The 57671-nt window shown below is 62.6% G+C and carries 48 protein-coding genes, 1 tRNA gene and 2 pseudogenes (2 of these 51 cut by a window edge); 20 read left to right on the forward strand and 31 right to left on the reverse strand.

Features of this window, described 5'->3' with window-relative positions; genetic code table 11:
- The 3 genes from NKH43_RS04420 to NKH43_RS04430 all read left to right on the forward strand — a co-directional run.
- Positions 1 to 933 carry the 3' portion of a S9 family peptidase gene (locus NKH43_RS04420; protein ID WP_352856774.1) on the forward strand. The gene continues 1179 nt to the left of window position 1, outside the view, so the window shows 933 of its 2112 coding nt (coding positions 1180–2112); the start codon falls outside the window, past its left edge; the stop codon is at positions 931 to 933.
- A gap of 79 nt (positions 934 to 1012) precedes the next feature.
- Entirely contained in the window at positions 1013 to 1639 is a 627-nt protein-coding gene (locus tag NKH43_RS04425) for a LysE family translocator (RefSeq protein WP_352848204.1), read from the forward strand.
- A gap of 142 nt (positions 1640 to 1781) precedes the next feature.
- Positions 1782 to 2165, forward strand: coding sequence for an SET domain-containing protein (locus NKH43_RS04430; protein WP_023718410.1), 384 nt, complete (start codon positions 1782 to 1784; stop codon positions 2163 to 2165).
- A gap of 12 nt (positions 2166 to 2177) precedes the next feature.
- Here the strand turns inward: NKH43_RS04430 and NKH43_RS04435 are convergent, their stop codons facing one another.
- The 4 genes from NKH43_RS04435 to NKH43_RS04450 all read right to left on the reverse strand — a co-directional run bounded on the left by NKH43_RS04435 (position 2178) and on the right by NKH43_RS04450 (position 5339).
- Positions 2178 to 3128 (reverse strand): cytochrome c, encoded by a 951-nt coding sequence (locus tag NKH43_RS04435; RefSeq protein ID WP_352856776.1) that lies wholly within the window; start codon positions 3126 to 3128, stop codon positions 2178 to 2180.
- A 9-nt stretch (positions 3129 to 3137) separates the two neighbouring features.
- The gene (locus NKH43_RS04440) at positions 3138 to 3581 is read right to left on the reverse strand and encodes a c-type cytochrome (RefSeq protein ID WP_352856778.1); all 444 of its coding nucleotides are present in this window, start codon (positions 3579 to 3581) and stop codon (positions 3138 to 3140) included.
- A gap of 174 nt (positions 3582 to 3755) precedes the next feature.
- A complete protein-coding gene (locus NKH43_RS04445) occupies positions 3756 to 4352 on the reverse strand; it encodes a superoxide dismutase (RefSeq protein WP_023718413.1) in 597 nt (198 codons plus the stop codon).
- Positions 4353 to 4460: 108 nt separating this feature from the next.
- Positions 4461 to 5339, reverse strand: coding sequence for a branched-chain amino acid aminotransferase (locus NKH43_RS04450; protein WP_023718414.1), 879 nt, complete (start codon positions 5337 to 5339; stop codon positions 4461 to 4463).
- 151 nt (positions 5340 to 5490) lie between these two features.
- Between NKH43_RS04450 and NKH43_RS04455 the strand changes: the two genes are divergently transcribed.
- Together NKH43_RS04455 and NKH43_RS04460 are read left to right on the forward strand one after the other, a co-directional pair.
- Positions 5491 to 6153, forward strand: coding sequence for a haloacid dehalogenase type II (locus NKH43_RS04455; protein ID WP_352856780.1), 663 nt, complete (start codon positions 5491 to 5493; stop codon positions 6151 to 6153).
- Positions 6154 to 6327: 174 nt separating this feature from the next.
- Positions 6328 to 7152: a L,D-transpeptidase gene (locus tag NKH43_RS04460; protein ID WP_352856192.1), complete on the forward strand. Its 825-nt coding sequence runs from the start codon at positions 6328 to 6330 to the stop codon at positions 7150 to 7152.
- 361 nt (positions 7153 to 7513) lie between these two features.
- Here NKH43_RS04460 and NKH43_RS04465 read toward each other — a convergent pair whose 3' ends face one another.
- From NKH43_RS04465 to NKH43_RS04500, 8 genes and pseudogenes are all read right to left on the reverse strand, one after another.
- A complete protein-coding gene (locus NKH43_RS04465; protein WP_210003910.1) occupies positions 7514 to 7717 on the reverse strand; it encodes a hypothetical protein in 204 nt (67 codons plus the stop codon).
- Positions 7718 to 7763: 46 nt separating this feature from the next.
- A complete protein-coding gene (locus NKH43_RS04470) occupies positions 7764 to 7922 on the reverse strand; it encodes a YjiS-like domain-containing protein (protein WP_352856783.1) in 159 nt (52 codons plus the stop codon).
- A 133-nt stretch (positions 7923 to 8055) separates the two neighbouring features.
- Positions 8056 to 8370, reverse strand: a complete 315-nt coding sequence (locus NKH43_RS04475) for a DUF4242 domain-containing protein (protein WP_352856784.1) — start codon at positions 8368 to 8370, stop codon at positions 8056 to 8058.
- A gap of 179 nt (positions 8371 to 8549) precedes the next feature.
- Positions 8550 to 10349, reverse strand: a complete 1800-nt coding sequence (locus NKH43_RS04480) for a winged helix-turn-helix domain-containing protein (RefSeq protein WP_352856785.1) — start codon at positions 10347 to 10349, stop codon at positions 8550 to 8552.
- Between the two features lie 229 nt (positions 10350 to 10578).
- A pseudogene (locus NKH43_RS04485) lies at positions 10579 to 10988 on the reverse strand (helicase HerA-like domain-containing protein); the annotation flags it as partial.
- 30 nt (positions 10989 to 11018) lie between these two features.
- Positions 11019 to 11900 carry a pirin family protein gene (locus tag NKH43_RS04490; protein ID WP_352856787.1) on the reverse strand — a complete coding sequence of 294 codons (882 nt, stop codon included), beginning with the start codon at positions 11898 to 11900 and terminating at the stop codon, positions 11019 to 11021.
- Entirely contained in the window at positions 11897 to 12295 is a 399-nt protein-coding gene (locus NKH43_RS04495) for a DoxX family protein (protein WP_352588780.1), read from the reverse strand. Before NKH43_RS04495 ends, NKH43_RS04490 begins: the two co-directional genes overlap by 4 nt.
- Positions 12296 to 12382: 87 nt before the next feature.
- Positions 12383 to 12991 carry an isochorismatase family protein gene (locus tag NKH43_RS04500; protein ID WP_352856789.1) on the reverse strand — a complete coding sequence of 203 codons (609 nt, stop codon included), beginning with the start codon at positions 12989 to 12991 and terminating at the stop codon, positions 12383 to 12385.
- A gap of 118 nt (positions 12992 to 13109) precedes the next feature.
- Here NKH43_RS04500 and NKH43_RS04505 point away from each other — a divergent pair.
- Positions 13110 to 13986, forward strand: a pseudogene (locus NKH43_RS04505) (LysR family transcriptional regulator).
- A gap of 188 nt (positions 13987 to 14174) precedes the next feature.
- Here the strand turns inward: NKH43_RS04505 and NKH43_RS04510 are convergent.
- A complete protein-coding gene (locus NKH43_RS04510; RefSeq protein WP_023718421.1) occupies positions 14175 to 15707 on the reverse strand; it encodes a helicase HerA-like C-terminal domain-containing protein in 1533 nt (510 codons plus the stop codon).
- Positions 15708 to 15982: 275 nt separating this feature from the next.
- On the opposite strand from NKH43_RS04510, the gene NKH43_RS04515 reads away from it, so the two are divergent.
- From NKH43_RS04515 to NKH43_RS04530, 4 genes are all read left to right on the forward strand, one after another.
- Positions 15983 to 17425 (forward strand): methylmalonyl-CoA mutase subunit beta, encoded by a 1443-nt coding sequence (locus NKH43_RS04515; RefSeq protein ID WP_352856791.1) that lies wholly within the window; start codon positions 15983 to 15985, stop codon positions 17423 to 17425.
- Positions 17422 to 19545 (forward strand): methylmalonyl-CoA mutase, encoded by a 2124-nt coding sequence (gene scpA, locus NKH43_RS04520; protein ID WP_352856793.1) that lies wholly within the window; start codon positions 17422 to 17424, stop codon positions 19543 to 19545. The genes NKH43_RS04515 and scpA overlap by 4 nt, the downstream gene beginning before the upstream one ends.
- 73 nt (positions 19546 to 19618) lie before the next feature.
- Entirely contained in the window at positions 19619 to 19840 is a 222-nt protein-coding gene (locus tag NKH43_RS04525; RefSeq protein ID WP_095496758.1) for an AbrB/MazE/SpoVT family DNA-binding domain-containing protein, read from the forward strand.
- Complete coding sequence (locus NKH43_RS04530; protein WP_352856795.1) at positions 19837 to 20226, forward strand: type II toxin-antitoxin system death-on-curing family toxin; 390 nt, start codon at positions 19837 to 19839, stop codon at positions 20224 to 20226. Before NKH43_RS04525 ends, NKH43_RS04530 begins: the two co-directional genes overlap by 4 nt.
- Here NKH43_RS04530 and NKH43_RS04535 read toward each other — a convergent pair.
- Positions 20223 to 20696 carry a GreA/GreB family elongation factor gene (locus NKH43_RS04535; protein WP_352856797.1) on the reverse strand — a complete coding sequence of 158 codons (474 nt, stop codon included), beginning with the start codon at positions 20694 to 20696 and terminating at the stop codon, positions 20223 to 20225. The genes NKH43_RS04530 and NKH43_RS04535 overlap by 4 nt on opposite strands.
- A 122-nt stretch (positions 20697 to 20818) precedes the next feature.
- Between NKH43_RS04535 and NKH43_RS04540 the strand changes: the two genes are divergently transcribed.
- Positions 20819 to 22195: a TIGR03808 family TAT-translocated repetitive protein gene (locus NKH43_RS04540; protein WP_352856799.1), complete on the forward strand. Its 1377-nt coding sequence runs from the start codon at positions 20819 to 20821 to the stop codon at positions 22193 to 22195.
- On the opposite strand, the gene NKH43_RS04545 is transcribed toward NKH43_RS04540, so the two are convergent.
- Both NKH43_RS04545 and NKH43_RS04550 read right to left on the reverse strand, forming a co-directional pair.
- The gene (locus tag NKH43_RS04545; protein WP_352856801.1) at positions 22188 to 23192 is read right to left on the reverse strand and encodes an asparaginase; all 1005 of its coding nucleotides are present in this window, start codon (positions 23190 to 23192) and stop codon (positions 22188 to 22190) included. The genes NKH43_RS04540 and NKH43_RS04545 overlap by 8 nt on opposite strands.
- Before the next feature lie 130 nt (positions 23193 to 23322).
- Positions 23323 to 24489 (reverse strand): acetyl-CoA acetyltransferase, encoded by a 1167-nt coding sequence (locus tag NKH43_RS04550; RefSeq protein WP_352483649.1) that lies wholly within the window; start codon positions 24487 to 24489, stop codon positions 23323 to 23325.
- Here NKH43_RS04550 and NKH43_RS04555 point away from each other — a divergent pair.
- Genes NKH43_RS04555 through betB form a run of 6 tightly spaced genes read left to right on the forward strand, consistent with a single transcriptional unit; the run spans position 24488 to position 31005 of the window.
- Positions 24488 to 24667, forward strand: a complete 180-nt coding sequence (locus NKH43_RS04555) for a hypothetical protein (protein ID WP_352483650.1) — start codon at positions 24488 to 24490, stop codon at positions 24665 to 24667. The genes NKH43_RS04550 and NKH43_RS04555 overlap by 2 nt on opposite strands.
- Before the next feature lie 43 nt (positions 24668 to 24710).
- Positions 24711 to 25301 (forward strand): choline-binding transcriptional repressor BetI, encoded by a 591-nt coding sequence (gene betI, locus NKH43_RS04560; RefSeq protein WP_023718431.1) that lies wholly within the window; start codon positions 24711 to 24713, stop codon positions 25299 to 25301.
- Complete coding sequence (gene betC / locus NKH43_RS04565) at positions 25298 to 26827, forward strand: choline-sulfatase (RefSeq protein ID WP_023718432.1); 1530 nt, start codon at positions 25298 to 25300, stop codon at positions 26825 to 26827. The genes betI and betC overlap by 4 nt, the downstream gene beginning before the upstream one ends.
- A complete protein-coding gene (locus tag NKH43_RS04570; protein WP_023718433.1) occupies positions 26827 to 27834 on the forward strand; it encodes a threonine/serine dehydratase family protein in 1008 nt (335 codons plus the stop codon). Before betC ends, NKH43_RS04570 begins: the two co-directional genes overlap by 1 nt.
- Positions 27835 to 27837: 3 nt before the next feature.
- Entirely contained in the window at positions 27838 to 29490 is a 1653-nt protein-coding gene (betA, locus tag NKH43_RS04575) for a choline dehydrogenase (protein ID WP_352856804.1), read from the forward strand.
- A gap of 57 nt (positions 29491 to 29547) precedes the next feature.
- Positions 29548 to 31005, forward strand: coding sequence for a betaine-aldehyde dehydrogenase (betB, locus tag NKH43_RS04580; protein ID WP_352856806.1), 1458 nt, complete (start codon positions 29548 to 29550; stop codon positions 31003 to 31005).
- On the opposite strand, the gene NKH43_RS04585 is transcribed toward betB, so the two are convergent.
- A complete protein-coding gene (locus NKH43_RS04585) occupies positions 30969 to 33239 on the reverse strand; it encodes an AGE family epimerase/isomerase (RefSeq protein WP_023718436.1) in 2271 nt (756 codons plus the stop codon). The genes betB and NKH43_RS04585 overlap by 37 nt on opposite strands.
- Positions 33240 to 33254: 15 nt before the next feature.
- The gene (locus NKH43_RS04590; protein ID WP_502905906.1) at positions 33255 to 34769 is read right to left on the reverse strand and encodes a phosphomannomutase/phosphoglucomutase; all 1515 of its coding nucleotides are present in this window, start codon (positions 34767 to 34769) and stop codon (positions 33255 to 33257) included.
- A 205-nt stretch (positions 34770 to 34974) separates the two neighbouring features.
- On the opposite strand from NKH43_RS04590, the gene NKH43_RS04595 reads away from it, so the two are divergent.
- Positions 34975 to 35051 (forward strand) — tRNA-Pro (locus tag NKH43_RS04595).
- Positions 35052 to 35121: 70 nt separating this feature from the next.
- Here the strand turns inward: NKH43_RS04595 and NKH43_RS04600 are convergent.
- The 4 genes from NKH43_RS04600 to NKH43_RS04615 form a co-directional block, all read right to left on the reverse strand.
- On the reverse strand, positions 35122 to 36741 hold the full coding sequence (locus tag NKH43_RS04600) for an ABC transporter ATP-binding protein (protein ID WP_352856808.1): 1620 nt from the start codon (positions 36739 to 36741) through the stop codon (positions 35122 to 35124).
- Between the two features lies 1 nt (position 36742).
- A complete protein-coding gene (locus tag NKH43_RS04605) occupies positions 36743 to 37861 on the reverse strand; it encodes an ABC transporter permease (protein ID WP_352814747.1) in 1119 nt (372 codons plus the stop codon).
- Positions 37854 to 38777, reverse strand: a complete 924-nt coding sequence (locus tag NKH43_RS04610; RefSeq protein WP_023718440.1) for an ABC transporter permease subunit — start codon at positions 38775 to 38777, stop codon at positions 37854 to 37856. The genes NKH43_RS04605 and NKH43_RS04610 overlap by 8 nt, the downstream gene beginning before the upstream one ends.
- A 166-nt stretch (positions 38778 to 38943) precedes the next feature.
- A complete protein-coding gene (locus NKH43_RS04615; RefSeq protein ID WP_352856810.1) occupies positions 38944 to 40536 on the reverse strand; it encodes a peptide ABC transporter substrate-binding protein in 1593 nt (530 codons plus the stop codon).
- A 373-nt stretch (positions 40537 to 40909) separates the two neighbouring features.
- Here NKH43_RS04615 and NKH43_RS04620 point away from each other — a divergent pair, with 373 nt between their 5' ends.
- Together NKH43_RS04620 and NKH43_RS04625 are read left to right on the forward strand one after the other, a co-directional pair.
- On the forward strand, positions 40910 to 41389 hold the full coding sequence (locus NKH43_RS04620) for a TadE family protein (protein ID WP_084642568.1): 480 nt from the start codon (positions 40910 to 40912) through the stop codon (positions 41387 to 41389).
- Between the two features lies 1 nt (position 41390).
- The gene (locus tag NKH43_RS04625) at positions 41391 to 43175 is read left to right on the forward strand and encodes a pilus assembly protein TadG-related protein (RefSeq protein ID WP_023718443.1); all 1785 of its coding nucleotides are present in this window, start codon (positions 41391 to 41393) and stop codon (positions 43173 to 43175) included.
- Positions 43176 to 43188: 13 nt separating this feature from the next.
- On the opposite strand, the gene bglA is transcribed toward NKH43_RS04625, so the two are convergent.
- From bglA to NKH43_RS04670, 9 genes are all read right to left on the reverse strand, one after another.
- Positions 43189 to 44817: a beta-galactosidase BglA gene (gene bglA, locus NKH43_RS04630; protein ID WP_023718444.1), complete on the reverse strand. Its 1629-nt coding sequence runs from the start codon at positions 44815 to 44817 to the stop codon at positions 43189 to 43191.
- Entirely contained in the window at positions 44807 to 46810 is a 2004-nt protein-coding gene (glgX, locus tag NKH43_RS04635) for a glycogen debranching protein GlgX (protein ID WP_352856812.1), read from the reverse strand. The genes bglA and glgX overlap by 11 nt, the downstream gene beginning before the upstream one ends.
- 253 nt (positions 46811 to 47063) lie before the next feature.
- Entirely contained in the window at positions 47064 to 48692 is a 1629-nt protein-coding gene (locus NKH43_RS04640) for an alpha-D-glucose phosphate-specific phosphoglucomutase (RefSeq protein WP_352856814.1), read from the reverse strand.
- Positions 48693 to 48695: 3 nt separating this feature from the next.
- The gene (glgA, locus tag NKH43_RS04645; protein ID WP_352549172.1) at positions 48696 to 50141 is read right to left on the reverse strand and encodes a glycogen synthase GlgA; all 1446 of its coding nucleotides are present in this window, start codon (positions 50139 to 50141) and stop codon (positions 48696 to 48698) included.
- 3 nt (positions 50142 to 50144) lie between these two features.
- Positions 50145 to 51410, reverse strand: coding sequence for a glucose-1-phosphate adenylyltransferase (gene glgC, locus NKH43_RS04650; protein WP_023718448.1), 1266 nt, complete (start codon positions 51408 to 51410; stop codon positions 50145 to 50147).
- 35 nt (positions 51411 to 51445) lie between these two features.
- On the reverse strand, positions 51446 to 53659 hold the full coding sequence (gene glgB / locus NKH43_RS04655) for a 1,4-alpha-glucan branching protein GlgB (protein ID WP_352483653.1): 2214 nt from the start codon (positions 53657 to 53659) through the stop codon (positions 51446 to 51448).
- Positions 53660 to 53804: 145 nt separating this feature from the next.
- Positions 53805 to 56273 carry a glycogen/starch/alpha-glucan phosphorylase gene (locus NKH43_RS04660; RefSeq protein ID WP_352856817.1) on the reverse strand — a complete coding sequence of 823 codons (2469 nt, stop codon included), beginning with the start codon at positions 56271 to 56273 and terminating at the stop codon, positions 53805 to 53807.
- 166 nt (positions 56274 to 56439) lie between these two features.
- Complete coding sequence (locus tag NKH43_RS04665; protein ID WP_023718451.1) at positions 56440 to 57228, reverse strand: ATP-binding cassette domain-containing protein; 789 nt, start codon at positions 57226 to 57228, stop codon at positions 56440 to 56442.
- On the reverse strand, positions 57225 to 57671 hold the end of the coding sequence (locus NKH43_RS04670) for an ABC transporter permease (protein ID WP_023718452.1). 636 nt of this gene lie beyond the right edge of the window; only the last 447 of its 1083 coding nucleotides appear in the window; the start codon falls outside the window, past its right edge; the stop codon is at positions 57225 to 57227. The genes NKH43_RS04665 and NKH43_RS04670 overlap by 4 nt, the downstream gene beginning before the upstream one ends.

Genomic DNA, 57671 nt, shown 5'->3' on the forward strand with positions numbered 1-57671 from the left:
CGCTTTTCCTATTCGTCGATGACGACCCCGGCGCAGGTCTTCGATTACAACATGCGCACCCGCGAGCGCGTGCTGCTCAAGACCCAGGAAGTGCCGTCCGGCCATGACCCGGAGCACTATGTCACGCGCCGGCTGATGGCGCCTGCCGCCGACGGCGAACTGGTGCCGATCTCGCTCCTCCATCACCGCGACACGCCGCTCGACGGGTCGGCGCCTTGCCTGCTTTACGGCTACGGCTCTTACGGCATAGCCGTGCCGTCCGCGTTCAACACCAATTTGTTTTCGCTGGTCGACCGCGGCTTTGTCTACGCGATTGCCCATGTCCGCGGCGGCAAGGACAAGGGTTATGGCTGGTACGACGACGGCAAGCGGGCGAACAAGATGAATACGTTCACCGATTTTGTCGCTGCCGCCCACCACCTCGTCGCCGAACGCTATACGCAGCATGACCGCATCGTTGCGCAAGGCGGTTCGGCCGGCGGCATGCTGATGGGCGCGGTCGCCAACATGGCGCCGCAATGCTTCGGCGGCATCGTCGCCGAGGTTCCCTTCGTCGACGTGCTCACCACCATGCTCGACGCCAGCTTGCCGCTGACGCCGCCGGAATGGCCGGAATGGGGCAACCCGATCGCCTCGGCGGAGGATTACCGGACCATCGCTGCCTACTCGCCCTACGACAATATCGCCGCACTCGACTATCCGCCGATCCTGGCGCTGGCCGGCCTGACCGACCCGCGTGTCACCTATTGGGAGCCGGCCAAATGGGTGGCGCGGTTGCGCGACCGCAAGACAGGTGGGAATCCGGTTCTGTTCAAGATCAACATGGATTCAGGCCATGCCGGCGCCTCCGGCCGGTTTTCCAGGCTGGAGGAAATCGCCTTCACCTACGCCTTCGCGCTCAAGGTGACAGGCAAAGCCGAACCAGCCGCGTGAAGTCGGGGGAGAGCGGTCATTGCCTTCCGTTCCAAGACGTGGCTTTCATTCGCGGTGAGAGTTGCGGAGACGCCCACCAATGATCGATCTCACCACATTGATTGCGTATGTCGCGGTTGTGCTTGGCTTTGTCTTCATCCCCGGTCCGGCCACCCTTCTGACCGTGGCGCGGGCTACCAGTTCCGGAACCAGGGTTGGCATCGCGACCGGCGCGGGGATCGCGGCCGGCGACGTGGTTCACACCTTCATGGCGATCGTCGGCATTTCGGCGATCATTGCCACGTCGGCGGCGCTTTTCAGCATCGTGAAATACATCGGCGCAGCCTACCTCATTTATCTCGGCATTCGCGCGATCATCGAGAAAACGCCTGCCTATCCGGCCGCCGGCGCACTTGCGATCCCCGCTGCCAAAGCATTTCGGCAGGCTGTTTTGACCGAGGTTCTCAACCCCAAGACCGCGCTTTTCTTCCTTGCATTTCTGCCGCAGTTCGTGCGGCCTGAAAACGGATCGGTGATGCTTCAACTGGCGACATTGGGCGTGATCTTTGTTCTGTTGGGCCTCATCAGCACGCTGGTTTTCGCCGTGGGTGCGGGCGGCCTCGGTGCATTCCTGCGCCGAAACCCGACGGTGCTGAGATGGCAAGGCAAGGCTGTCGGCGGCATCTATTGCGCCTTGGGCATCCGGCTGGCGCTGCAACAGCGCTAGGACCTCGACAGGCGACGCCGTATGAGGCTTCGGATAATGGGAAGGCACAGCTGATTTTCCGCTCGCAATTGCAAAGGCCGCGCGCTACCCAGTGCGCGGCTTTTCACAGCCGCGCCAACACACAATCACCCAGGGATCTGCCATGTTGCTCGTCGATGTCTATCTCGACAAATCGCCCATCCAGGGCATCGGCGTCTTTGCCAAAAACCACATTGCCCGCGGCACGCTGGTCTGGAAGCTCGACCCGAAATACGACCGGCGCATCGAGGTGGAGACCTACGAGCGGGAAACCGGGCCGGTCAAAACCTATCTCGACCGCTACGCCTATCCGGACCGGCGCGACCCGAATTACATCGTCTTCGAAGCCGACGATGCGCGCTACATGAACCATGCCGACAGCCCGAATTGCGACGTCTCGCAGCCGGAGGAGACCTATGCCTTGCGCGACATTGCGCCCGGCGAGGAAATGACCTGCGACTACAATCACTTCTTCGAAACCGGCTTCGACTTCCTCGGCGACCGCTGACCCAACGGCCCGTCAGCTCGCCGGCTTCTTGCGCGCCGGATAGCCGTTGGGATGCGGCGGCACGGCTTTCAGATAGGCGGCGATCGCCGCGCGGTCCTCCGGGGTCAGCACGGCCATGTTCCGTTGCACGTCGACCATCGCGCCGCCGACCGTATCGAAGTCCGGCGTGAAGCCGGTTTCGAGATAGTTGGCGATGTCGGCTTCCGACCAGTCGGCGATGCCGCCCTCGCCCGACGTGATGTTCGGCACGATGCCGCTGCCTTCCGCGGCCGCGGCGCCTGCCAGCCACTGGCTCTTCCTGGTACCGCCGGTAAGGTCCCGCGGCGTGTGGCATTCGCCGCAATGGCCGGGGCCTTCGACCAAATAGCGGCCGGCCTGCACCGGCTGCGGCGTGCCTTCGGGAAAGGAAACGACCGGCTTGTCGCTCAGATAGAGCAATTTCCACAGACCAAGGCCGCGTCGGACGTTGAAGGGAAACCCCAGCGAATTGGCGGGTGCCTTGCCGGCGACCGCGGGCAAGGTCTTCAGGAACGCATAGAGATCGGCAATGTCGGCCGGCTTCATGCGCGCGTATGAAATATAGGGAAATGCTGGATAAAGATGCTCGCCCGACGGCGACACGCCCTTCAGCATGGCGTTGGCAAAGTCTTCGACCGACCAGGCGCCGATGCCGTCCTTGGTATCCTGCGAGATATTCGGCGGCACGAAGGTGCCGAATGGCGTCTTGAGCTCGAGGCCGCCGACCAGCTGAAGGCGAGCGTCGCCTTGCGAGCCAGGCTTGGCATGACAGGATGTGCAGCCGCCGGCGTAGAAGATGCGCTTGCCCCTGTCAGCGTCACCGGGGCCAAGCTGCGCCAGCGTGGCGGCACCGAGCCTGACCGGAGCCGACAGGAACCAGCCGGCAATCGCGGCGACGCCGCCCAGAACGAGGGCGGCGCCGACGAGTTTCTTCAGCAAGGGCATTGCCCGCTATCAGCCTTTTTTCACCCTGTAGCTTTGATGACAGTTGCCGCAGCCGCCGCCGATGGTGTCGAACTGTGCCTTCAACGCGTCGGCATCCGCAGGTGCCGCGGCGACCGCCGCCTTGACGTCGGCGAGGTACTTGCCTTCAGCCGTCTTGAAGCCGGCCATGTCCTGCCAGATCTTGGGAGACGCCGTGGTGTCGCCGGTGTCGCTGCCCGCCGGGAACAGCGCGTCGACGCCGGCATGGAATTTCTCGGCATTGGCCTGCAGTGCCTGCAACGCCGTCAGCACCGAAGCTGCGTCGTAGGGCGTCTCGCCCTTGACCACTTTCGACAAGCCGGCGGCGATCTTGCCACGTTCCTTCATCAGGGCCTGCCGGTCAGCAACCGGGTCGGCAAATGCCGCCGAACCGGCGAAGGCGAGCATCGAGATGGCGAGGATAAGCTTTCTCATTCACTTGGCTCCATGTTGAAGGCAATTCAGGATGCGGTCCCACCCCGATGACAAACGGGAAGGATGGCTTAAAAATTCCGACGCTTCGCCTCACGCTTGCGTGAAATTTTCGCAACTGTCGTTCTGATGCTGAAAAAGAAAAGCCCCGGTTCTGCCGGGGCTTTCTGGAACGGATCAGGCCTTTTCGTAGAGTTCGAGCACATAGTCCCAGTTGATGAGACTGTCGACGAAGGCTTCGAGATATTTCGGCCGGGCGTTGCGATAATCGATGTAGTAGGAATGTTCCCAGACATCGACGCCAAGGATCGGCGTCGCGCCATGGACGAGCGGGTTCTCGCCATTCGGCGTCTTCGAGATCGCCAGCTTGCCGTCCTTGACCGAGACCCAGGCCCAGCCCGAACCGAACTGGGTGGTGCCGGCGGCGATGAAGTCGGCCTTGAACTTGTCGTAGCCGCCAAGATCGCTGTCGACCGCTTTTTGCAAGGCGCCCGGCAGCTTGTTGCCGCCGCCGCCCTTCTTCATCCATTTCCAGAAATGGATATGATTGTAGTGCTGGGCGGCATTGTTGAAGAGCCCCGCATTCTTGCCGAAGGACTGTTTGACGGCCTCTTCGACCGACAAATCGCCCAGGCCCGCCTCGGCGGCCAGCTTGTTGCCGTTGTCGACGTAGGCCTTGTGGTGCTTGTCGTGATGATATTCCAGCGTTTCCTTGGACATGTAAGGCTGCAAAGCCTCGTAATCATAGGGCAAGGCGGGCAATTCAAAAGCCATCGGTCGTACTCCCTCGTGGAAAAATCCGGTGTCGATACCGGACTAACATAGGACTGGATTGGTCTGGAACAACTCCGGAAACGAAGCGCCGGGCCGCATTTTAGCGGGTCAGCCGGGCGAAGTCGAATGCGCCCATTCCCAATAGAGTTCGCGCGCCTTCTTGGCCACCGGCCCGGGCTGCAGATTGCGATCCTCGATACGGGTGACCGGCACGACTTTCGAGTGGTTTCCGGTCGAGAAGATTTCGTCCGCCTCCAGGAAATCGCGGATCGACAGCGTCTTTTCCGTCGTCGTGAAACCGTACTCGCCAAGCAGGGCCATGGTGCGCGCGCGAGTGATGCCGGACAGGAAGGTGCCGTTCGGCGCCGGCGTCAGGACATGGCCGTCCTTGACCAGGAAAATATTCGAGGTCCCGGTCTCGGCGACATTGCCCAGCATGTCGAGCACGAGCGCATTGTCGAAGCCGCGCATCTTGGCTTCGAGGATGGCCCGGCCGTTGTTGGGATAAAGGCAGCCGGCCTTGGCGTTAGTCGGCATGGTTTCGATTGTCGGGCGGCGGAACGGCGACACCGTCACCGAAAAACCCGCTGGCGAGATCATCGGCGATTCATAGAGGCAAAGGCAGAAACGCGTCGAGGCCGGGTCGGCCGGCACGCCCATATAGCCGCCATGCTCGGCCCAATACATCGGCCTGATGTAGACCGCTGTGTTGCCGTCGAACTTCTTCAGCCCGTCCCAGGTCAGGCCGACGATCTTGTCGGTGCTCATCGTCGGTTTCAGGCCGAGCGCGATCGCCGAGGCGTTCACCCTTGCTGCATGGCGATCGAGGTCGGGAGCGACGCCCTCGAACCAACGGGCGCCGTCGAACACGCTGGTGCCGAGCCACATGGCATGGCTGCGCGGCCCGAGGATGGCGACGTTGCCCTCATACCAGTCGCCGTCGACGAAGGTCCATGTCGCGGATTGCGCCGCAGTCGCCAGTGTCATTGCCAGGTTCCGTTCGATGCTTGTTGCGGCGCATTGGAAGATGCTTTGGCGGCCGCCGTCAACCGGTTTGGCTGAGATTTGTTGAGGCCAGCGGGCTGGCGGACTGCAATCAGCGCTTGCGCCTTGCCTTGCGCAGCCTCAAAACTGTCGCATGCACCATGCAGCTTACGTTTTCGACGCCTATGGCACGCTGTTCGACGTGCATGCGGCCGTGCGCCGTCACGCCGACCAGATCGGGCCGGACGGCCAGTTGCTGTCCGATATCTGGCGCGCAAAGCAGCTGGAATATTCCTGGGTGCGGACGCTGATGGGGGCCTATGCCGATTTCTGGCAGCTCACCGAGCAGGCACTCGATTTCGCCCTGCGCAAGGTTCCGTCCGCCGATGCCGGGCTGAAGGCGAAGTTGCTCGAGGCCTATTGGCGGCTGGACTGCTATCCGGAGGTGCCGGCCGTGCTCAAGGCGCTCAAGGCATCGGGGGCAAGGCTGGCGATCCTGTCCAACGGTTCGCCTGAAATGCTGGAGGCGGCCGTCAAGTCCGCCGCGCTCGACCAGGTCCTGGACGACGTCTTTTCCGTCGACAGCGTCAGGCGCTTCAAGACCGACCCGTCGGTCTACGACATAGTCACCACGGGCTGGCGCCTCTATCCAGGCGCTGTCTCTTTCCAGTCCTCCAACCGCTGGGACGTTGCCGGCGCCACCAAATTCGGCTTCCGGACGGTGTGGATCAACCGCGCCAATCACCCAGAGGAATACCGGGATTTCCCACCGGCCCTGATCCTGCCGTCCCTTGAAGGTCTGGTTGCCGCGGTTTGACACCGGAAATGTTGCGTCGGCGCAACAGTGGCGATCCGGTCACAGCTTTGCCTTTGTTTGTCCACCCTGCGGCCAGAATTGGAACCGCCTATCGCGCCGAGCATTGCTCGAGCACCTGCGCACAACCGGACGCATTCATGCTTTGTTGCGATTTGAGACTTAAAAAAGGCAATCATGTTCACACCTCCATCGTCCTCTCTGCGCCTTAGCCGTCGCGGTTTCCTCAACGCCGCAGCCCTTGGCGCCGCCTCGGTCGCGGTCTCCAGTTGCACCACGCTGTCGCAACAGCCGGTCGAGCCACCGCCGCCGACCTATGTCGAGCCGGCGCTCGGCGACTATATGACGATGTATGGGCCGATGTCTGATGGCGGCTTCGAGCTGCCGGCGATACCGGTCGACAAAATCGACCCGCAGTTCCTGCGCCAGATCGTGGACGATCCGACCGGGCAGCAGCCGGGCACCATCGTCGTCGACACCACCAATCACTTCCTCTACTTGGTGCGCCCGGGCGGCCAGGCTATCCGCTACGGCGTCGGCCTCGGCCGCGCCGGCTTCGAATGGTCGGGCGATGCCGTGGTCCAATGGAAGCAGAAATGGCCGAAATGGACGCCGCCGGATGAAATGATCTCCCGGCAGCCGGAGTTGAAGCCGTACAGCGCCGATAATGGCGGCATGCCCGGCGGGCTCAAGAACCCGCTTGGCGCGCGGGCGCTCTATCTCTTCCAGGGCAACCAGGACACGCTCTACCGCTTGCACGGTTCGCCGGAATGGCGGTCGATCGGCAAGTCGGTGTCGTCGGGCTGTGTTCGCCTGATGAACCAGGACATTATCGATCTCTACGACCGTGTGCCGAACAAGACCCCGGTCGTGGTGACGGCCGATATCGGCCAGCCGATGGTGGCGACCGCAAACCGCAAAGCCATTCCGATCGACGCCGGCGTGCCGGAAGGATCGATCCTGCTCGGCCCGATAAAATCGATCACAAACTCGATCTTCTGAGCTGGTCGAAAGCGCGGGCGGGATCTTCCTCGCTCCTGGTGGTTTCCGGTTAGATAGCTGCCTGAGCCATCGGATTTGCGCTATGGCAATCTACCACCCGAACGCGACTCCGCGGTCAGCGTGCCAACGGCAGATCTGCGCCTCATGTCAGCCGCCGAGTATCACTTAACACTTGCCTGAAAGCAGATATCAGCTCAGCAAGGTCCGCACCGCAACTCAATGCCAATAACGGCACCGAGCAGCGCGCCGGCGGTGGCGACGATCGCGCTGCTTTCGTGATTTCGTGCCAAACGCCACTAGTAACTTGGAGCAGGCTGCAGCTGCATTCGACCCAACATTCAGCATGTCGACGAGCGTTGCTTCAGCTATAGCGAGACTTCAAAATGCGGCCAATCTGGACCAGATTCAGTAGCACAAAGAAGACATTCCAGCCGACGACGTTCATGAGCGGCGTCGGCTGGCTGTAGAAATACACGGCGAGGCAGATTGCGGCCGCTGTGGTGAGGATCCTCAACCGCAAAATATCCAAGGTGAAGTAGGCGACCACATACATGATGTTGGCCATGTTTATAAGAATTTCCATGTCTCTAGTTCCGTTTGATGGCGAGCACTCAGAAACGATCGTTTTTGAGGTGCTCTCGAACGGCGTAGGAGATCGCATCGCGGCGAATGCCTATATCCTTCAGGATATGGTCAGATAGTTCGTGCAAAGCCCTTTCGGCTCTGCGCGCCCTCAGCCCGATCGAAACGCGCTTTAGGTAGTGAAACATCGTTTTCTCCACTCGTCAGGAATCGCAGCGCCAAGGAATGCGGGCAGGCCGCTCTAAGCGCCGTTCTGTTCATTGCTTACTGGTTGGATGACGCTGCCTCACGTTGACCACGCGAGGCAGCGACTGGAGGTCGTCAGGCGGCCGCTGTCGAAATCGGATCGTTCCGAAGTATGACTGTGTCGGCAACCGCGTAGAATTCCTCCCCAGGCATGCCAACGCGCTTGGCGTGATCCCGGATGGCCTCACCATCTTTGGCCTCGTAGATGCAGAAGGTGCCGATGCGCCCATCGGGTTCATGCACAACGTAACTGCGGATCCAACTGACCGTGCCCGACATCTGCTCCTTGGCGACCTTTGCGGATTTCGCGCCGGCGGCTTCGAGTTCCTGCAGAGATGCCCACGCGCTCGGGCGACGGATGACAAAGAGGTTCATGATTTTCCCTTTCACTTTCGCGCCGACCCTTCGCCGACGCTGCTGATTGCCATGCGGTGTCTGCATGGCTGGGAAACAAATACGTCTTGGGGGGACTGATCGTCCTTATCCAGAGCTGATCTCTGGCTGATCTTTCCCGTCGTCGGCTGACAAACCTGATCGGCAGATAATCCGAGCAAGCAGGAGGGCAAGGGTCAAGCAGTCAGCGCTTGCATAGAACCGTCGACAGGCGACTGGCTATCTTGCGAAAGGCTATGGCGAAGCATTGCAACTTCCTCTTCCAATCGCTGCGATCCCAGGTGACGAGCCGATCTCTCGGCCGCAGTGATCTCCACCTTCGCCCCGCTAATGTCGCCCGAGTTCAGCAATGCCCTCGCTAGCTGTAGCCGAACCCTCGCCGCGTGATAATCAACGCCTGCGCTCGTCCAGAGTTGCCGGGCCAGTAGCAGAAGCCGATTTCCGTTCGGATCGCTTGGTTCGCAAAGCGCAGCCTTGGTTTCGGCTATCAATGCCTGCGTGGCCGGCTGCCGCCAGCGTTCTGGCTGTGCATCTATTTCAGCGAGATAGATTGATGCCTGGGCTGAGCGCCCACCGCGCGCCGCTATGCAGGCCGCGTTCACCAACAGGTTTCCGCGTCGCTGAAGATGGAACCACGACATCCCCTGTAAAGCCCGATCAAGTGCGGCTAGCGCACCGTCCAGATCGCCGGTTTCGAACAACAGCAGGGCATTGCCCGGCTCCGCATCCCAGCCGAGTGCATAGGCCTGATCGTAGTCGGCGCGCGCCGCTGCGAGATCGCCGATCATGGCGAAGATATCACCACGGACGCGAAAGCCTTCGCCAAGCGACCAGGATTCCTCCGCAGAAAGTTTGGGAAGCGCCTCGTTTATGCAGGTGAGCGCCTCAGGCAATATCTGCTGCGCTGCGACGACTTCAGCACGATGAAGGTCACAGGCTCCTGATGTTTGTGCAAAACTTGCAGTGCACCAGCTTTCAAAGCCTTCGCTCCACTGGCGAGCACGCGGCCAGTCGGCAAAAGTCCTGCAACTCCAGAGGATATTGCAGTAAACCAAGCTGCCGGTGATGGGGTCGACTTGACTCGACAACGCGATCGCCGCCGCATGGTTTTGCTGCTCGCTGCCCTCATCGATCTTGCCGAGGGCTAGATTGAAAAATCCCTTGTACGTCAGAGTCAGCGCTCGGAGGCCAGGATCTTCGCAATTTTCAGCTATCGCGTGAGCGGCTGACGCCAGTTGAAGCGCTTCCTCCGGGCGACCGCCCGACGATGCAAGGCGCGATCTCATCCAGAGCAGATATGATTGCGTACTATCGTCTTTCGATTGGGAAAGAAGGGATGCAGCACGTTCCAGCCATCCCTCTGCGACGGCATCTGATCCGCGCTCGGCCTGGATCTTTGCGAGTGTGACAGCGGATCTGGCGGCGCGAGCGAAGTCGGCGACCTCAACATGAGCCGCCACCGCGCGGGCCAGCACAGGGATCGCCTCGGTCGGCCGCCCGCCACATTCGACGACCAGAGCCCAAAGGTCGATATCCGCCGGAGAGAGAGCTTCAATATCTGCAAGATTGGCGAAGAGTTTTGCAGCCGCGCTCCAATCACGTGCCGCTGCCAGCCTGCGAGCCTCAGCAAGATCGTCGGCCCCTTGAAACGAGGCAGGCTGCAAATATCCCAGCCCCGGCTCATCGATGGCGAAGCGATAACCGTGGCGAACGTAGCTGTGTATCGCGTCCTGCAACCCCCCCGCTGCAAGCGCCTTGCGGGTGAGGCTGACTATGCGCTGAAGCGAAGCTTCAGTCACAATGACATCGGGCCAAAGAGCGTCCATCAGTTCGTCTTTGGGGACGACTCTGCCCGCGTTGCGGACCAGGTACACCAGCAAGTCAAAAACAAGCGGCTGGATTTTCTGCCCAACGCCGCTTAGCGAAAGCTTGCGAGCAGCTTCATCAAGTTCGAATTTTCCAAATGAGTGGTGCATCGCCTCCTTCCGGTGCAACAATCTACCTTATCAAGCTAAAACATGGGAGAGGCTTGATACGTGGGTGGCTTCATCTCGAACTCAAGTAGCCCGATCCTTGTGACCTGACCGTCCGCTCTCACCTGTCTAAGGCCAGAAGCCGTCCGTCCGCCAGCGGCCCATTTCGATCGTTCACTAATATGCATCGCCATGGCAGTTCATGGCGCGAAGCTGATATTCGCGCCCTGCCTCACCTGCCCCTAGACAGGCTACCCAGAATGCCCCGGACGATCGCCCGTCTGACCGACGAGCCAACCGAACGCACCACGGATTGGTCGCAGCCTCCGCCACCGTCTGGCGGTTGGAGGGGCGCGGCGCGCGGCGGCCGCCGGTCGGCTGGGGATCGTCATTGCCGAAGCCGGGAATAGTCCAGCGCGAGCGGCCTGCGTCCTGTTGCTGCGCCTGTGCCTCCTGGGCATCCCTGGCCTTTTTCTGCAGGATCTCGAAAGCCGATTCGCGATCGACGGTCTGGCCGTACTGTCCCGCAACCGGGCTCTCAGTGATCAGCTTGCGGCGCTCTTCGGGCGTGATCGGGCCAAGGCGCGAGGACGGCCGGTCGATCAGCGTCCGCTGCACCGTGGACGGCGCACCCTTGGCTTCGCCGGGACCAGCGCCTGCGATCGGCGGTTCCTAGCGGAGCACCGGCACCGGTCCACTACTGTGTGGCGGCGGTGGCCGTTCGCGCTCAATCAGTTCCTTATGCAAATCCATGATATGCCGTTCCCCGGCCTTCAGCGCCTCTGCCGAGGTGTGAACCGAGTAGTTCCCTAGATGGAGCGAATGCGGGTGCGGTGCGGCGCTACCAATCACCAGCTTTGCATCGACCTCACCAGTCGAGCGCATCTCGATGGCGCGGTCGCTGTCGTCGAATATTATCATCTCGCCCACCGACGCTGGCGCATCGAGCATAACCTCGCCGCTTGAAACCGCGAGCCATCCCGCGGTTTGGCCGGCGGGCGTTTCATACCGCCAGCTCTCGCCCGGCTTCAACGTCACGATGAGATAGTTGACGCCAGCCTGCGCGCGGACGGGGCTCTGCTGCCCGTCATAGCGCCCAATGATGAGACGGGCGGGGCCGACTTCCGGAATGGAAGCGGCTTCGAGATACTGGCTCTCGGCATCCGCAAGTTCGAGGTCGGCAGGAAGCGCCAGCCAGAGCTGAAAGCCCTGGAGTGCCTTGGAGTGGCCCGCTCCCAATTCCTTGCCGTGCCAGACGCCGCGGCCGGCACACATCCACTCGACACCGCCATAGCCGATATTGCCAGAGTTACCTTGGCCGTCATCGAAGCTCGCATCGCCTTCAGTGAAGACGGTCACAGTCGCAATGCCCGAATGTGGATGGAGGTCGAAGGGGCTCTTGCTGGAGTCCGCAAGCGAGAAGATGTCGAGAAAGACGAACGGCTTCAACAACTCGCCGAGGTCGCTCGGGCTCATGAGCCGGGTGACCGGCCCATGAACATGGCCGCGGGTACGATAAACGACCCGCCGCGAGGTGGTCACCGCCGCGCTCATGCCGACACCGGTTGCGTCAGCCCGAGCAACGCAAGAGTGCTGCCGCGATACGACCAGGCGATTACCAAGGACAGGGCCAGCAGCAACGCGGCAGGCGCGGGCGATCCCGGGACCACGGTGAGGTGGGAGATGATCGCGCCTATCATGGTCGCGGCGAGCACCAGGGCGGCAGGCCCGACAAACCGCGGGCTGAGCAGCAGGATTGCGCCGCCCACCTCGATCATACTGGTCGCGTAGCGGAACCACTGGCCCAGGCCGACATGGTCGAATACATCCACCATCATCTGCATGCCGATCAGCTTGAGGGTTCCGAAAAGGACGAAGGCAAAGGCGACGAGGCCGCGCAGGGCCCTCAAGATGATCCGCTGCCTGGCGGACATGCTATCGCTATTCATGGCTAGATCCTCTCGATAGGGAGAAAAGCGCCGCAAGCCGGGGGCGTGCGGCAAGGGATGAAAGCAGGACGGCTCGCCGCCCGTTGGTCACACGCTCACGAGCGCCTGGGCCTCGATGCTGTATTCCTTGAGCAACGTGCGCGCGGCGTTCGCGTGGGGTGTAGCCCAATCGCGGAACAGCTCGGTCACTAGCGCGAAGGCGGTATTGGGAACAGCGCCCGCGTGCGTCAGCCGATCAACCGCGGTCCGATGTGCGAGCTGCGACAGTCCGCCGACGGCATCGACGACGAACATGACGTCGTGACCGACCGCCAGTGCGTCGACCACCGGAAACGCAAGGCAGATCTCGGTGTACAGCGCGCCGAAGATGAGCCGCTTGCGGCCGGTCTTCGCGACAGCCTCGCGAAAGGCAACGTCCTCCCAGGCGTTCATCGACGTGCGGTCGATGATTTGGATGCCGGGCAGTTCGTCGAGGATGGATTGCCGCGTCGGATGATTGACGCCCATCTCGACGCCGACTGTTGACAGGATGATCGGGACCTTGAAGGCCTTGGCCGCCTTGATCATCAGCCGCACGTTGAGGTCGATGAGATTGGCCGGGGTCTCGGAACGGACGGTGTCGAACATCTCTTTCTGGTAGTCGATGAGTATCAGGACAGTGTCCTCGTGTTTCCAGACGCCTTGCTGCTTAGTCATGGCATTTCCTTTCATCAGCGCTGGGCTACCTGCCCGGCTCGTCAGTATCAATGCCGTAGCTGGTCGAGGGACGATAGCCGTGCTAGGCCAGCCACGCCGTCTCAAAAAGTGGAACGCCATGTTCGATCTGGAAGTGCTGAGTACCTTCGTTGAGGTGGCTGATGCTGGCGGGGTATCCGCGGCTGCGCGCCGGCTTGGATTGCCGAAGTCGATCGTCAGCCGGCGGCTCCAACGGCTGGAGCAGGATCTTGGCGCGCAGCTACGCGCAGCTACTTGTCCGCACGACGCGCGGCGCTGACCGAGGCAGGCGCCACCCTGCGCGAGCACGCCGTCCGCGCCATCTCCGAACTGGAGGCGGCCCGAGATTCGGTTTCGCCCGAAGGAGATGTGCGGGGCCGGTTGCGGATTGCGGCCCCGCTGAGCTTCGGCGTCACGCACCTTTGCTCCGTGCTGACCGAACTGGCCAGCCGTCACCCAAGGCTGCATGTCCATACAGCCTATAGCGACCGCTTCGTCGACCTTGTCGGTGAAGGCTTCGACGTCGGCATCCGCGTAGTATTCTGGCGGACTCAAACCTGATCGCACGGCGGATCGCACCCTTGCGCGGGACGTGCGTCGCCAGTCCCGCCTATCTTGCTAAACATGGAACTCCCATGACACCGGACGACCTCGCCCAGCACGAATGCCTCTTGCAGGGCAACGAGACGTGGCGCTTCGTCGTGAGCGGCAAGACGATCTCGATCAGTCCGCGCGGACGCTTCAAGGCGGACAACGGCACCGCACTGTTGACGGCTGCCTTGGGTGGGCTGGGCATTGCCGCGCTGCCCGACTTCCTTACCGACGTGCCGATCGCGGAGGGTAAGTTGAGACAAGTGATGGCGGATTATCCCTCGCCGGAGGCTGGGATCTACGTGGTGCGGCCACCTGGCGGGACCGCACCCAGAAAGGTGCGTGCGCTGATTGACATCCTCATCGAGTGGTTCGGCGCCCGTTGAGCGTAATCGCTGCGATGGGTGGTAAAACCTGACGTTCGCGCTATGCGTGATGCCGGCCCGTTCTGGTCGTTGAGAAATGCATGTCCGAACGGCTACTTCTGGCATAGCCGCCGTCGGTTGCCCTCCAAATTTTCTGCTGTGCTTGATGCCAAGACAGCATTTGTCAAACTCGGTGGTCCGATGCTCCCTCACCGCCCCCTGGCCAAACTCCCCAGAATACCCCGCACGATCGCCCGTCCGACCGACGAGCCGACCGAGCGCACCACGGATTTGATCGCCGCCTCCGCCACCGTCTGGCGGTTGGAAGGCCGCGGCGCGCGGCGGCCGCCAGCTGGCTGGGGATCGTCATTGCCGAAGCCGGGAATGGTCCAGCGCGAACGGCCGCTCTCCTGCTGCTGCGCTTGTGCCTCCTGGGCGTCCTTGGCCTTTTTTTGCAGCATCTCGAAAGCCGATTCGCGATCGACGGTCTGGTCGTACTGTCCCGAAACCGGGCTCTCAGTGATCAGCTTGCGGCGCTCTTCGGGCGTGATCGGGCCAAGCCGCGAGGATGGCGGGCGGATCAGCGTGCGCTGTACCATGGACGGCACGCCCTTGGCTTCCAGCGTGGAGACGAGTGCCTCGCCGGTGCCGAGTTGCGTGATCACGGTTGCACAGTCGAAATCGGGATTGGGCCTGAACGTCTCGGCCGCCGTCTTGACGGCCTTCTGTTCGCGCGGCGTATAGGCACGCAGTGCGTGCTGCACGCGGTTGCCCAACTGCGCCAGCACCGTTTCAGGGATATCCAGCGGATTTTGCGTGACGAAATAAACGCCGACGCCCTTCGAACGGATCAGCCGGACCACCTGTTCGACGCGGTCGATCAGCACCTTCGGCGCGTCGTCGAACAGAAGATGCGCCTCGTCGAAGAAGAAGACCAGCTTCGGCTTGTCCGGGTCGCCGACCTCGGGCAGTTCCTCGAACAGTTCCGACATCAGCCACAGAAGGAACGTCGCATAGAGCCGCGGATTCATCATCAGTTTGTCGGCGGCGAGCACGCTGATGGCGCCGCGTCCATCGCGCGTGGTGCGCATGATGTCGGCGATCCGCAATGCCGGCTCGCCGAAGAAATTGGCAGCGCCCTGCTGCTCCAGGACCAGCAGCGTGCGCTGGATCGCGCCGACCGAAGGTTTCGTCACATTGCCGTAGCGGGCGCCGATCTCTTCGGCGCGGTCGGCGATGTTGGCAAGCAGTGACTGCAGGTCCTTCAAGTCGAGCAGCAAAAGGCCTTCCTCGTCGGCGATGCGGAAGGCGATGTTCATAATGCCTTCCTGCGCCTCGGAGAGGTTCATCAGCCGCGACAGAAGCAGCGGCCCCATCTCCGAGATGGTGGCGCGGATCGGGTGACCCTGCTCGCCGAACAGATCCCAGAAGATGACCGGAAATTCCTGGAACTCATAGGGATCGAGCTTGACCTGCTCGGCCCGCTTGACCAGAAAATCCTGCGCTGTGCCCATCATGGCGATACCCGACAGATCGCCCTTGATGTCGGCGCAGAATACCGGCACGCCGGCATTGGAGAAACCCTCGGCCAATATCTGCAGGGTCACCGTCTTGCCGGTGCCGGTCGCGCCGGTGACCAGGCCGTGACGATTGCCATATTGCAGCAAAAGCCGTTCCGGCCGCTGATAGCTGTCGTCCGGCTTGCGGCTGGCTCCCATGAAGATACTGGTGTCGTCGGCCATGTGTCCGGTCTCCGCAAACCTATAGGTTGAATGCCCTGATCCCCTTGAAGAAAAGGGAGGCCCGCCGCAGGTATAGTGAGGCCATTGCGCAGCGACAATGGGCATCGTCGAAAATGGCTTTTGGAGCTTGCGGAACCTGCCCATGTTTGGCAATCGGTTGACGGTCACCGTCACGGAAGGCGAGTTGCACGGCATGTGTGCTGCATTGTGATATGGGACCGGGGACCGTAGACTGACATAGTAGGCTGACACGGCCACTAGAACGAGGAGAACGGATGGGCGCCGGTGCCTTGACCCATGATGCCGACCTTCCGAACGCCGACCGGCAACGATGGCTGGCGCTGGCGGAGAAAGCGCTGGCCGGCGGTTCCTTCGAGGAAAAGCTCGTCTCGCATACGGACGACGCCATCCGCATCGAGCCGCTCTACGAGCGTTCGGTCACCGCCGAGCCTGTCGTGCGCGCCATCCCGGGATCACCGTGGATCGTCAGCCAGCGTATCGACGATCCGGACATAGTCCGCGCCAGGGCACAGGCGCTGGAGGACGTCGCGCAGGGTGCTACCGGACTGTCGCTTGTCTTCGAAGGCGCGCCGAACGCCTTCGGCTATGGCTTGCCGAGGACGGCCGAGGCGCTGGAGAGCGTGCTCGACGGCGTGCCGCTCAACCGCATCCAGATCCGCATCGATGCCCATCCCTGGAGCCGTGCCGTGGCCGACTGGCTGGTGGCGTTCTTGACCAAGCGCCGCTCCGACCCGGCAAAGCTCAACCTCTCCTTCGGTATCGATCCGGCGGCGATCTTTGCCGGGACCGGCAGGCTGCGCATGTCGATCGAGGCTTTGCAGGCATCGATGCCGCAGTCGCTGGCGCATTTCTTTTCGATGGGAGTACCCGGCGTGCTGCTGGAAGCCGACGGGCGGGTGTTCCACAATGCCGGCGCCACCGAAGCGCAGGAGCTTGGCACCATGCTCGCCTCGGCAGTCTCCTATTTGAAGCTTTTCGAGAAGGCGCGCCAGCCGCTCGTCTACGCAGCGCCGCATATCGGTTTTGCGCTCAGCGTCGACCAGGACCAGTTCGTGTCGACGGCCAAGGTCAGGGCGTTGCGGAGACTGTGGGCGCGTGTCCAGGAGGCCTGCTCGATACCGCCCTCCACCGCCAGCATCCATGCCGAAACCTCCTTCAGGATGATGACGGCGGCCGACCCGGAAACCAACATCCTGCGCACCACCATCGCCGCTTTTGCCGCTGCCGCCGGCGGAGCGGATTCGATCGCCATCCTGCCGCATACCATCGCGCACGGCCTGCCCGCGGGTTTTGCCCGCCGCGTTGCCCGCAACGCGCAACTGATCATGGCCAATGAAAGCCACATCGACCACGTCGCCGATCCGGCTTGCGGTTCGGGCGCCGTCGAAGCCCTGACTGCGGAGCTCTGCGCGGCGGCCTGGCAGGAGTTCCAGCAGATCGAGGCGGAAGGCGGCGTGCTGACCAGCCTCGAACAAGGCCACGTCCAGAGACGCGTGCAGGCAGCTTCCGCCCGCCGCAACGCTGCCTACCAGGCGGGCGAACGGGCGATCGTCGGCACGACGCTGCACCCGTCGAAAACCGAGCGTCCGGTCGAGACGCTGGCGGCGGAGCGGCGGCCAGCCTTCACCGAAGGCGTTGCGGTGTGCGAGCCGCTGTTTCCGATCCGCATCGATCAGTCGATCGGAGCCGTACCATGATCCCCGATTTCAGCCAGATCGGCTGGTCGCCGCCACGGCGGGCGCCGGTCGAGGTCAAAGGCCAGCGGATGACGCCGGAAGGCATCGCCGTCAAGCATCTCTACAACCAGGGCGATCTCAAGGGCTTGCCGCATCTCGATACCTATCCGGGCCTGCCGCCCTTCGTGCGCGGCCCCTATCCGACGATGTATGTCCAGCAACCCTGGACGATCCGGCAATATGCCGGCTTCTCGACGGCCGAAGAGTCCAACGCCTTCTACCGGCGCAACCTTGCCGCCGGCCAGAAAGGCCTGTCGGTCGCCTTCGATCTCGCCACGCATCGCGGCTACGACAGTGACCATCCGCGCGTCGCCGGCGATGTCGGAATGGCCGGCGTCGCCATCGATTCCATTCTCGACATGCGCCAGCTGTTCGAGGGCATCCCGCTTAACGAGATGACGGTATCGATGACGATGAACGGCGCGGTGCTGCCGATCATGGCGCTCTATATCGTGGCGGCGGAGGAACAGGGCGTCGCGCAGAAGGACCTCACTGGGACCATTCAGAACGACATCCTGAAAGAGTTCATGGTGCGCAACACCTACATCTATCCGCCCAAACCTTCGATGCGGATCGTGTCGGACATTTTTTCCTACACGTCGACGCATATGCCGAAGTTCAATTCGATCTCGATCTCCGGCTACCACCTGCAGGAGGCGGGAGCGACGGCGGACCTCGAGCTCGCCTACACGATTGCCGACGGTATCGAATATGCCCGCGCCGGCGTCGCGGCCGGCCTCGACATCGACCGTTTCGCGCCGCGCCTCTCGTTTTTCTGGGCGATCGGCATGAATTTCTTCATGGAAGTCGCGAAGCTGAGAGCAGCGCGCCTTTTGTGGGCCAGCCTGATGCTGAAGAACTTTTCGCCGAAGGACGAGCGCTCGCTGTCGCTGCGCACCCATTGCCAGACTTCGGGCTGGTCGCTGACGGCGCAGGACCCCTACAACAACATCATCCGCACCATGATAGAGGCGATGGCGGCGACTCAAGGCCACACGCAGTCGCTGCACACCAATTCCTTCGACGAGGCAATGGCGCTGCCGACCGATCATTCGGCCCGCATCGCCCGCAACACACAGCTCATCCTGCAGAAGGAATCCGGCACGACCCGGAGCATCGACCCGTGGGGCGGCTCTGCCTATGTCGAGCGGCTGACGCATGATCTGGCGGCGCGCGCGCTCGCCCATATCGAGGAGGTCGAGAGCCTCGGGGGCATGGCCGCGGCGATCGAAAAGGGCCTACCGAAGCTGCGCATCGAAGAGGCTGCCGCGCGCACCCAGGCGCGCATCGATTCCGGCGAACAGATCGTGGTCGGCGTCAATGCCCACCGTCCCGGCACGGACATCGAAGTCGACGTGCTGAGGATCGACAACGCGGAAGTCAGGGCGCGGCAATTGTCGAAGCTGCAGCGGCTGAAAGGCACGCGTGACGTCGCCGCCGTCGAGAGCGCGCTCGATGCGCTCACCCGTGCTGCCGGGAGTAACGAAAACCTGCTGGAATTCGCCATCCGGGCGGCGCGCGCCAATGCCACGGTCGGCGAGATTTCGCTGGCGCTGGAAAAGGTCTTCGGCCGCCATGTCGCCTCGGTGCAGACGATCTCCGGCGTCTATCGCAACGCGCTTGGCGACAATCCGGTGGTCGACCGGTTGCAGGACAAGGTCGTAGCGTTCGAGGAGAAGTCCGGCGGCAAGCCGCGTATTCTGGTCGCCAAGATGGGGCAAGACGGCCATGATCGCGGCCAGAAAGTGATCGCCACCGCCTTTGCCGATCTCGGCTTCGACGTCACCGTTGGGCCGATGTTCCAGACGCCGGACGAGATCGCCAAGCTGGCGGTCGAGCATGACGTGCACATCGTCGGCGCCTCGTCGTTGGCGGCAGGCCATTTGACGCTCATTCCCGAACTCAAACAGGCGCTGAAGAAGCTCGGCCGCGACGACATGCTGATCGTCGCCGGCGGCGTCATTCCACCGAAGGATTACGATGCAGTCCGGCAGGCAGGCGCAGCGGAGATCTTCCCGCCCGGCACGGTCATCCCGGAAGCGGCGGAGCGGCTGATGGACCGGCTGCTGCAGGCGGGCTGACGCTTTGTTATAATGCCCGTTGCAACGACCGACACGCTGAGTTATAATCAGCGTTGCAACAGGATGTCTCACCATGAACACGACCATTCGCAAGATCGGCAATTCCGAAGGCGTGATCCTACCGAGGGAGCTTCTCGATCGTCTGAACCTGAAGGCCGGCGACCAGCTTCAAATCGTTGAAACAGGTGACGGTCTTGCGCTGAAGCCGGTGGACGACAGCTTCGAGCGGCAAATGAAAGCTGCCCGCGAGGTCATGGACAAATACAAGGTCGCGCTTCAGAAGCTCGCCGAATGAGCTGGGAGTTTCTGACGCGGCGTGCAGTCGAAGCGATGCACGCCGAGCAGTTGCGCCGACACGGCGGAGCACAAGGCTTGAGGGATGAAAATGCCATTGAATCGGCGCTCGCCCGTGCGGAGAACAAAGCCAACTACGGAGACCCGTCGGTTGAAGAACTCGCCGCCGTCTATGTCTTCGGCATCGCCCGAAATCATGCCTTTGTCGACGGCAACAAACGCACCGCCATTGTCGCTGCCGGCGCATTTCTGATTGTGAATGGTTATGCCCTGTCGGCCAATGACGGCATGCTTTACGAATTCGTCATGGGCGCCGCCGCCGGTGAAATCGACGAGGCCGGTGCCGCGGCGTTCTTCCGCGATCATGTCGTCAAGCTCGAAGACTAACTATCGGAGAGCTTGACGATCTCCCATTCCTTGCCATTGACCACGGCAACTTCGCCGACCTTCTTGCCGAACAGGGCCATCGCCATCGGCGACATATGGGAAATTGTCCCCTTGGCCGGATTGGCTTCGTCCTCGCCGACGATCTTCCAGTGCACCTTCTTGCCGTCGTCGCTTTCCAGTGTGACGCCCATGCCGAAGCGAACCATGTCGCTGCCCGGTTCCGGCACGGAAAGCTCGGCGCTTTCCCGCCGCGCCGTCCAATAGCGAAGATCGCGCGAGACCAGCGCGATGCGCTCCCGGTCGGCCCTCTTCTCGGCTCTGCCCAGTTCGTCGCGCAGAGCGGCCACCTCCGCATCGATCAGCGCCAGGCCGTGTTCCGTCACCAGATTGCGGTGATGGCTGATCGGCCGCTCGCCGATGCCGGCAATGGCGTTTTCGCTGTCTTCCTCGCGGGTGAAGGCCCTGCTCATCCGATGAACTTAGGCCCGGCGCGACGACTCCACAAGCCATAGCCGGCAAACCCGACCTCGGGGCCGATCCCGTCTGGCACGAATCCTGCCGCGTGAGCGTTGGACGCAAGGGATCTGTGCCGATGTTGAACAGAAGAACGCTGCTTACGCAGACCGCCGGCTTTGCCGTCATGGGGCTTTCGCTCGGCAAGGCAGCGGCGGAAAACCTGCACGGCATCGACAAAGCCGCGATGCGCGGGGCGATCAATGCGACCGATCTCGGCGTCCGGCCCGGCGCGCTTGAGGACCAGAGCAAGGCTTTCACCAAGCTGCTGCGCGAAGCGCACGTTCGCGACATGCCGGTGTTCCTGCCGCCGGGGACCTATATCGTTTCCAACCTGTCGCTGCCCGGCCGCGTGCGCCTGTCCGGCGTGGCGGGCGCATCGCGGATCGTCTATGGCGGCAACGGCCATCTCATCATGGCGGAACAGGCCGAGCATATCGTACTCAGTGGACTGGTGTTCGACGGCAGCAACCACTGGATGGGCGATTATACGCAAGGCCTGCTCGATCTGCACCGCATCGCCCATCTCGTCGTCGACAATTGCCAGCTTACCGGCAGCGGCAAGAACGGTCTGGCGCTCGAACACGCCTCGGGCCGTATCGAACGCTCGGAGATATCCGATGCGGCCGATGCCGGCATCTATTCGGTCGAGGCCGATGGCCTGGAAATATCAGGCAATAGCGTCTCCGACTGCGCCAATGGCGGCATTCTGGTGCACCGCTGGCAGGCGGCGGAAGATGGTACCATCGTCAGCGGCAACCGCGTCGAACGCATCCAGGCGCGCAGCGGCGGAACCGGCCAGAACGGCAACGGCATCAATGCCTTCCGCGCCGGCAATGTCATCATCTCCGGCAATATTGTTTCGGATTGCGCGTTTTCGGCTATCCGCGCCAACAGTGCCAGCAATTTGCAGATCACCGGCAACACCTGCTCGCGCTCGGGCGAAACAGCCGTGTATTCCGAATTCTCATTCGAAGGCGCCATCATCAGCAACAACATCGTCGATAGTGCTGCGAACGGTATTTCGATCGTCAATTTCAACGAAGGCGGCCGCATGGGGGTCTGCTCCGGCAACATCGTCCGCAACCTGTCGACCAGCGGCCCCTACCCTGCCGATGCGCCCGGCTTCGGCGTCGGCATCAGCGTCGAGGCAGACACCACCGTTTCCGGCAATGTCGTTGAGAATGCGCCGCTCTACGGCATGCAGATCGGCTGGGGACCGTTCATGCGCAATGTGGTCGCCACGGGAAACGTCATCCGCAAGGCCGGAACCGGCATCGTCGTCACCGTGGTCGAAGGTGCCGGAACGGCAATCATTTCCGACAATGTCATCGACGGGGTCCAGAAGGGCGCGATCGTCGGCCAGCGCTGGGCCGAGCCGGTGACCGGCGACCTCGCCGCGTCAGGCAATGCCGGCTATGCGCATTTGACCGTCGAGCGCAATCACGTCAGTTGAGGGCGGCGGTGGGCCGGAGCGCGCCGACTTTGGCGCCGATCCGGCTTTCGATAGGCGGATTTGCCTGTTCGATCAGCTTTCCCGCCAGCGGCTGGTCTGCGTGCAAAAGCTTTGACAGCACGACCGCGAGCATGACTTCAGTTGCGCGGCCGGCGCCGTCGTCGCATTTCAGCGCGATGCCAAGGCCAAGCTCTGGAAGGGCGGCACAATGGACGCCCTCGGCGCCCCCCTTGGCAAAGATCCGGCCGGGCGCGGCCTCCATCATCGCGACGTCGGACCTGCCAGTGCCGGCGACGAAAAACGGCTCAGCCATGCAGGCGGAAAGCAGCCGCTTCGCCGCCCGGGCGCGCACCGGCTCGAAGCTGGCGCCTGTCGCCATGCGGGCAAAGCCAAGCGCAAAGCTGCGCAGCGGCACGGCATAGGTCGGAATCGAGCAGCCGTCAGTGCCACGGTGATCGGCGTCATGGGCAGCACCGGTCACCGCCTGCATCGCTTCGCGCACCATCTCCTGCGAAGCATGGCCAGCCTTGACGTAACCGCGATGGGCGATGCCGCTGTGAACGCAGGTGCATAGGAAGCCTGAGTGCTTGCCGGAACAATTGTTGTACAGCGCGTTCGGCACGCTGCCGGCGCGGGCAAGCGCCAGCGTCGCCCCATGGCTCGACGGCCAATGCGCGCCGCATTCGAGTGCCGTCTCGTCCAGGCCGGCCTTCGCCAGCATAGCCCTCGCGAGCTCGACATGTGGCGGCTCGCCGGAATGCGAGGCGCAGGCCAGTGCCAGCTCCCGGTCACCGAAGCCGTAGGCATCGGCAGCGCCGCTCTCGACCAGCGGCAACGCCTGGATCGCCTTGACCGCCGAACGCGGGAACACCGGTTGTGCCGTGTCGCCGATCTCCCAAACAGGCTTGCCGTCGGCGTCGAAGACGGCAACAGCGCCGCGATGCGCGCTCTCGACGATAGCGCCGCGCAAAACTTCGACCAGAACCGGATTTGTCATGAATTCCCCGCTAGCGCATGATCTCGAAACTCGGAATCAATTTTCGAAAAGGATCATGCGCAAAATCAAAGCGATATAGCGCCCTTTTGCGCGCGCGAAGCGGCGCGCGCGCTGTAATGCGGGGCCGCTTTTATCTGATCCGGTCGAGAATGGAAACGTAGTTGGCGACCGCCGCGCCGCCCATGTTGAAGATGCCGCCGAGCTTTGCTCCCGGCACCTGGATGCCGCCCGCCTCGCCGACGAGTTGCATGGCGGTAAGCACATGCATCGATACGCCGGTGGCACCGATCGGGTGGCCCTTGGCCTTCAGCCCGCCGGACGGATTGACCGGCAGCCTTCCGTCTTTCGCCGTATCGCCATCCAAGGCCAGCTTGGCGCCCTCGCCCGGCTTGGCCAGGCCCATCGCCTCATACTCGATCAGCTCGGCGATGGTGAAACAGTCATGCGTCTCGACGAAGGACAGGTCGCCGAGCGTCACGCCGGCCTGCTTCAGCGCCTGATTCCAGGCCTGCTCGCAACCTTCGAACGCGAGGATGTCGCGCTTCGACATCGGCAGGAAATCCTGCACATGCTCATTGGCGCGGAATGCGACGGCGCGGCGCATCTTCAGCGCCGTCGCCGTGTCGGCGAGGACAAGGGCGGCGGCGCCGTCCGAAACCAGCGAGCAGTCTGTGCGCTTCAGCGGACCGGCGACGAAGGGGTTTTTTTCGCTTTCCTGCCGGCAGAACTCGTAGCCGAAATCCTTGCGCATCTGCGCGTAGGGATTGTCGACGCCGTTCTTATGGTTCTTGGCGGCGATCATCGCCAGCGCATCCGACTGGTCGCCGTAGCGCTGGAAATAGGCTTGAGCGATCTTGCCGAAGACGCCAGCGAAGCCTGCCGGCGTGTCACCATCCTCCGGCAGATACGAGGCCTTGAGCAGGTTCTTGCCGATCTCAGGACCGGGCGTCGTCGTCATCTGCTCGGCGCCGACCACCAGCACGATACGGGCGGCATTTGCGTCGATGGCGCGGATGCCTTGCCTGACCGCCGCCGAGCCGGTGGCGCAGGCGTTCTCGACGCGGGTCGCCGGCTTGAAGCGCAGCCGGTCGTCTGCCTGGAGGACCAGGCTCGCGGTGAAATCCTGGGCGGAAAACCCGGCGTTGAAGTGGCCGAGCACGATCTCGTCGACGTCATCTGGACCGATGCCGGCATGATCGAGCGCCTCGACCGCCACCTTGGTGATCAGGCCCTCCAGCGTCTCGCCTTCGAGCTTGCCGAAGCGCGAATGCGCCCAACCGACGATGCATGCTGTCATGGCGATCTCCATCCTGCAGGCCCGGCTGCGCGATGTCGCGGCCGCTCGGCATTGTTCAAGGATGAACCGTTCCGCCGGTTTCGTGAAGGGGCCAGAACCGCACAATCGCTTGATCTTGATATCTGGTCATAACGCCTGGCATTTGCCAGCAAATCAGGCTGAATTTTTTGTTGATTGATGCGTCAATAAAAAATAAACTTACCCAACAGGCCGGAGCAAGAATGCCGAAACTCGGAATGGAGCCGTTGCGCCGCAAGGCGCTCATCGACGCAACGATCTCGGCGATCGGCGAGCGCGGTTCGCTTGATGTCACGATGTCGGAAATCGCCGGGCGCGCCGGCGTGTCCTCGGCGCTTGCCCACCATTATTTCGGCGCCAAGGACGAATTGCTGTTGGCGACGATGCGGCACATCCTGAGCGGGCTCACCGCCGATACGCGGCGCGCGCTTCGCACGGCCGGCACGGCGCGCCAGCGCGTCTCGGCAGTGGTCGCGGTCAATTTCTCCGACGTCCAGTTCCAGCCGGAAACGATCGCCGCCTGGCTCGCCTTCTATGTCGAGGCGCAGAAATCGGCAGCACTTCGCCGGCTGCTCAAGGTCTATGCACGGCGGCTGCATTCCAATCTGCTTAGCGGGCTGACCGGTATCCTGCCGAGAAGCGAGGCCGACCGGGTTGCCGAAGCGACGGCGGCGCTGATCGACGGGCTCTATATCAGGCGCGCGCTGAAGGACGGCGTGCCCGATGCCGCGACCGCGATCGCACTGGTTGAGGACTATCTCGAAATGAAGCTTAGCGGACGGCAGAAGCAGTGACATCCAAGCGACCCAACATCCTGATCGTCATGGTCGATCAGCTCAACGGAACGCTGTTTCCAGACGGGCCGGCAGACTTCCTGCACGCGCCACATCTGAAGGCGCTCGCCGCGCGTTCGGCGCGTTTTTGCAACAACTACACCGCCTCGCCGCTCTGCGCGCCGGGCCGCGCCGCATTCATGAGCGGCCAATTGCCGTCACGCACCGGGGTCTATGACAACGCCGCCGAATTCACCTCGTCGATCCCGACCTTTGCCCATCATCTGCGCGCCGCCGGCTATCACACCTGCCTCTCTGGCAAGATGCATTTCGTCGGGCCGGACCAGTTGCACGGCTTCGAGGAACGGCTGACCACCGACATCTATCCGGCCGATTTCGGCTGGACGCCGGACTATCGCAAGCCCGGCGAGCGGATCGACTGGTGGTATCACAATCTGGGCTCAGTGAGCGGTGCCGGAACTGCCGAAATCACCAACCAGCTGGAGTATGACGACGAGGTCGCCTTCCATGCGGTGCAGAAGCTCTACGATCTTGCCCGCGTCTCCGACGACGTCGCACATCGGCCCTGGTGCTTGACGGTTTCCTTCACCCATCCGCACGATCCCTACGTCGCACGGCGGCGCTACTGGGACCTCTACGAGGATTGCCCGGCGCTCGAGCCCGAGATCGGCTTCATTCCCTACGACAGGCAGGACCCGCATTCGCAGCGGCTCTACCGCGCCAGCGACTATGATAGCTTTGACATCACCGCGGAGCAGATCCGCCGCGCGCGGCGCGGCTATTTCGCCAATATCTCCTATCTCGACGACAAGCTCGGCGAGTTGCTGTCGGTGCTCGAGCGCACGCACATGCTCGACGACACGGTCATCCTGTTCTGCTCGGACCACGGCGACATGCTCGGCGAGCGCGGCCTGTGGTTCAAGATGTGCTTCTTCGAAGGTTCGGCGCGGGTGCCGCTGATGATCGCCGGCAAGAGCATACGCACCGGGCTGATCGACACGCCGGTCTCCAACCTCGACGTGACGCCGACGCTTTGCGATCTCGCCGGCATCGACATCAGCGCGATTGCGCCGTGGACCGACGGCCAGTCGCTACTGCCGCTGCTGAACGGAAGGAAACGCTCCGCGCCGGTGCTGATGGAATATGCAGCCGAAGGCTCGAACGCGCCGATGGTGGCGATGCGCGAGGGCCGCTACAAATTCATCCATTGCGAGATCGATCCGCCGCAACTGTTTGATCTTGAATCGGATCCGCTGGAATTGACCAACCTCGCCGCCGATCCGGCCAATGCGGCTTTGGTCGCGGCTTTCACCGGCAAGGTGCGGGAGCGCTGGGACATGGCGGCGTTCGATGCCGCGGTGCGTGCCAGCCAGGCACGCCGCTGGGTGGTCTACCCGGCGCTGCGCAACGGCACCCACTACCCTTGGGAATTCCAGCCGCTGCAGAAAGCATCGGAGCGCTACATGCGCAATCACATGAACCTCGACCTGCTCGAAGAGCAGAAGCGCTTTCCGCGAGGCAAATGATGGCAGACAGTCTCGTCCCCTCGCTCGACCATCTCAGGCAGGCCTATGCCGCCACCTCCAAGGCGACGCAGATCACGCCGCTGCTGGAATCGGCGGCACTCGCCCGCGAGACCGGCGCCGCCCGCTTCTTCGTCAAGGCCGAGTCGCTGCAATGGGCAGGATCGTTCAAGGTGCGCGGCGCCTACTGGCGGCTGAAGCGGCTGTCGCCTGACGAAGCCAAAAAGGGCGTCGTCGCCTATTCCTCCGGCAATTTCGCGCAAGGGCTGGCGGCGGCGGGCCAGGCGCTCGGCATTCCTGTCACCATCGTCATGCCGATCGACGCGCCGGCCGCCAAGCGCGACGCCACATCGGGCTACGGCGCGCACGTCGTGCTGACCGACCATGGCGAGCGCGCGCGTGAGGAAGTCGCTGCCGCCAGGGCGCGCGAGATCGCCGCGAGCGAAGGCCTGGCGCTGCTGCACCCGTTCGACGATCCGGAGATCGTCGCCGGCCAGGCCGGTGCCGGGCTGGAGGCACTCGACCAGCTCGCCGCCAGGCAAACCGAGGCCGATCTCTTGTTCTGCTCGGTCGGCGGCGGCGGCCTGATCGGCGGTGTTTCGCTGGCCTTCCACTACCTGTCGCCAGCCACGAAGATCATCGGCGTCGAGCCGGAAGGTTTTGACGGCATGGGCTCGTCGCTGGCACATGGCGCCATCGAAACCATGCCGATCGGGCCGAAATCGATCTGCGACGGGCTGATGTCGCGGCGGCCTGGCGACGCGCCGTTCGCAGCGGTGAAGACCGCCGGCGTTCGCGGCGTCACCGTCGACGATGCTTCGGTGCGGCGCGCTATGCGGATCGCCTTCGAGCGGCTGAAGCTGGTGCTCGAGCCTTCGGGCGCTGCTTCACTCGCGGCGTTGCTCGGCGGCAAGGTCGACGTGACCGGCAAGACCGTTCTCGTAGTGGCAACCGGCGGCAACGTCTCGCTGGCCGATTTCATTGCGCATATGAACCATGGGCGCGCATGAACCATGCTTGAAGCGGATTTCGTCATCATCGGCTCCGGCTCGGCCGGCTCGGCCATGGCCTACCGGCTGTCGGAGGACGGCAAGCATTCGGTGATCGTCATCGAATATGGCGGCAGCGATATCGGGCCGCTGATCCAGATGCCGTCGGCGCTGTCGATCCCGCTCAACATGAGCCTCTACGACTGGGGCTTTGCCAGCGAGCCGGAGCCGCATCTCGGCGGCCGCGTGCTGGCAACGCCTCGCGGCAAGGTCATCGGCGGCTCATCCTCGATCAACGGCATGGTCTATGTGCGCGGCCATGCCCGCGACTTCGACCATTGGGCCGAACAGGGCGCGGCCGGCTGGGGCTTCGCAGACGTGCTCCCGTACTTCAAGCGAATGGAGGACAGCAATGGCGGCGAGAATGGCTGGCGCGGCCATGGCGGCCCGCTGACTGTGCAGCGCGGCTCGCGGACCAATCCACTCTACGGCGCCTTTGTCGAGGCAGGCCGTCAGGCCGGTTTCGAGCTAACCGATGATTACAATGGCGCGAAGCAGGAAGGTTTTGGGCCGATGGAGCAGACCATTCGTGGCGGTCGCCGCTGGTCGGCGGCGAGCGCCTATCTCAGGCCGGCACTCAGGCGGAAAAATGTCAGCTTGGTCAAGGGGTTCGCCCGACGGGTAATCATCGAGAATCAACGCGCCACCGGAGTCGAGATCGAAGCGCGCAAGCGGATTCAGGTGATCAGAGCGCGGCGTGAGGTGATCGTTGCCGCGTCCTCGATCAACTCGCCCAAGATCCTGATGCTGTCCGGCATCGGCCCCGGCCAGCACCTCAAAGAGAACGGCATTCCGGTGATTGTCGACCGGCCCGGCGTCGGCCGCAATCTGCAGGACCACATGGAACTCTACATCCAGCAGGAATCGACAAAGCCGATCACGCTGAACTCCATCTTGAACCCGTTCTCGAAGGCATTGATCGGCGCGCAGTGGCTGTTCTTCAAGTCCGGCCTCGGCGCCACCAATCATTTCGAGGCGGCCGCCTTTGTGCGCTCGCGCGCCGGCGTCGATTATCCCGATATCCAGTATCACTTCATACCGGCAGCAGTCCGCTATGACGGCAAGGCGGCGGCGAAGGCGCATGGCTTCCAGGCGCATGTCGGGCCGATGCGGTCGAAGTCGCGCGGTTCGGTCACGCTGCGCTCGCCCGATCCCAAATCGAAGCCGGTGATCCGCTTCAACTACATGTCGCATCCGGACGACTGGACGGAGTTCCGCCACTGCATCCGGCTGACCCGTGAGATCTTCGGGCAAGCGGCCTTCGATCCTTACCGCGGCAAGGAACTGTCGCCGGGTTCGCACGTACAATCGGACGACGAGCTCGACGCCTTCATCCGCGACCACGCCGAAAGCGCCTATCACCCTTGCGGCACCTGCAAGATGGGCCGTGCCGACGATGCGATGAGCGTCGTCGATCCGGAATGCCGCGTCATCGGCCTCGAAGGGCTGCGGGTCGCCGATTCCTCGATCTTCCCGCGCGTCACCAATGGCAATCTCAACGCGCCGTCGATCATGACCGGCGAGAAGGCCGCCGACCACGTTCTCGGGCGCTCGCCGCTGGCGCCGTCCAACCAGGAACCATGGATCAATCCGCGCTGGCAGGCGTCGGACAGATAGGCCATGATCCGGCGGACGCACATTCCGCCTGCCGCGAAAGACGATTGGAGAACAGTCATGCGCGCCCAGCCAACGGCATCGCATTATGTCAATGGCCGCTATATCGACGACGAGCGCGGCGCGCCGCTGCCGGTCATCTATCCGGCGACCGGCGAGACCATTGCCATGCTGCGCTCGGCGACGCCGAACGTGCTTGAACTCGCGATCGAAGCCGCGCGTGCGGCACAGCCGGCCTGGGCACGGCTGAAGCCGGTCGAGCGCGGCCGCATACTGCGCCGTGCCGCCGACATTTTGCGCGCCCGCAATGCCGATTTGGCGCGTATCGAGACGCTCGACACCGGCAAGCCGATCCAGGAGACGCTGGTTGCGGACGCCCCTTCGGCGGCGGATTGCCTCGAATATTTCGGCGGCGCGGTCGCCGCCTTTAATGGCGAGGCCGTCGATCTCGGCGGTCCCTTTGCCAGGCGCGAGGCGCTCGGCGTCTGCGTCGGCATCGGCGCGTGGAACTACCCGATCCAGATCGCCGGCTGGAAATCCGCACCCGCCCTCGCCATGGGCAATGCGATGGTGTTCAAACCGTCGGAAAACACGCCGCTTTCAGCGCTGGCGCTCGCCGAAATCTACACCGAGGCCGGGCTGCCCGACGGGCTGTTCAATGTCGTGCAAGGTTTTGGCGATGTCGGCGCCGGCCTTGTCGGCCATGAGGTCGTCGCCAAAGTCTCGGTGACCGGCTCAGTGCCGACCGGCCGCAAGGTGCTGTCGCTCGCCGGCTCGAAGATGAAGCACGCGACGATGGAGCTCGGCGGCAAGTCGCCGCTGATCGTCTTCGAAGACGCCAACCTCGAAAACGCCATCGGCGGCGCGATGCTCGGCAATTTCTATTCGACCGGTCAGATCTGCTCCAACGGCACACGGGTCTTCGTGCAGCGCAGCATCCATGACCGTTTCGTCGAAAGGCTGACCGAGCGGACCAAGAAAATCCGCATCGGCGACCCGCTCGACCAGGACACGCAGATGGGGCCGCTGGTCTCGAAGGCGCAGCACGACAAGGTCGTCTCATACATCGAGGCCGGCAAGCAGGATGGTGCGGTGCTCGCCTGCGGCGGCAATGTGCCTTCGCTGCAGGGTTTCCAGGGCGGCTTCTTCGTCGAGCCGACGGTGTTCACCGGTGTCACCGACACGATGCGCATCGCCCGCGAGGAGATTTTCGGGCCTGTCATGAGCGTGCTGAAGTTCGACAGCGAGGACGAGGTGATCGAGCGCGCCAACGACACCGAATTCGGCCTCGCTGCAGGCGTGTTCACGCGCGACCTGGCGCGCGCCCACCGTGTCATCGCCGAATTGCAGGCCGGCACCTGCTGGATCAACGCCTACAATCTGACGCCGGTCGAAATGCCGTTCGGCGGCTTCAAGCAGTCCGGCATCGGCCGCGAGAATTCGCTCGCGGCATTGGCACTCTATTCGCAGCTAAAGTCGGTCTATGTCGAGACCGGTGATGTCGCCAGCCCGTACTGATCCTTGCGGGCTGTACCGTCCAGATACTGCGTCAGCGCACAGACCAGATGGTAGAAGATGCTGGCCGGCACCTCGCTTGCCAGCGAGCGGCCACGCTCGTCGATGCGGTCGATCCACAGGCCGAGCGGTGCCGGATTGATGTGCCAGCGGAACAGCCGGCCGACACGCGCCTCGATTTCCGGCTTCAGGTCGGGACCGCCCGAGCCATCCAGCGCGATCGCTGCCTTGATCGCTTCGGCCTGCGGCCAACTGCGCGAGACGCGGTCGAGCGGCAGCCCTTGCCGCGAGACGGCGCCGTAGGCGAGGCCTGTGGCGCGGTTCAGGCCATTCGCAATCGCCGACGCGTAGAGTTTCCTGGCGAGGCCGGTCAAGCCGCTCTGGCCGCTGCGGCCCGCGAAGTCGACCAGCAGCGAGGCCCATTCGAAATGATGGCCCGGTTCGGTCCACGTGCCTTTCTCGCCAGGGGCTGGCCGCCATTCATTGTCGAAATACTCACCCAGCGTCCAGCTTTCCGGGTCGAAGAAATGGCTGCGGAACAGATCGACGATGCGCGCGGCGCGGCGAAGATAGGCGCGCTCGCCGGTCGCCTGATGCCAGGCCAAAAACGCCTCGAGCAGATGCATGTGCGGGTTGGAGCGGCGTTCGCCCTCGCCGCTCGAGGTCTCGCGGAAGCCGGTCAGGCGTTCGTCCTCGAGATGCGCGTCGATGAACGCAAAGGTCTCCTCGCCAAGCCGCAATGCATCCGGATTACCGCACATATGGGCATGCGCCAGCGCCAGAAGCACGCAGGAATGGTCATAGGCATCCTCGGCGGCATCGGCGACGGTGCCGTCGACGTTGAGCGTGCGCACCCAGCCGCCATTATCGGTGCGGCCGTTCCTGGCCATGAATTCGAGGCCGTGGCTAATCAGCCGATCGGCCGGGCCGTTCCAGCCGCGCGCCTTGGCGACGGCGAAGGCATAGATCTGCCTGGCCTGCGTGCGCATGCGCTTGGGTTTCATCAGCGGGGTGGCGTCGAAACCGAGCGCCTCATGGAACCCGCCATGGCGCTCATCGACGCCGATCGTCGACCACAGCGGCACCGTCTCCTCGAACAGCCAATGGTGCACGCGGCGTTGCCAGGCGCCGCTTTCGATGACGCGATCGTCGGCGGGCGTGAACCTGGTCTCCAGGCGGCCGCTCTTTTCGAGCTGCTCGACGATCTTCTTGACGTTCTGGCTGTGGCTGACCGGCGCGACGAAAGTGGCGTCGGCGGTCGAGACGATGGCGACGTCCTTCAGGCCAATGGCCGACAGCAGGCGGCCGTCGCTGCGGATATAGGAGTTCTCGCAATCGATGGCGACGACGTCGCCGACAATGACGTTGCCCTGCTTGTCGGACGGCCCGACATCGAGCAGCGATTGCCAGGAACCGAGATCGTTCCAGCGAAAGCCGGCCGGCACCATGGCGATGCCGCTGGCGCGCTCCATGATCGCATAGTCGATCGATGTCGAAGGGATGGCGGCATAGAGCTCCAGAGGCATGTAGAGGCCGGAAAGATCCGATGTCGCAGCCTGGTAGGCAGCCTCTGTGGCGCTCCAGATGTCTGGCTGGAAAGCCATGAACGCGTCGCGCATGGCACTGGCGCGAAACAGGAAGATGCCGGTGTTCCAGTAGAAATTGCCGGCCTCAAGATAGCTCTGCGCGGTGGCGAGATCGGGTTTTTCGACGAAACGCGAGACATCGCAGATGCCATCGCGCTCGCCGGCCACCTCGATGTAGCCATACCCGGTCTCCGGTTGGGTGGGCTTGATGCCGAACACCACCAGCCTGCCTTCGCGCGCCGCCGCCGTGCCGGCCTCGACGCTCCGCCAGAATTGCTGCGCGGTCGCGATCTCATGGTCGGACGGCACCACCAGCACCAGGCTGTCGCCGAATTCGGACAAAGTGCGCAGGCTTGCCAAAGCGACGGCCGCGGCAGTGTTGCGTCCGGTCGGCTCGAACAGCGGGCCGCCGCCGGAAAGCTCGTGGCCGGCAATGTCGGCATGAACGCGGTCGGCGTGCCTTTCCGAGGCAATCAGGAAAACCGGCGTTTCGCCTTCCGGCCGCGCAGTCAGCCGGCGTAGCGTCTTGGCCAGCATCGAGCCGTCGCCGGAGAAATCATGGAACTGCTTGGGATTGTCCTCGCGCGACAGCGGCCACAGCCGCGAGCCGATGCCGCCGCTCATCACAAAACTGACGATCCGTTCGGTCATGAAAATAAGTCCCGCTCAAAAGGTCTGATTGTAGGCGCCGACTTCCGGGCTGCGGCGCAGCACCGCGTCGACGGCTTCGAACATCTGGCGACGCCGCTCGGACGATACCGGGCTTTCGACCACCACCACAAGCTCCGGCTTGTTCGATGATGCCCGCACCAGCCCCCAAGTACCATCCTCCGCCACGACCCTGACGCCGTTGACGGTGATCAGCTCGGCGATCTTCTGGCCGGCGAAGACTGCGCCCTCGTCCTTCATCTTGCGAACATCGCCTACGACCCGCTCGACGACGCCGTATTTGAGCTCGTCGGCGCAGTGTGGCGACATGGTCGGCGTGCCAAACGTCAGCGGCAGATCGCGGTAGAGGTCGGCCATGCTGCTTTGCGGGCTGCGATCCAGCATCTGGCATATAGCAATGGCCGTGACCAGGCCATCGTCATAACCGCGGCCAATCGGCGGATTGAAGAAGAAGTGGCCCGATTTCTCAAAACCGGCGACAGCGCCGAGTTCGGCGACCCGCCGTTTGATATAGGAATGACCGGTTTTCCAATAGTCGGTGACCGCGCCATTTCCCTGCAACACCTTGTCAGTCATGAACAATCCGGTCGACTTGACGTCGACGACGAAAGTCGAGCCGGGATAGAGGTGTGAGATGTCGCGCGCGAGCATGACCCCGACCTTGTCGGCGAAGATCTCGTTGCCTTCATTGTCGACCACGCCGCAGCGGTCGCCGTCGCCGTCGAAGCCGAGCCCGACGTCGGCCCCGGTTTCCAGCACCTTGTCGCGAATGGCGTGCAGCATCTTCATGTCTTCGGGATTGGGATTATAATTCGGAAACGTATGATCGAGTTCGACGTCGAGCGGGATCACCTCGCAGCCGATCCTTTCCAGTGCCTCGGGAGCGAAAGCCCCGGCGGTGCCGTTGCCGCAGGCGGCCACCACCTTGAGCTTCCTCGAGATACGCTTTCCCGCTGTCAGATCGTTGAGGTAGGTTTTGCGGAAATCCGCAACGAAGTCATAGGAGCCGCCACCGACAAGGTCGAAATCGCCTGAGAGCACGATCGCCTTCAGCGCGCTCATCTCCTCCGGACCAAAAGTCAGCGGGCGCGCCGCGCCCATCTTGACGCCGGTCCAGCCATTCTCGTTATGCGAGGCGGTGACCATGGCGACGGACGGCGTGTCGAGCGCGAATTGGGCGAAATAGGCCATCGGCGACAAGGCCAGCCCGACATCCTTGACCCGCGCGCCGGCGGCCATCAGCCCGGAAACCAGCGCCAGCTTGATGGCAAGCGAATAAGAGCGGAAATCGTGACCGGTGACGATGTCGGGTCCGGCACCCAGACGGCGGATCAGCGTGCCGAGCCCCATGCCGAGCGCCTGGACGCCGATCAGATTGAGCTCCGGCGGCTCGTTCGAGCCGGGATGGCCAAACCACCAGCGCGCATCATATTCGCGAAACCCGGATGGCTTGATCAACGCCGAGGTTTCGAACTCAAAAGTGTTTGGTCTGACATCGCTAACGATCTTCATCGACAAGGCTGCAACTCCAGGCGGCTGAATCAGATGCTTCGAGGCAAGTGGACGGTTACCTAGAAGCCCCTTTAAGCCGTGTTTGTGCGACAGGAAACTGAAACCTGTATGACGTAGCGGCTAAAGCGAAAGAAATGCGACGGAAGCGCTGCCATTGGCGCTTGCAGTAACCAAACGCGGCGGCTATAAGCCCGCGGTCTGGTCACGGAGTGTAGCGCAGCCTGGTAGCGCACATCGTTCGGGACGATGGGGTCGCAGGTTCAAATCCTGCCACTCCGACCAGAAAAAACAGCGGCTTAGCTGTTCTTGTTCCCGAAACAACCACCTTCCGCCGCAGTTCTGACCAATCGCGCTATGCGCTCAGGCGAAATCGCGTCACATCGATGGCCGCGGCCATCAGTGTCTGCGTATAGGTTGCCTGCGGATTGCTGAAGATCGCCTCGGACGGCCCCTCCTCGACGATCTTGCCCTGCTTCATGACGATGATGTAGTCGGCCATGGCGCGCACGACCGCGAGATCGTGGCTGATGAACAGATAGGACAGTTCGTGGTCGGCCTGCAGCTTGCGCAGCAATTCGACGATCTGCTTCTGCACGGAGCGGTCCAGCGCCGAGGTCGGCTCGTCCAGCACCACCACTTTCGGCTTCAGTATCATGGCGCGCGCAATGGCGATGCGCTGCCGCTGACCACCGGAGAATTCGTGCGGATAGCGGTTGCGCGTGTTCGGGTCGAGCCCGACTTCGAGCAAGGCATCGACGGCGCGGAGATCGCGCTGCCTGCGCGACAGATTGGGCTCGTGGACCAGCAGCCCCTCGGTGATGATCTGGCCGACGGTCATCCGTGGCGACAGCGAGCCGAACGGGTCCTGGAAGACCAGCTGCAATTCGCGCCGCAGCGGCCGCATCGCCTGGCGGTCGGCGTGGGAAATGTCGCGGTCGCCAAGCCGGATGATGCCGTCGCTGGGCAGGAGCCGCAGCAAGGCGCGGCCGAGCGTCGATTTTCCCGAGCCGGATTCGCCGACGATGCCGATCGTCTGGTTGCGCTTCAGCCGGATCGAAATGCGATCGACGGCGCGCAGCAGCAACGGCTCGCCGCCAAGAAATCCGCCGCCGATCCTAAAGGTCACCTCGACGTTCCTGCCTTCAAGCAGGACAGGGGCATTCGGCGGCGGCGGCGCCTTGGTGCCGGTCGGTTCGGCGGCGAGCAGCATCTTGGTATAGGCGTGCTGCGGGTTGACGAAGATCGCTTCCGCCTCGCCCTCCTCGACCACCTCGCCATAGCGCATCACATAGACCCGATCGGCAAAGCGCCTGACGATGCCGAGATCGTGGGTGATGAAGACGATCGCCATGCCGAGCTTGCGCTGCAGTTCGGCGAGCAGCATGAGGATCTGCGCCTGGATGGTCACGTCGAGCGCCGTCGTCGGCTCGTCGGCGATCAATATGTCGGGGTCGTTGGCCAGCGCCATGGCGATCATGACGCGCTGGCGCTGGCCGCCCGACAACTCATGCGGATAGGATTTCATCCGCCGCTCCGGATCGGGAATATGGACCAGCCGCAGCAGCTTCAGCGCCTCCTCGCGCGCGGCGACGGCGCCAAGTCCGCGATGCTTGCGGATCGGCTCGATCAGTTGGTTGCCGATCGAATAGAGCGGGTCTAGCGACGTCATCGGCTCCTGGAAGATCATGCTGATCTTGCGGCCGCGGATTTTGTTGAGCTCGGGCTTGCTCAAGGTCAAAAGATTGCGGCCGCGATAATCGACGGTGCCGGTGGCTTCGCCGTTCGAGGCGAGCAGGCTCATCGCCGCCATCATCGTCTGGCTCTTGCCGGAACCGGATTCGCCGACCACGGCGACGGTTTCGCCTGATTTGACGTGGATGTTGATGCCCTTCACCGCCTCCACCACACCGTCGAGGGTGCGGAAGCGGACGCGAAGGTCTTTGACGCTGAGGATGGTTTCGGAAGCAGCCATCTCAACGATCCTTCGGGTCGAGCGCGTCGCGCAGCCCATCGCCGACGAAATTCAGCGCGAACAGCGTGGAGACGAGAAAGAAGGCCGGGAACAGAAGCAGCCAGTTGGCCGAGCCGATGTTCTGGGCGCCGACCGAGATCAGCACGCCCCAGCTGGTCATCGGCTCCTGGACGCCTAGCCCGAGGAACGATAAAAAACTCTCAAGGATGATGACCTGCGGCACGAGCAGCGTCATGTAGATCACCACCGGCCCGAGCAAATTGGGGATCACATGGCGCAGCAGAATGCCGCGCTGGCCGACGCCCATGGCTTCGGCCGCCTGGACATACTCCTGCCGGCGGATCGACAGTGCCTGTCCGCGCACGATGCGCGCCATGTCGAGCCACAGCACGGCGCCGACGGCCAGGAACATCAGCACGAAGTTCCTGCCGAAGAACACCACCAGCATGATGACGAAGAAGATGAACGGCAAGGAATAAAGCACATCGACGATACGCATCATCACCTCGTCGACCCTGCCGCCGGCAAGGCCGGCGGTGGCGCCGTAGAGCACGCCGATGACCACGGCCACAATGCCGGCAAGCAGGCCGATGGCCAGCGATATGCGCCCGGCCATCAGCGTTCGGGACAGGAGATCGCGCCCGGTATTGTCGGTGCCGAACAGGAAATATTGCTGCTTGATCGAGGCACTCATCACCATTTCGAGACCGTCCGGCGATTTGCTCTCGATCTTTGTGTCATCGAAGGTATCGGAACGATCAAGGTAGCGAATGTTGCGGTCGTCGATCGGCTTGGACGATCTGACGGTAACGAACACACGGCTGCCCTCCTGCCGCCAGTCCTTGATGTCGACGCGCATACGCCTGATCGCCTCGTCGAGAGCGCCTTCGATCATGTCGGCCTTTGGATAGGCGGAGAAGCTCGGCGGCGTGCGGACATAGTCGCCATAGATGGTGGTGTATTGGTGCGGCACGAAAGAGGGTCCAAACACGCTGATGACGGCGATGAAGGCAAGATAATAGAGGCTGAACATGGCCGCGCGGTTGGCCTTGAGGCGCGCCCACGCGTCCCCCCACAGGGATCGGCCGACGACCGGTGCTGCAACTGCGATATCAGTCATAGCGCACCCTCGGATCAACGACACCATAGAGGACGTCGACGATCAGGTTGAAGACAATGGTGAAGAGCGCGATGACCACCACCGTCCCCATCACCAGTGTGTAGTCGCGATTGAGTGCGGCAACGACAAAATGGCGGCCGATGCCCGGGATAGAGAAGATGGTCTCGACGATGATCGAGCCGGTGAGAAGGGCTGCGGCCGCCGGACCGGTGAAGGAGACGATCGGCAGGATGGCGCCGCGCAGCGCATGCTTGACGACGACCGACCAGTTCGACAACCCAAGCGCGCGGGCGGTGCGGATGTGATGCGAGTGCAGCGATTCGATCATCGAGCCGCGCATCAATCGAGCGACGATGGCGATCTGCGGCAGAGCGAGCGTCAGCACCGGGCCGACCTTATTGATGACGGCTCCATCGCCCCAGCCGCCGATCGGCAGCAGCTTCCAGGTCAATCCGAATACAAGCTGGATCACCGGAGCGATGACGAAGGTCGGAATGGTGCTGCCGGCGGTCGCCAACGCGATCACCGAATAGTCGGCAAGCTTGTTCTGGTTGAGCGCGGCAACAGTGCCGAGCACGCTGCCGAGAAGCAGCGCCAGAACGAGCGCCGAAGCGCCGAGTTGGATCGAGATAGGCAGGCCTTCCCTGAACAACTCGCCGACGGTGAAATCCGGCATGTTGTAGCTGGGGCCGAAATTGCCGCGCAGAAGATTGCCTAAATAATGGAGGTACTGCAGCCAGAGCGGGTCGTTGAGCCCGAACTGGGCTTCGAGATTGGCCCTGATCTCGGGGCTCAGGCCCCGCTCCTGGTTGAACGGGCCGCCCGGCGCGACGCGTATCAGGAAGAACGCTATGGTCACGATGACGAACAGCGTCGGGATGGCGGTCAGCAGCCGCCGAAATACGTAACGCAGCATCGGTGCCCCGCTTGATCCAGAGCAGCGCGCGTCCAACTGGACGATTGCGCTCTAGCCTTCAAATCTTCGCACCGACATTGTCGAAAATCGAATCCGGTTCCCGGGCCGATGCGATGGCAAACCAGCGCCGCCGCGCATCGAGTTGCGCGGCGGCCTGGCTAAGGGATCAGTCCTTGCTGATGAAGCGGGACGGATGGATGTCCATCACATTGTCGTCGAAGCCGTGCAGCTTCGAGGAAACGATGTCGTGGTAGCTGTAGTAGAGAAGCGGGATGTTACCGACATCGTCGACGAGGATGCGCTCGGCCTTGGCGAGTTCCTTCATGCGCTCTTCGGGCTTGCCGCCGGCGGCGGCGGCCTTGTCCATGGCCTCTTCGTATTTCGGGCTGACGTAGCTCGAATAGTTGTTGCCGCTGGCCTTGCGGGTGATGCCAAGGAAGGTTTCCGGATCCTTGTAGTCGGCGATCCACGCGGCACGCGCCACATCATAGTCGCCCTTCTGCTCAAGGAAGGAGTAGTGGGTCTTGGTATCGGTGTTGAGCAGCGTGACCTCGACGCCAAGCGGCTTCAGCTGTTCCTGGATGGCGACAGCGGTGTTCTTGTGGTTTTCCGAGGTGTTGTAGCGGATCTGCATCTTCAACGGATGCTCGGGCGTATAGCCGAGCTTCTCCAGGATTTTCTTGGCTTCATCCTCGCGGTCGATCTGCGGCATGTCAGCGTATTTGGCCAGTGCCGGCGTGTAGCCCTCGATGCCCGGAGGCACCATCGAATAGCCGGGCAGCATCGAATTCTGCCAGACTTTTTCGGCGAGAAAGTCGCGATCGATCGCCATCGAGATGGCGTTGCGCAGTTCGACATTGTCCCACGGCGCCTTGTCGGTCTTGATCGCATAATAGTAGGTGCCGAGATATGGCCCGACACGGACCTGGTCGCCGAATTTGGACTTGAGATCGGCGAGCTGTTCCGTCGGCAGGTCACCGTAACTGTCGAATTCGCCGGCCTCGAAGCGCTTCATCGCAGACGAGCGATCCTCGGTCGGGATGTAGTTGACCACGTCTAACTTGACGCTGGCGGCGTCCCAGAATTTCGGATTCTTCACCAGCTTGAGATGGTCGTTGGGAATCCACTCCGCCGCTGTAAAGGCCCCGTTGGAGACCAGCTTGCCTGCCTTGATCCAGTCGGCGCCAAGCCTTTCGATGGACGCCTTGTTAACCGGAAAGGTCGCCTGATGGGTCAGCATCTCCAGGAAGTAAGGCGTTGGCGCCTTGAGGGTGACTTCGAGGGTATTTGCGTCAATCGCCTTGACGCCCATATCCTCCGGCTTGGCCTTCTTGGTGTTGACTTCCTCGGCACCCTTCACCGGATAGAGCATGGAAGCGTATTCGGCAGCGGTGGCCGGATCTTCCAGCCGACGGAACGAATAAACGAAGTCGTCCGCCGTCACCGGGCTGCCATCCGACCAGAGGCCGTCCTTGCGCAGCTTGAAGGTGTAGACAGTGCCGTCGTCGGACACCGTCCAGCTTTCGGCTGCGCCCGGAATGAGGTTCGTCTTCTGGTCATGCATGACGAGGCCCTGGAACAGGTCGCGTATGATATCGGCTTCGTAGACCGTCGAGGTCTTGTGCGGATCGAGCGTCTCCGCTTCGGCGGCGGCTCCGCGGTTGTAGACGGTTTCGGCGAAAGCCGGCGTGTAGAACGTACCGGCGGCCAAGACCATGGTCGTGGCGAGTACCGTCGCCTTCAGCACATGTTTCAGCATGGAGTTCTCCCTAATGACGTCGCCCTTCAGCTACGTCTCTAAGTGTTGACGCCCCGAAACCGATTGGCTGGTTCCTTTCGAGCGCGCAGCCGGTTCCCTTTCCGGCAGCTGGTGGCCAAACAGTAACGTGGAGATTTTTTATTTCAACAGACTCTCGGGGTCACCCAAAGTAAGGGGGCCGGGGCAGCCGCTTTGCGAACCGCCAATCAATGATCGAAAGCATGAGTTTGGCTGGGTTTCCTGGCCAGAACGCCGATAATCTGGCTGATTATTTCAGTTTACCGGAATGTATTAATTGGTTCTTAGGCAACCAAGGGTTACAAATCCCGATGGGTTCGGCACATCGACCTTTATGGTCCAACGGGCAAGGGCAATGAACAAGATAGACAGTAATACTGTCACATTAAAGCGTAAAATATTGCGCCCAATAAGGGCAAATCTACGCAAAATTGGAGAAGAATCCGGAACTTCCGCGGTCGAATTCGCCCTGCTTTCCCCGATCTTTATCCTGCTCGTACTCGGAATGGTTGCATATGGTATCTATTTTGGTGCAAGCAACTCGTTGCAGCAAATCGCCGCCGATGCCGCCCGTACTGCAATTGCCGGATTGAACCAAACCGAGCGCCAGGCGCTGGTGGCGGGTTTCGTCAAAAACAATGCCAGTGGATACCCGTTCGTCGATTCCGGCAAGCTGACCTATCAGGCGACGGACAGCACGGCCGACGGAAATCAGTTCGTCGTGTCGATCCAGTACGATGCCAGCAACCTGCCGATCTGGAACCTGTTGCCCAGCCTTGCGATGCCGCAAACCACGATCTCGCGCAGGTCTACCATCAGGATTGGAGGCATTTGAAATGTCGCAGTTCTTGCTGAGGGGCATCGGGCGGATCGCTCGCTCCATCGTTGGCGACAAGAAGGCGAACTTTGCCGTCATGACTGCGCTGATAGCGCCATTCGCGCTGGGGCTGGCGGCCTTCGCTGTCGACGAAGGTTCGATCTACACGGAGCGCAGGGAAGCCCAGGCGATGACCGATCTGGCGGCGATCACCGCGGCGTCGAACATCAACAATATGGAAGCCGCGGCGGTAACCACGCTCAGTGACAACCGAATGCCCGGCATCATTGTTCAAAAGCCGGGTGAGACAATCGTTCCCACGGTTGGGAAAACCGTCGTGTCCGTCACCGGCGGCCGATACTCAGCGGCGTCCTCGGTCGGGGTCGACAAGCGCTTCGAAGCCGGTAAAACGCCTTACAACGCCGTTCGCGTCACTCTACACAAAATCCCCGCCCGGTATTTCGCCAGTTCGCTCATCCCTACTCCGGTTGTCGGCACCGAAGCCATTGCCAGCATGACGCCGCAAGCGATGTTCTCGGTCGGATCCAGGCTTCTCAGCGTCAACGGCGGCATCCTCAACGCGCTTCTCAGTAAGCTGCTGGGCGGAAACATCTCGCTCAGCGTCATGGACTACAACGCGCTGATTTCGGCCGACGTCAACGTGCTTTCGTTCGTCGATGCCCTTGCGGTGCAGTTGCAACTGACCGGCGTCAGCTATTCCGAAGTGCTGGCCTCGAAAGCGACGGTAGGCCAGATCGCGACCGCCATGGCCAATGCTTCGGGGACGGGCAGCGCCAGCAAACTTGTCCTACAGACAATCGCGTCGAGGGCTACCAACACGGCCAAGATACCGCTCAATCATCTTGTCGACCTTGGTTCGATCGGCAAGCTCGGCCTCGGACAAAAGTCTCCAGGCTTTTCCGTCGACGCAAGCGCGATGGGCATGCTGGGTGCCGCCGCCTCGCTGGCCAATGGCTCAAACCAGGTCCAGGTCGATCTCGGCGCCACTATTCCGGGACTTACCTCCACCACGCTCGCCGTCGCCATCGGTGAACCGATGCAATATTCACCCTGGCTGGCCGTCGGGGAAAAAGGCACCGTGGTGCGCACTGCGCAGACACGAATCAAGCTGGTCACCACAGTCGGCATCGGCAATTCCAATCTCGGCGGCGGCATCAGTCTGCTGTCCGTCAACCTGCCTCTGCATGTCGAAGTCGCCTATGCGGAAGCCAAACTAACCGACATCAGCTGCCCGACGGGCCGGCCGGATAGCATCAAGGTCTCGATCGCCGCGCAGCCTGGCGTGGCCTCGCTGCACCTTGCCGCCAGCGACGCCGACAACAACCCATCGGCCTTCGCCGATTTCAGCAATCCGCAATCGTTCTCCGATGCCACGATTGCACAGGTAAGCGTGAAGCTCCTGCTGCTCACCCTCAATCTGCTCGATGTGAAGGGTTCTTCAGCACTTGCGATCACCAACAACGATCCGACCACATTGACGTTCGACAGCACCGATATCGCCAACAAGACGATAAAGACGGTTTCGACGAAGAACCTGACGCAATCGCTCACCACGTCACTGGTCAGCGGGCTGTCGCTCTCGGTCAATGCGCTGGGCCTCGGGCTGGACGTGACGGCTCTGCTCGGAACGGTGAAGCCGGCGGTGGTAACGGTTCTGAACGGCGTGACGGCGCCTGTCGACGCACTGGTTTATAACGTTCTTGCAGCGCTTGGCGTGCATGTCGGCGAGGCCGATGTCCGGGTTGTCGGCGCGACTTGCGGGCGCTCCGTACTCGTTCAATGAGATCAAATAGAGATCAGCCGATCCGGCCGAGAAAGCAGCCGAGCGGCGGCAGGGATAGAGCTCCTTCCTGCAAGACGCCGGTAGTACTGCCAAGATCTATCGGCTCTATCACATCCAGATCCGGCGGCGATTGCCAGCCGGCCGGCTCATCGGCAAAATTGAAGACGCAGAGCAGCTTTTCGTCACCGCCTTCGCGAATGAAGGCAAGGACGTCGCCCTCAGCATCGAGAAACCGGATCGAGCCTCGAACCAGCGCCGGATGCTGCTTGCGCAAGGCCAGCATCGCCCGGTAGCTCGCCAGGACGGAGGTTTGCTCGCCGTCCTGGACATCGACCGCGCGGGCGCGATGGTTTGCCGGGACCGGAAGCCACGGCTTGCCGGTTGAAAAGCCGGCATTATCGGCGCCAGCCTCCCAGACCATCGGCGTGCGGCACCCATCCCGCCCCTTGATCTCCGGCCAGAAGCGGATGCCGAAAGGATCGCGCAAATCCTCGAACGCCAGCTCGGCCTCCTCCAGCCCGAGCTCCTCGCCCTGATAGAGGCAGATCGACCCGCGCAGGCAAGAAAGCAGCACGATTGAGAATTTCGCCACCCTGTCCGGATCGCCGCCCGGCCTTGTCCAGCGGCTGACATGGCGCACGACATCGTGGTTGGAGAATGCCCAGCAAACCCAGCCGTCGAACACCGTACTCTCGAAGGCCTCGACACAACCGCGCACATGCGCCGCGGAGAATTGCGGGCCAAGCAGGTCGAACGTGTAGGACATTTGGAGCTTGTCGCCGCCGCCCGTGTAGGCGGCAAGCGTCTGCAACGAACGGCTTTCGTCACCAATCTCGCCGACCGCGGCGCGGCCTTCGTACTCGTCAAGCAACGCCCGGAAGCGCCTGAGAAAAGCAAGGTTTTCCGGCTGCGTCTTGTCGAACAGATGCTCCTGGTAAAAATAGGGGCTGGTTGCCGTATTGGTGCCGGCGACGCTTTCCGCCAAAGGCGGGTTGCTGCGGAGCCAGCGGTCGTGGACGTAATAGTTGACCGTATCCAGCCGGAAACCGTCGACGCCACGCTCGAGCCAGAACCGCACCGTTTCCAGCAAGGCGTCCTGCACCTGCGGATTGTGGAAATTCAGGTCCGGCTGCGAGGCGAGGAAATTATGCAGGTAATATTGCCTGCGCGTTGCGTCCCATTCCCAGGCGGGGCCGCCGAAAAGCGACAGCCAGTTGTTGGGCGCGGTGCCGTCGGGCTTCGCATCGGCCCAGACGTACCAGTCGGCCTTGGCGTTATCGCGGCTCGTTCGGCTTTCGACGAACCATTCGTGCCGATCCGACGAATGTGACAAGACCTGGTCGATGATCACTTTCAGGCCGAGCCGGTGCGCCTCTGCAATCAGCGCGTCGAAATCCTCTGATGTGCCGAACATCGGATCGACGGCGCAGTAATCCGATACGTCGTAGCCCATGTCGGCCATTGGCGACTTGAAGAAAGGCGACAGCCAAACGGCGTCGACACCGAGCGATGCGACATGGGCAAGCCTCGAGGTGATGCCGAGGAGATCGCCGCTACCGTCGCCTGTCGTGTCCTGGAAGGAGCGCGGGTAGATCTGGTAGATGACGCAGCCGCGCCACCATTCGGCATTGTCACCCATCATGGCTCTCCCCTGCGCCCGCCTGCGCGGCCCTGCTTTCGATCATGAATATGACCGTTCGCCCCAAAACCGGCCGTGAGATATCGCCACTATCCGTTTCGATGGCTGGGCACCAATGAAAACCCGCCCGTTCCGGCAGCGTGAACATGCAGGCCCGACGGTCACCATTGATGATCACGGCAAGGCGACCGTCCTCATCGCCGAGAACCATGACCAGCCGATGCCGCCTAGGATCGTGCCAGGCTGCTTCGTCGAGCGGCACGCCGGTTTCGCTCAGCCAGACGACGTCAGCTATTTCCGAGCCGGCCGCAGGCTCGCCGGTGAGAAAGCTTGCGTCCAAAAGCGCCGGCGCGGCACGACGCATCTTGGCGAGCAGAGCCGTGTACCGCTCCAGCGCCCGGTCGCGCCCGGCCCAGTCGAGCCAGGTGATGTCATTGTCCTGCGCGTAGGCGTTGTTGTTGCCGCGCTGCGTGCGGCCGAATTCGTCGCCGGCCGTCAGCATGATCGTGCCGCGCGAGGCAAAGAGCGTCGCCAGCAGTGCGCGTTGGTCATCGAAACGGGCCGTAACGATTGACTGGTCGTCGGTCTGGCCCTCGACGCCATTGTTCCAGGACAGGTTGTCGTCGTGGCCGTCGCGGTTCTGTTCGCCATTGGCCTCGTTGTGCTTGTGTTCATAGGCAACGATGTCGGCCAGTGTCATCCCGTCATGTGCGGCGATGAAATTGATGCTGCGGACCGTTGCCTGGCCTGGTTTGGCAAAGACATCGGACGACCCCGCAAGCCGCGTCGCCAGCGTACCGATCATGCCGCCGTCGCCGCGCCAGAAGCGGCGGATATCATCACGGTATTTGTCGTTCCATTCGAGGAAGGGCGGCGGAAAATTGCCGAGCTGATAGCCATCCGGTCCGATGTCCCAGGGCTCAGCGACCAGCACACGGTCGGCAAGAACTGGGTCGTTGCGAATGGCGTTCAGCAGCGGCGCATCGGCGTCGAAAACGCCGTCGACGCGGCCAAGGATCGGCGCCAGGTCAAAGCGGAACCCGTCGACACCGGCGTGCTGGACAAAGTGGCGAAGCGTGTCGAGGACCATTTCCCGGACGACCGGATGATCGCAGGCAACCATATTGCCGGTTCCGGTGTCATTGACCAGAGCGCCGTCGGCCTCGTGCCGGTAGTAGGCGCGGTTGTCGAGCCCGCGCAGCGACAATGTCTGGCCGAGCCGGTCGCTTTCGCCGGTGTGGTTGAACACCAGGTCGAGAATGGTACCGATGCCAGCCTCGCGCAGCGCGGCGACCGTTTCGCGCAGCTCAGCCAGACCGCCGGGCGCCAGTCGCGGATCCAGCGCCATGAAGGTCACGGGATTGTAGCCCCAGGCGTTGCCCAGCCCGAGCGGCGGCAAATGCCGTTCGTCGATCGATGCAGTCACCGGCATCAACTCCACGGCTGCAACGCCGAGTTTTTGCAGATGCTCGACAACAAGAGGATGAGCGAGGGCTGCAATGGTGCCGCGTTGCTTCTCGGGAATGTCGGGATGCAGCTTTGTGAAGGCGCGCACCTGCACCTCGTAGATGAGGCCGCCGGGCCTAAACAGAGGCGGCAAGGCGGGCAAGGGTTCCGGCAAGGCGCCGGCAATGGCCTTCGGCATCAGCGACGCCGTGTCGCCCCCCTCGCCCTGGCGTGCGGCGAGCCGGCCGTCATAGGCATAGGGTCTGTCGATCTCGACGGCATAGGGATCGGCCAGCAGCTTGTCGGGATCGAACCAGAGCCCCTGTTCCGGCGCGTAGTCGCCATCGGCGCGGAACCCGTATCGGGTGCCGGCGGCGAGACCGGCAACAAAAAGCGTATGCACGCCGTCGCCCTCGGGCTGCAGTTCAAGCCGGTCGATCTCGCGCCTTCCTCGCTCGTCGAAAATCGAGACCCAGATGCGCCGAGCCGACGAGGACCATACGGCGAAGCGAATGCCTTCTTTGGTGATGGTTGCGCCGAGTTGGCTCACGCGCGCTCACAGCAGCAGGTCGTAGACAGTTTGAGGCGTTGCCAGGTTAGCTCCCCCTTCTCCCCTTGTGGGAGAAGGTGTCGCCGAAGGCGACGGATGAGGGGTGCTCCAGCTTGGCGCGGACGGCATTCCTTCCAACACCCCTCATCCGTCTCGGCGCTTCGCGCCGATCCACCGCCCGGGGGCGAGCCACGGGTCTCGCCCCGTCCTTCGGACCCCACAAGGGGAGAAGGAAAGGCGCGCCGCTCCAAGCTCACGTAATCACGCTCGGCTTGGCGCGGCCGGTATGGCTGCGAATCCCGGCAATGTCGTCGGCCGCCGTAATCAGATCGGCAAGCGCCTCCTGGGTGTCGAGATCGTGGCGGCTCTTGTCTGGCTCGTAGCGCTCGAAATAAAGGCGCAGCGTCGCGCCCGAGGTGCCGGTGCCGGACAGGCGGAAGACGACGCGCGAGCCGCCTTCGAACAATACTCTTATGCCCTGGTTCTTGCTGACCGAGCCGTCGACCGGATCGTGATAGGCGAAATCGTCGGCGCTGGCGATTGTCATGCCGCGCACGCTGGTGCCCGGCAGCGAGCCAAGTTTGCCGCGCAGTTCGTCGACAAGCGCATTGGCGCGATCGGTCTCGACCTCCTCGTAATCGTGGCGCGAATAGTAGTTGCGCCCATAGGCCGCCCAATGCTCGGTGACGATCTGCCTGGCGCTTTCGCCGCGCGCGGCAAGGATGTTGAGCCACAAAAGCACGGCCCACAGGCCGTCCTTTTCGCGGACATGATTGGAGCCGGTCCCCGCACTCTCCTCGCCGCAGATCGTCGCCATGCCGGCATCGAGCAGATTGCCGAAAAACTTCCAGCCGGTTGGCGTTTCATAGATGCCGATGCCGAGCTTTTCGGCGACCCGGTCGGCAGCACCGCTGGTCGGCATCGAACGGGCGATGCCTTTCAGCCCGGCCTTGTAACCCGGAGCCAGATGGGCATTGGCGGCGAGCATCGCCACCGAATCCGACGGGGTGATGAAAATGCCCTTGCCGATGATCAGGTTGCGGTCGCCGTCGCCGTCGGAGGCCGCGCCAAAGTCGGGCGCATCCGGCCCCATCATCTCGTCGTAGAGGTGTTTTGCATGCACCAGATTGGGATCGGGATGGTGGCCGCCGAAATCCGGCAGCGGGATAAAATTACGAGCGGTGCCGTTCGGCGCCCCTAGCCGGTTTTCGAGGATCTCCTTGGCATAGGGGCCGGTCACCGCATGCATGGCGTCGAAGCGCATGCGGAAGCCTGATTTGAACAACGCCCGCAAGGCATTGAAATCGAACAGGCTTTCCATCAGTTCGGCATAGTCGGCGACCGGATCGATGATCTCGACGGTCATGTCTCCTGCCTCGACCGTGCCGATCGTGTCGATGTCGACCGGTCGGATATCGGCGATCTTGAAGCTCGAAATCACCTTGGTTTTTTCGAAGATCGCGTCGGTCAGCTTTTCCGGCGCCGGGCCGCCATTGCCGGCATTGTACTTGATGCCGAAATCCTCATGCGGGCCACCCGGATTGTGGCTGGCGGACAGGATGATGCCGCCGAAGGTCTTGTATTTGCGGATGACATGCGAAGCGGCCGGCGTGGATAAGATACCGCCCTGCCCGACCATCACCTTGCCGAAGCCGTTTGCCGCGGCCATGGCGATGGCCTTCTGGATGACCTCGCGGTTATAAAAGCGGCCGTCGCCGCCGATCACCAGGGTCTTGCCTTCGAACCCGTCCAGCGCGTCGAAGATCGACTGGATGAAGTTCTCGGCATAGTGCTCCTGCTGGAACACCGGGACCTTTTTACGCAGCCCGGAGGTGCCGGGCTTCTGGTCGGGATAGGGTTTGGTGGCGACAGTGCGGATCATCAGTCAGGCAGCCCTTTTCGAAAGCAACAAGCGATAGAGTTGGACATATTTTTCGGCGCTTTTGTCCCACGACACGTCGGCCTTCATGCCTTGCCGCTGCATCGACGCCCACACCGCGGGATTGGCATGCGCTTCGACAAGGCGGCGGATGGCGTGCAGCAGGGCGCCAGCAATGGGGGGCGCAAACTGGAAGCCGGTCGCCACGCCGGCAGAGATGGCGGCTTCGTTGGCATCGATAACCGTGTCGGCAAGGCCGCCGGTACGCGCGACGACCGGCACGCAGCCATAGCGCAGGCCGTAAAGCTGCGTCAGCCCGCAAGGTTCGAAGCGCGACGGGATAATGATGGCGTCGCAGCCGCCCTGCATGGTGTGGGAGAGCCCCTCGTCATAGCCGACGACGACGCCAATGCGACCACGATGGCGGGCTGCGGCGGCAAGCAACGCGCCTTCGAGCCCGGCGTCGCCAGACCCAAGGATTGCCAGCCGTGCACCTGCCGCGACGATACCGTCGACGGCGGCCGCCAATATGTCCATGCCCTTTTGCCAGGTCAGCCGGCTGACAACGCAGACGATCGGGCTGTCATCGCGATCGAGGCTGAAACGGTCCTCGACCGCGGCCTTGTTGGGCATTCGCGCCTTAAGCGTCTTTGCCGTGTAGTTGGAGACCAGATGCGTGTCGGTTTCCGGGTTCCAGATCTCGGTATCGATGCCGTTGACGATGCCATGGAGATCGACGGAGCGCATGTTGATCAGGCCGTCGAGGCCCATGCCGAATTCGGGCAAGCGGATTTCCTGCGCATAGGTCGGGCTGACCGTGGTGATCGCCCAGGCGGCCTGCAGGCCGGCCTTGAGGAAGCCGACGCCGCCATAATATTCGACGCCGTCGAGCGCCATCGCCGCCGCCGGCAGGCCAAGCTCGCCAAAGATGCCGGCGCCGAACTGGCCCTGGAAGGCGAGGTTATGGACGGTGATCATCGACGGCGTGCCGACCGCCTTGCCGTAGCGCATATAGGCGAGTGTCATTGCCGACTGCCAGTCATGGGCATGGACGATATCGGGCAGGTAGCCGGAGATGGCGCCGGCAGCAATATCACCGCCGACCTGGCTCAAGGCCGCGAACCGCCGCCAATTGTCCGGCCAGTCGGCGCCGGCCGCGTTGCCGTACGGGCCGCCGGGACGGTCGAAAAGATGCGGCGCGTCGAGCACAAACAGGTCGAGCCCGGCGATCTGGACGGCATGCACCGAAGCCTTCCCACCCTGCAGCAATGGATATTGCTGAACCGCCTTCTTTTTCCTGAAGGCGCCCATCACCTGAGGATAGCCGGGGACGAGCGTGCGCATGTTGACGCCGTTGCCGGCCAATGCCACGGGCAAGGCGCCAGTCACGTCGGCGAGCCCTCCGGTTTTGACCAGCGGAAAGATCTCGGGCGCCACCGACAGAACCTGCATGCACTACGATCCCAGCCTGTTGACCATGTCCTGCGTGACCAGGCAGATGCCTTTTTCCGAAACGCGGAAACGCTTGGCGTCGAGGACAGGATCCTCGCCGACCACCAGCCCCTCCGGGATCCTGACGCCGTGATCGATGACCACGCGCTTCAGCCTGGCGTTGCGGCCGACATGGACGTCGGGCAGCATGACGACCTCCTCCAGCGTCGAATAGGAATTGATGCGCGCGCCGGTGAAGATCAGGCTTCGCTTCAGCGAAGCGCCCGAAACGATGCAATCGCCCGACACGAGAGACGACACGGCCGACCCGCGGCGGCCATCTTCGTCATGCACGAACTTTGCCGGCGGCTTCAACTCGGCGTAGGTCCAGATCGGCCAGTCGCGGTCGTAGAGGTCGAGTTCCGGCGTGATGTCGGTCAGGTCGATATTGGCTTCCCAATAGGCGTCGACCGTGCCGACGTCGCGCCAATAGGCTTCGTTCTCGGCGGTCGAGCGCACGCATGATTTGGCGAAGCGATGCGCGATCGCCTTTCCGTGTTCGACGATGTAGGGGATGATGTCCTTGCCGAAGTCGCGGCTGGAGCCGGGCTCCGCTGCATCGCGACGCAATTGCTCCATCAGGAACTTGGTCTTGAACACATAGATGCCCATCGAGGCCAGCGCAAAATCCGGCTTGTCGGGAATGCCCGGCGGATCGGCGGGCTTTTCGATGAAGGAGATGATGGTGTCCTTGGTGTCGACATGCATGACGCCGAAGCCGGTGGCTTCCATGCGCGGCACTTCGAGGCAGCCGACGGTGACATCGGCGCCGGCCTCTACATGCTGGCGCAGCATCAATTCGTAATCCATCTTGTAGACGTGGTCGCCGGCCAGGATGACCATGTATTCCGGCCCATAGGCCTCGATGATGTCGATGTTCTGGTACACGGCGTCGGCGGTGCCCTCATACCACTGTGTTTCCGACACACGCTGGCTGGCCGGCAAGATGTCGAAACTCTCGTTGCGCTCGGGCCGCAGGAAGTTCCAGCCGCGCTGCAGGTGGCGGATCAGCGAATGCGCCTTGTACTGGGTGGCGACGCCGAGGCGGCGGATACCGGAATTGAGCGCATTGGACAGCGCGAAATCGATGATGCGGGTCTTGCCGCCGAAATAGACCGCCGGCTTGGCGCGGCGGTCGGTCAGTTCCTTGAGCCGGCTGCCACGGCCGCCGGCCAGCACATAAGCCATGGCGTCGCGTGCCAGCGGCTGTGTTCGTTTTGTTTCAGCCATTCCTATCCTCCCAGGTTAGATGCTCCAGACATAGCTCAGTCCGGGACGAATTCGAGCATGATCGTCGACAGCGGCGGCAAAAGCATCGTCGCCGAAATGCCTCCTCCTTCCGCCCGAGCCTCGACGAGGCCGCTGTTGCCCTTGCCGGAACCGCCATAGTCCGTGGCGTCGGTGTTGATGATCTCGCGCCATTTTCCGGTCTGCGGCAACGGCACGCGGTAATTGTCGCGCGGCACCGGCGTGAAGTTGGAAATGACGGCGACCGGGTTGCCGCCCGGCGCGCTGCGCAGCCAAGCGAACACCGAATTCGCGCTGTCATCGACGATCAGCCAGGAAAAGCCCTCCGGCTCGCAGTCGCGGGCATGCAGCGCCGGGCGCGAGCGGTAGAGATAGTTGAGATCGCGCACCGTCTGCCAGACACCACGGTGGAGCCGGAAATCGAGCAGGTTCCAGTCGAGCGCGCGCGCCTCGCTCCACTCGCGGCGTTGCGCGAACTCCTGGCCCATGAACAACAGCTTCTTGCCGGGATAGCCCCACATGAAGGCGTAATAGGCGCGCAGCGTCGCGAATTTCTGCCAGTCGTCGCCGGCCATCTTGTTAAGCAGCGTTCCCTTGCCGTGCACCACCTCGTCATGGGACAGCGGCAGCACGAAGTTCTCGCTGAAGGCGTAGACCAGGCCGAAGGTGATGTCGTTGTGGTGATGCTTGCGGAAGATCGGCTCCTTGGAGAAATACTCCAGAGTGTCGTGCATGAAGCCCATGTTCCACTTGAAACCGAAGCCCAGTCCGCCCTCGTGCACCGGCTGCGAGACTTTCGGCCACGAGGTCGATTCCTCGGCGATGGTCATCACACCCGGATGGTGGCCGTAGACCTCCTTGTTCATCCGTTGCAGGAAGCTGACCGCTTCCAGGTTCTCGCGCCCGCCCCTCTCGTTGGGAATCCATTCACCAGCCTTGCGCGAATAATCGAGATAAAGCATCGAGGCGACCGCATCGACGCGCAGACCGTCGACGTGATATTTCTCTGCCCAGAACAGCGCATTGTTGACAAGAAACGAGACCACCTCGCGACGACCAAAATTGTAGATCGCGGTGTTCCAGTCGGGATGGAAGCCCTTGCGCGGATCGGCATGTTCGTAGAGTGCGGTGCCGTCGAACTTTGCCAGACCGTGTTCGTCAACCGGGAAATGCGCCGGCACCCAGTCAAGGATGACGCCGATGCCGGCGCGGTGGGCACCGTCGACGAAGCGGGCAAAACCGTCCGGATCGCCAAAGCGGGCGCTCGGCGCATAGAGACCGGTCGTCTGGTAGCCCCAGGACGGGTCATAGGGGTGTTCGGAGATCGGCATGAATTCGATGTGGGTGAAACCCGTCTCGACCACATAGGGGATCAGCCGGTCGGCGAGCTCGTCCCATGACAGGAAGCTGCCGTCGTCGTGAAGCCGCCATGAGCCGGCATGGACCTCGTAGATCGATACGGCTTCGCGCCTGTGGTCGGCATTGCGCCAGTAGTTCCGGTGCGCCTCGTCGCCCCATTCATGCACCGGCGGCAGCGCCGTCACCGAGGCGGTAGCCGGGCGCAGTTCGGATTTGAAGGCGAACGGATCTGCCTTGAGCGGCAATCTCACGCCATCCGGCCCGATGATCTCGTATTTATAAGGGCGGCCGGCGCCGATGTCGGGAATGAACAGCTCCCAGATACCGGTATCGCGGCGGTCGCGCATGGTGTGCCTGCGGCCGTCCCACTCGTTGAAGTCGCCGACCACCGAGACACGCCTTGCATTGGGCGCCCACACCGCAAAATGTACGCCCGATGCACCCTCATGGTCGATGAGATGAGCGCCGAGCTTGTCGAACAGCCTGAGATGCGATCCTTCGGCGATGTAATAATCGTCCAGCGGGCCGAGCACGGGGCCGAAGGAATATGGATCGGTCAGCCACCAGTCGCCGCCGGCGTTCCTGGCGTGATAGCGCAGCGGCTGGCGTTTGCGCAGCGACAGTTTGCCCTCGAAGAAGCCGCGATCATCGCGTCTCGACAGCTCGCCGGCCTTCTTGCCGGTCAGCGTATAGGCGGTGACGGACTCGGCATGAGGGACGAAGCAGCGGCCGACAAAGCCCTTCCCCGCCTCATGCACGCCAAGCACGGAGAACGGGTCGCCATGCGTGCCGGCGACAATCGCCGCGACATCGCCGGCTGGCGCCAGTCCGTCCGGCCCGCTTGTCGCAACGGTCGCGCGCGGCTTGCTCATCAGGCAGTGTCCCTCCTCGGGCACCAAGTGCGTGTTTCTAGTGAAGTTTTGAATTCGACAGTCGCAGGCCGCCTGACCTTCCAAGGGATGCGAAGGTCAAATCACTCCACTAGGGCCACATTGTTCCTGGTCTCATGCAATCACATCAGGCGGGCACGTGCCAGATGTCTTTCGCATATTGGCGGATCGTGCGGTCGGACGAGAACCAGCCGACGCGGGCGACATTGCGGATGGCTCTGGCGTACCAGTCCGGGCTGTTGCGCCAGACGGCATCGACGTCGCGCTGGGTGGCGGCGTAGGCATCGAAATCCGCAGCGACCATGAACCAGTCGCTCTGGTAAAGGCCGTTGATCAGGTCGCGATAACGGTCCGGATCGTCAGGCGAAAAGACCCCGGACGACACCGCGGCAAGCGCCTGCGCCAATTCAGGCGATCCCTCGATTACGGCGCGCGGATCGTAACCATTGTTGCGCCGCTCGGCGACCTCTTCGGTGGTCAGGCCGAAGATGAAGATGTTGTCGTCGCCGACGCATTCCTTGATCTCGACATTGGCGCCGTCGAGCGTGCCGATGGTCAGCGCGCCGTTCAGCGCGAACTTCATGTTGCCGGTGCCGGACGCTTCCATGCCGGCGGTCGATATCTGCTCCGAAAGATCGGCGGCCGGTATCATGATCTCGGCTAGGCTGACATTGTAGTTCGGCACGAACACCACTTTCAGCAAGCCGCGCACCGCCGGGTCGCGGTTGATGACCCGGGCGACGTCGTTGGCAAGTTTGATGATCAGCTTGGCGTTGTGATAGCTGGGCGCCGCCTTGCCGCCGAAGAACTTGACGCGGGGCATCCAGTCGCGCTCCGGATGCGAGCGGATCTGGTCGTAAAGCGCGACCGCTTCGAGAATGTTCAAGAGCTGGCGCTTGTATTCGTGGATGCGCTTGACCTGGATGTCGAACAGCGCCGAGGGGTCCACCTTGATGCCGAGCCGGTCGGCAACGAGATTGGCAAGCCTCGTCTTGTTCGCCCGTTTGACAGCGGCGAACTTGTCGCGGAAGGCAGCGTCCTCGGCGAAAGGATCGAGCAGCTTTATCTCGTCGATGTCGTCGAGGAAGCCGTCGCCGATCGCCTCTCGGGTGAGTGCCGTGAGGCCGGGATTGCACTGTATCAGCCAGCGCCGCGGTGTGATCCCGTTGGTCTTGTTGTTGATGCGATCCGGGTAGAGCCTGTGGAGGTCGGCAAACACCGTCTCCTTCATCAATTCCGTATGCAGTGCCGAGACGCCGTTGATCGAGTGCGAGCCGACAAAGGCCAGATTGCCCATACGCACGCGGCGATCGCCATTTTCCTGGATCAGCGAGATGCGGCTGATCTGCTCGTCCGAGAACTGGTCGGAGGCGCGCGCCTCGAGCAGCACCTCGGCGTTGATGGCGTAGACGATCTGCATGTGGCGCGGCAACAGCCGCTCGAATAGCGGCACGGGCCAGCTTTCCAGCGCTTCGGGCAGCAGCGTGTGGTTGGTGTAGCCGAAGGTGCGCTTGGTGATGCTCCACGCCTGGTCGAAATCCATGCCGTGGACATCCATCAACAGGCGCATCAGCTCGGGGACGGCGATGGCCGGATGGGTGTCGTTGAGATGGATCGCCGCCTTGTCGGGCAGCGATTGCAGGTCGCCATACTGGCTGAGATGACGCTGAAGGATGTCCTGCAGCGAGGCGGTGGAGAAGAAATACTCCTGCCTGAGCCGCAACTCCTGGCCTGCCTTGTGGGAATCGGCCGGGTAAAGGACGCGCGACAGCGCATCGGCCTTGTTGCTCTCGGCGAGCGCGCCGATGTGATCGCCGGCGTTGAACTTGTCGAGCAGGATCGGATCGACCGGCATGCCGGACCACAGACGCAGCGTGTTGACGCGGTTGGCCCGCCAGCCAACCACTGGCGTATCGTAAGCAACGGCCAGAACATGTTCGGTCGGCTTCCAGACATGGCGCTCGAGCCTGCCGTCCTTCGAGGTGATCGATTCCACCGAGCCGCCGAAGCCGACCTCGAAGGAGCGTTCGCGGCGTTCGAACTCCCAAGGATTGCCGTGATCGAGCCATGTCTCGGGCAGTTCGACTTGCCAGCCGTCATGGATCTCCTGCCGAAACATGCCGTTGGCGTAGCGAATGCCATAGCCATGCGCGGGGATATCGACGGTAGCCATGCTTTCCATGAAGCAGGCGGCGAGCCGGCCAAGGCCGCCATTGCCAAGGGCAGCGTCCGGTTCGAGCGCTGCAATGATGTCAAGGTCGACGCCAAGCGACGACAGCGCCTCGCGCATATTGTCCATCAGGCCGAGATTGGAGAAGGCATCGCGCATCAAGCGGCCGATGAGGAATTCCAGTGACAGGTAATAGACGCGCTTTTCCTGCTGGGCGTAGGCCTCTTGGGTCGCCTGCATCCAATGATCGACGATGCGGTCGCGCACAACCTTGATCGAGGCGGTGAGCCAATCGTACTGGGTTGCAACGTTGGTGCCCTTGCCGACCCTGTATTTGAGGGCCTGCAAGACTTCGTCGGCGAGCGTCTTGGGATCCGGGTTTTCGAGGGTGGGCAGAGGAGCTTCGGTTGTCATCGCGCGCGTCATGCTGCCTCTCGTGACGTTGCCAGGATCATGCGGCTTTCACCATCTCCGCCAATGCTAATGCATCCCACCGGATGTTCAATGGATTCAGGCGACCGCAAGCCGGGTTGCCCTGCGGCAATTTGGCATTGAAACACCGCGCCCTCAGCGGCGGGCCTCAAGTTCTTGTTCAGGCCGCCAGCGCCGCCTCCGGCGGGACCTTGGCGCCGGTCATGAAGGCGACCGCGTCGGACATCGTATATTGCTTCGGATCGATGACGCACAGGCGACGGCCGAGCCGATGAATGTGAATGCGGTCCGCCACCTCGAAGACATGCGGCATATTGTGTGAAATCAGCACGATCGGCAGGCCTCGGCGTTTGACGTCGAGTATCAGTTCGAGCACGCGGCGGCTCTCCTTGACGCCGAGCGCGGCCGTCGGCTCATCCATGATGACCATCTTCGAGCCGAACGCCGCGGCGCGCGCCACCGCCACGCCCTGGCGTTGACCGCCGGAGAGAGTTTCCACCGCCTGGCTGATGTTCTGGATGGTCATCAGGCCAAGTTCGGTCAGCTTGTCGCGGGCGCGCTTTTCCATCGCCGGACGGTCGAGCATGCGCAGCCAGCTGCCAAGAAAGCCCGGCTTGCGGATCTCGCGGCCGAGAAACATGTTGTCGGCGATGGACAGCGCCGGCGACAGCGCCAGGTTCTGGTAGACGGTCTCGATGCCGGCTTCGCGGGCCTCCATCGGCGATTTGAATGCAATAGGCTTGCCTTCAAGCCGGATCTCGCCTTCGTCGGGCACGACCGCGCCGGAAATCGCCTTGATAAGCGACGACTTGCCGGCGCCGTTGTCGCCGATGACAGCAAGGATTTCGCCCGGATAGAGATCGAAATCGGCATTGTCGAGGGCGGTGACGCGACCGTAGCGTTTGACCAGGCTGCGGGCGGTAAGGATCGGTTCCTGAGTCTGGTTCATGCCGAGATCTTCCTGATCCACTGGTCGATACCAACAGCGATGATGATAAGGGCGCCGACAGACAATTGCGTCCATTGGGGATCTGTCCCCCAAAGCCTGAGGCCGAGCGCGAACACCCCGACGATCAGCGCACCGAAGATGGTCCCGAGGATGGAACCGCGGCCGCCGAACAGTGATGTGCCGCCAATCACCACGGCGGTAATCGAATTGATGTTCTCGAACTGCCCGGCCTGCGGCGAGACCGATCCGATGCGTCCGATCAAGGCCCAGCCGGCGATGGCACAAATGATGCCGGTCAGGGTATAGACCGTGACCAGCATCCGGCTGACGCGCACCCCCGACAGTTCCGCGGCTTCCGGGTCGTCGCCGACTGCGTAGACATGCCGGCCCCATGCGGTGTGATTGAGCACGTACCAGGCAATTGCCCCCATGATCAGCACCAA

This window comes from Mesorhizobium sp. M1163, assembly GCF_040318415.1.
Taxonomy (GTDB): domain Bacteria; phylum Pseudomonadota; class Alphaproteobacteria; order Rhizobiales; family Rhizobiaceae; genus Mesorhizobium.

Bases quoted from the DNA above. Each gene is read 5' to 3' on its own strand.
- NKH43_RS04425 (WP_352848204.1), top strand. From the start codon at position 1,013: ATGATCGATCTCACCACATTGATTGCGTATGTCGCGGTTGTGCTTGGC.
- NKH43_RS04430 (WP_023718410.1), top strand. From the start codon at position 1,782: ATGTTGCTCGTCGATGTCTATCTCGACAAATCGCCCATCCAGGGCATC.
- NKH43_RS04435 (WP_352856776.1), bottom strand. From the start codon at position 3,128: ATGCCCTTGCTGAAGAAACTCGTCGGCGCCGCCCTCGTTCTGGGCGGC.
- NKH43_RS04440 (WP_352856778.1), bottom strand. From the start codon at position 3,581: ATGAGAAAGCTTATCCTCGCCATCTCGATGCTCGCCTTCGCCGGTTCG.
- NKH43_RS04445 (WP_023718413.1), bottom strand. From the start codon at position 4,352: ATGGCTTTTGAATTGCCCGCCTTGCCCTATGATTACGAGGCTTTGCAG.
- NKH43_RS04450 (WP_023718414.1), bottom strand. From the start codon at position 5,339: ATGACACTGGCGACTGCGGCGCAATCCGCGACATGGACCTTCGTCGAC.
- NKH43_RS04455 (WP_352856780.1), top strand. From the start codon at position 5,491: ATGCACCATGCAGCTTACGTTTTCGACGCCTATGGCACGCTGTTCGAC.
- NKH43_RS04460 (WP_352856192.1), top strand. From the start codon at position 6,328: ATGTTCACACCTCCATCGTCCTCTCTGCGCCTTAGCCGTCGCGGTTTC.
- NKH43_RS04465 (WP_210003910.1), bottom strand. From the start codon at position 7,717: ATGGCCAACATCATGTATGTGGTCGCCTACTTCACCTTGGATATTTTG.
- NKH43_RS04470 (WP_352856783.1), bottom strand. From the start codon at position 7,922: ATGTTTCACTACCTAAAGCGCGTTTCGATCGGGCTGAGGGCGCGCAGA.
- NKH43_RS04480 (WP_352856785.1), bottom strand. From the start codon at position 10,349: ATGCACCACTCATTTGGAAAATTCGAACTTGATGAAGCTGCTCGCAAG.
- NKH43_RS04490 (WP_352856787.1), bottom strand. From the start codon at position 11,900: ATGAGCGCGGCGGTGACCACCTCGCGGCGGGTCGTTTATCGTACCCGC.
- NKH43_RS04495 (WP_352588780.1), bottom strand. From the start codon at position 12,295: ATGAATAGCGATAGCATGTCCGCCAGGCAGCGGATCATCTTGAGGGCC.
- NKH43_RS04500 (WP_352856789.1), bottom strand. From the start codon at position 12,991: ATGACTAAGCAGCAAGGCGTCTGGAAACACGAGGACACTGTCCTGATA.
- NKH43_RS04510 (WP_023718421.1), bottom strand. From the start codon at position 15,707: ATGGCCGACGACACCAGTATCTTCATGGGAGCCAGCCGCAAGCCGGAC.
- NKH43_RS04515 (WP_352856791.1), top strand. From the start codon at position 15,983: ATGGGCGCCGGTGCCTTGACCCATGATGCCGACCTTCCGAACGCCGAC.
- scpA (WP_352856793.1), top strand. From the start codon at position 17,422: ATGATCCCCGATTTCAGCCAGATCGGCTGGTCGCCGCCACGGCGGGCG.
- NKH43_RS04525 (WP_095496758.1), top strand. From the start codon at position 19,619: ATGAACACGACCATTCGCAAGATCGGCAATTCCGAAGGCGTGATCCTA.
- NKH43_RS04530 (WP_352856795.1), top strand. From the start codon at position 19,837: ATGAGCTGGGAGTTTCTGACGCGGCGTGCAGTCGAAGCGATGCACGCC.
- NKH43_RS04535 (WP_352856797.1), bottom strand. From the start codon at position 20,696: ATGAGCAGGGCCTTCACCCGCGAGGAAGACAGCGAAAACGCCATTGCC.
- NKH43_RS04540 (WP_352856799.1), top strand. From the start codon at position 20,819: ATGTTGAACAGAAGAACGCTGCTTACGCAGACCGCCGGCTTTGCCGTC.
- NKH43_RS04545 (WP_352856801.1), bottom strand. From the start codon at position 23,192: ATGACAAATCCGGTTCTGGTCGAAGTTTTGCGCGGCGCTATCGTCGAG.
- NKH43_RS04555 (WP_352483650.1), top strand. From the start codon at position 24,488: ATGGCGATCTCCATCCTGCAGGCCCGGCTGCGCGATGTCGCGGCCGCT.
- NKH43_RS04550 (WP_352483649.1), bottom strand. From the start codon at position 24,489: ATGACAGCATGCATCGTCGGTTGGGCGCATTCGCGCTTCGGCAAGCTC.
- betI (WP_023718431.1), top strand. From the start codon at position 24,711: ATGCCGAAACTCGGAATGGAGCCGTTGCGCCGCAAGGCGCTCATCGAC.
- NKH43_RS04570 (WP_023718433.1), top strand. From the start codon at position 26,827: ATGGCAGACAGTCTCGTCCCCTCGCTCGACCATCTCAGGCAGGCCTAT.
- betA (WP_352856804.1), top strand. From the start codon at position 27,838: ATGCTTGAAGCGGATTTCGTCATCATCGGCTCCGGCTCGGCCGGCTCG.
- betB (WP_352856806.1), top strand. From the start codon at position 29,548: ATGCGCGCCCAGCCAACGGCATCGCATTATGTCAATGGCCGCTATATC.
- NKH43_RS04585 (WP_023718436.1), bottom strand. From the start codon at position 33,239: ATGACCGAACGGATCGTCAGTTTTGTGATGAGCGGCGGCATCGGCTCG.
- NKH43_RS04590 (WP_502905906.1), bottom strand. From the start codon at position 34,769: ATGAAGATCGTTAGCGATGTCAGACCAAACACTTTTGAGTTCGAAACC.
- NKH43_RS04600 (WP_352856808.1), bottom strand. From the start codon at position 36,741: ATGGCTGCTTCCGAAACCATCCTCAGCGTCAAAGACCTTCGCGTCCGC.
- NKH43_RS04605 (WP_352814747.1), bottom strand. From the start codon at position 37,861: ATGACTGATATCGCAGTTGCAGCACCGGTCGTCGGCCGATCCCTGTGG.
- NKH43_RS04610 (WP_023718440.1), bottom strand. From the start codon at position 38,777: ATGCTGCGTTACGTATTTCGGCGGCTGCTGACCGCCATCCCGACGCTG.
- NKH43_RS04615 (WP_352856810.1), bottom strand. From the start codon at position 40,536: ATGCTGAAACATGTGCTGAAGGCGACGGTACTCGCCACGACCATGGTC.
- NKH43_RS04620 (WP_084642568.1), top strand. From the start codon at position 40,910: ATGAACAAGATAGACAGTAATACTGTCACATTAAAGCGTAAAATATTG.
- NKH43_RS04625 (WP_023718443.1), top strand. From the start codon at position 41,391: ATGTCGCAGTTCTTGCTGAGGGGCATCGGGCGGATCGCTCGCTCCATC.
- bglA (WP_023718444.1), bottom strand. From the start codon at position 44,817: ATGATGGGTGACAATGCCGAATGGTGGCGCGGCTGCGTCATCTACCAG.
- NKH43_RS04640 (WP_352856814.1), bottom strand. From the start codon at position 48,692: ATGATCCGCACTGTCGCCACCAAACCCTATCCCGACCAGAAGCCCGGC.
- glgA (WP_352549172.1), bottom strand. From the start codon at position 50,141: ATGCAGGTTCTGTCGGTGGCGCCCGAGATCTTTCCGCTGGTCAAAACC.
- glgC (WP_023718448.1), bottom strand. From the start codon at position 51,410: ATGGCTGAAACAAAACGAACACAGCCGCTGGCACGCGACGCCATGGCT.
- glgB (WP_352483653.1), bottom strand. From the start codon at position 53,659: ATGAGCAAGCCGCGCGCGACCGTTGCGACAAGCGGGCCGGACGGACTG.
- NKH43_RS04660 (WP_352856817.1), bottom strand. From the start codon at position 56,273: ATGACGCGCGCGATGACAACCGAAGCTCCTCTGCCCACCCTCGAAAAC.
- NKH43_RS04665 (WP_023718451.1), bottom strand. From the start codon at position 57,228: ATGAACCAGACTCAGGAACCGATCCTTACCGCCCGCAGCCTGGTCAAA.